Below are 53,314 nucleotides of genomic sequence, written 5' to 3' on the forward strand. Positions count from 1 at the left end.
TGTATCCCCCTACGTCACTGCAGTACGAAGCCCGGATCCATACCGCCGAGCGCGTTCACGCACAGGCCAGGGCCTCCGGGCCGTGCGTGTCGTGCACCGCGAAGTCGGCGTCCGCAGCGCGCAGAACGCGGCCGAGGAGGCCGACTACCTGTCGCTCTTCGCCGAACAGCGGGTGCGCGGCGTGCTGCTCACCCCGGCCGACGCCACCGGCCGCAACATCGAGACCTTCCGTCGGCACGGTATCCCGTTCGTGCTGGTCGACCGGGTCGCCGAGGGCACCACCGAGTGCTCCGTCTCCGTGGACGACGTGGCGGGCGGCGCCCTCGCCGTCCGGCATCTGGTGGACGCCGGGCACCGCTTCATCGCCTATGTCAGCGGCCCGCCGGGACTCAACCAGGTGCGCGACCGCCGCACCGGCGCCCTGAACGCCCTCGCCGAGGCCGGGCTCGGGCCCGACGCCCTGCGTGAACTGCCCACCGAGCGCCTCGACGTGGCCGCCGGCCGGGACGCGGGCGCCCGCCTGCTCGGTCTCGCGGACCGCCCCACGGCCGTCTTCTGCGCCAACGACCTGCTCGCCCTCGGCGTGCTCCAGGCCATGTACGCGGCCGGCGTCACCGTCCCCGACGACCTCGCGATCGTCGGCTACGACGACATCGAGTTCGCGGCCGCGGCCGCCGTACCGCTGACCTCGGTCCGCCAGCCCGCGGTCACCATGGGCGCCCTCGCCGCGGAGCTGCTGCTGGAGGAGACCGAGATCGAGGGCGGACCCGCCGCCCATGAGCACCGGCGTGTGGTGCTCCAGCCGGAGCTGGTGGTGCGCCGCTCCAGCCTCGCCGCCCGCTGACCAGAGGTTCAGTAACAATCCATGATCCAGGGGCTCGGCCCACGGCCGTCCATGTGCTGAACTGGGACGCGTCCGTCCCATCCGTCCCGGGAGACCCGTTGAGCCTCACCTACCGCCAGCCCGGCGTCGTCCTCACCGACCGCCACTTCACCGTGCCCCTCGACCACGGCGACCCGGGCGGCGAGACCGTCGAGCTGTACGCCCGTGAGGTCGTCGCGAGCGACAAGGCGGGGCAGGACCTGCCGTGGCTGCTGTATCTGCAGGGCGGTCCCGGATTCGGGGCGAATCGTTTCGTCGGACGGCAGGCCTGGCTCGACCGCGCACTGAACGACTACCGCGTCCTCCTCCTCGACCAGCGCGGCACCGGCCGTTCCACGCCCGCCACCCGGCAGACGCTGCCCCTGCGCGGCGGTCCCACCGAGCAGGCCGGCTACCTGACCCGGTTCCGCGCCGACTCCATCGTCCGCGACTGCGAGGCGATCCGCCCCGAGGTGACGGGCGGTGCTCCCTGGACCGTGCTCGGCCAGAGCTTCGGCGGCTTCTGCACGGTGTCGTACCTCTCCCTGGCCCCCGAGGGCCTGGAGACCGCCGTTGTCACCGGCGGCCTGCCCTCCCTCGACGCCCACGCCGACGACGTCTACCGCGCCGCCTACCCGCGCATCGAACGCAAGGTCGCCGCGCACTACGCCCGCTACCCCCAGGACGTGGAGCGGGCCCGCCGCATCGCCGACCACCTCCTCACCCACGACGTCGTCCTGCCGGGCGGCTACCGCTTCACCGTGGAGGCCTTCCAGTCCCTCGGCCTGATGCTCGGCACGAGCGACGGCAGCCACCGCCTGCACCACCTCCTGGAGGACGCCTTCGTGCGCACTCCCGCCGGCCCCGACCTGTCCGATGCCTTCCAGGAACAGGTGCGGAGCCTGCTGTCGTACGCCGGACACCCGCTGTACGCCCTCGTGCACGAGACGATCTACGGCCAGGACGCGCGCCCCACCGCCTGGGCCGCCGAACGGGTCCGCGCCGAGTTCCCGCAGTTCGACGCGGCCAAGGCGCTCGCCGGTGACGCTCCGGTGCTGTTCACGGGCGAGACGGTCCACCCCTGGATGTTCGACGCCGACCCGGTCCTGCGCCCCCTGCGCGAGACCGCCGAACTGCTCGCCGCCCGCACCGACTGGCAGCCCCTGTACGACCCCGCCCGCCTCGCCGCCAACGAGGTCCCGGTCGCCGCAGCGGTCTACCACGACGACATGTACGTGGACACCGCGCACTCCCTGGAGACCGCCCGCACCGTCCGGGGCCTGCGCACCTGGGTCACCGACGAGTTCGAACACGACGGCCTGCGCACCGGCGCACCCCGGGTCCTGGACCGGCTCCTCGCCCTGACCCGCGACGAGGCGTGAGGCAACGGACAGTGGGGGAACGGAGGTACAGCCCCCCTCGATGCCGGGGCGGGCTCAGCGGACCGTCACGTTGAAGACCGGTGAGGTCGTGCTGCCGCTGACGACGCGCAGGTCGTTCTTGCCCTTCAGTCCGAGCTTGACGCCGAGCGAGTAGGAGCCGGTCCGCGAGACGGGCGTGGATGCGGGCAGGCTGACCCACTTGCCGTGCTGCTTCTGCTGCAGGGTCACCTTGCTGCCCGCCTTGAGGCCGGTGGTCTTGCCCGTGACCCGGAACAACTGCCAGGCGCGGACCGAGGACGCCGACGGCGTGGCAGTGATGCCGGACCTGGGGGCCGGGGCCTTGTGCGCGACGACACCGGGAGATGCGGCGTACGCGACGGGGCCGGCCGCTACCGCGGTGCCGGCAATGGCCAGGGAGACCGTGCCGAGGGCGCCGACGACGGCCGTACGCAGGGAGCGACGCTTCGAAGTCATCACAGATCTGTCCGTTTCTATGGTGAGAACAGTATTTCGCGCCAAAGGAGAGCTACATGTCGATTGGCGTGGTCACTAGAAACGACGTCACGGCGGAGGCAGGCGTTCATCGGGGCTTTGTCGCTGTCTTGTAACAGCGACGCCGACGCGCAAGGCGAGGCCGGATTGTCTCCTAGCCCCGCTGGGTCGGCCGGAGGACGGGTGGCATCTGGTCGGCCTCGGCCGGGCCGACGTCGCCGTCCTTCCACGCCGGGTCGTGGGCGCAGGGCACGGTGGCGCCGCCGGTGAAGTACTCCCGGTCCGGGAACCAGGTGAAGGACATCCGCTCGTCCCCGCCGTCCCGCTGGACGAACAGGAACCAGTCCCTGCCGTGCGTGCCCTCACGGTAGGACGTGACCTTCCAGCCGTTGTCCGCCAGGTGCTGGTGCAGTCGGCGCAGGCCGGGGACGGCCTGGCTCGCGGGCACGTGGTCCAGCGCCCAGCTGTGACTCATCGAGTAGGCGCCGTCGACGGTCTTGTCCTCCAACCCGAGCAGGCCCCCGTCGTAGCAGAAGGTGGAGCCGAAGGTGTTCTCCGTGCTGACGCCGATGTCCTCGACTCCCGCTGCCACAGGGCGCCTGAACCCCAGGACGTCGTACGCCTCCTGGGAACGCTGGAAGGCGCGGCTCGCCATGTCCTCGGGCGCGACGCGGGGCAGCTCCGTCGACCCCCATGAGCCCGATGCGAGCAGGACGACCACCACGAGTACGACTCCGACGAGTGTCAGGCAACCGCATCCGAGAGCCCTGAGAACGGATGAGGGGCTCCCGGACTCGGTCGGAGCGGTGGTGGTGCGGGTTGGTTCGGTCTCCTCAGGCATACGGGGACGGTATTTCCCCTGCTGGGCGCCGCGGATGGGCGCGGATGCCCGGCAAGGCGTGAGTACGCGTACTCAATTGATCGCCGGCCCCTCAGGCGAGGAGGTCGGCGACCAGGGTGGCGAACTCCTCCGGGGTGGCGAGGCGGATGCCGAGTTGCTCGGCCTTGGCGCGCTTGGAGCCGGCCCCTTCACCCGCGACGACGAGGGTCGTCTTCTTGGAGACACCGGAGGAGGAGCGCCCTCCGGCTCGTTCGACGAGTTCGTTCATCTCGTTGCGGGAGAGCTTCTCCAGGGCCCCTGTCATCGCGCCGGTGACCACCACGGTCATCCCCGCCAGGGGTCCTGCCTCCGTCGGAGCGGCGGCCGCACCGTCCGGGCCGGAGGCGGGGGCTGCGGGAGGCGTGGCGCCGGGCTCGGTCATGTTGACTCCGGTGGCAGCGAGCTTGTCGATGAGTGGGGCGAGTTCGGCGAGTTCCGTGACGATCGAGGGGGCCTTCTCTGCTCCGATGCCCTCGACCTGCTGCATTGCTTCGGCGTCGGCGGCGCGGATGTTGTCCATGGTGGCGAAGTGGCGTGCGATGCGCCGGGACATGGAGCGGCCGGTGCCGCGGACGCCGAGCGCGCACAGCACGCGTGACAGGGGCTGCTCCTTGGCCTTGCTGATCGCGATGAGCAGGTTGTCGGTGCTGGTGTCGCCCATCCGTTCCAGGCCGAGCAACTGTTCGCGCTCGAGGGTGAACAGGTCGGCGAGATCGGTGACCAGGCCTGCGTCGACGAGCTGGACGATGCGGGTGGTGCCCAGGCCCTCGATGTCGAGCTGGTCGCGGCCGGCGGCGTAGGCGAGGGAGGCGACCAGGTGGCAGTTGCGGCCCTGTGCGCACCGCCAGCGTTCCTCGCTCGTGTCGATGCCGGACCCGCAGCGTGGGCACTGCTCGGGGAACTCGATGGGCTTTTCGCCGCCCGTGCGCAGGTGGGTGACCGGGGCCTCGATACGGGGGATGACGTCTCCGGCTCGGTGGACCATGACCCGGTCGCCGAGGCGCAGGCCGCGGCGGGTGATGTCGGCCGGGTTGTGCAGCGTGGCGTAGGTGATGGTGGAGCCGTCGATCACGACCGGTTCGAGGATGGCGCGTGGGGCGATGATCCCGGTGCGGCCGACGTTCCACTCCACATCCAGCAGCCGGGTGATCTTCTCCACGGCCGGCAGCTTGTAGGCGATCGCCCAACGCGGTGCGCGGGAGCCGGATCCGGCTGCCTGCTGGTCGGCGGCCAGGTCGGCCTTGATGACGATCCCGTCGATGCCGAACGGCAGCTCCGCACGCGCGGCGGCGATCTCCTTCACCCGCGCCAGGACCTGCTCGGGGTTCTGGGCGACGACGTCCGGGACGGCGGTCCGAGCGCTGGTGTGCATGCCGAACTCGACGGCCAGCTCCATCAGTTCGCTGTGGGCGCATGTGCGCAGCCGCCCGGCGAGGGCTGGGTCGGTGTCGGACACGGGCAGCAGGCTGTAGCCGAAGAACGTCATCGGGGCCGTGTAGGCGCGCTCCTTTGCACGCAGTGTGCCGGCGGCCGCGTTGCGGGGATTGGCGAACGGCTGTCCGCCGTGAGCCGTGCGCACCTCGTTGGCGTGCTCGAACTGGGCGCTCGTCATGAGGACTTCGCCGCGCACCTCTACGGTGACCGGCTCGGTCAGCGTCTCGGGCAGCCCCTCTATGGTGCCGATCGCGTGCGAGACGTCCTCTCCGGCCTGTCCGTCACCGCGGGTGATCAGCTGGGTGAGGCGGCCGCTGCGGTAGCGGGCGGCGATCGCCAGCCCGTCCAGCTTCGGCCCCACGCTGAACCGCACGACCTCACGCCCGACACGGCGGGTCAACGACGCCGTCCAGGCGGTGAACTCCTCCGCGGAGAACACGTTGTCGAGGCTGAGCATCGGCACCGTGTGCGGCACATCGCCCTCGACCACCCCGCCGGCGACCTTCCCGGTGGGGGAGTCGGGCAGCACCTCGTCCGGGTGCCCGGCCTCCCATGCGGTGATCGCGCGCACCAGCAGGTCGTAGGCGTCGTCGTCCAGCGGCGAAGTACCGCCTGCGTAGTAGGCAGCCGCCGCACCCACGGCATCCTCGACCGCCTGCGCGTAGGCGGCGGCATCCACGATCACTGCTGCAGAAGTCGTCATGTCCCGCATCTTGCCGCCCACCACTGACAATGGGCCCAGCTGCGTCGTTCACGTCTGGAGCCGGGCGACAGGCAGCGAACGAAGCCACGCCCTCAGTGATCAGCAGTCCGCCCATGAGGTGGGCGAGCTGGAACAGACCGCTGCCGGTGGGGCGCTGGTTGCGTGAGGCACTGCTGACGTGCAGTCGGCCGAGCAAGTCCTGATCCCCGGGGAAGCGACGGCCGGACGCGGCCTCACCCTTCGTCGCCGGCCGTGGTGTCGACGAGCCTGCGGAGCCAGGCGTGGGCGGGGTCGTCGGCGACGCTGCCGTGCCAGATCGCGCTGACGGTGTACGTGGGCATCGGGATGGGCGGCACGGACGCGGACAGTCCCAGCAAGGCGGCGTAGACGGTGGCCGCGTGGGCGGGAACGGTGGCTACGGCGGGCAGGGTCGCGAGCTGGAGGGCGGCTCCGGCGAAGTGGGTGGTGGAGGCGATCACCCGGCGGTCGAGTCCGCGTGCTTCCAGGATGTCGTCGACGATGCCGCGCCGACCGTCGTAGGAGATCAGCAGGTGAGGGTGGGCCAGGTAGTCCTCGAGGGTGAGCGGGGCCTGGAGCGGCAGGAGGCGGGGGTTGAACAGGCAGGTGTAGCCGGAGGTGAACAGGTCCTGGCTGCGGTGGTCGGCGCGGTGTGCGGGTGCGGCGGCCACGCCGAGGTCGACCTCGCCGCGGTCGATCATGTCGGCGACCGTGTTGCGGCTGGCCTGCCGCACGGCGAGCCGGATGCCTGGCAGTCCGGACGTGGAGGTCAGCAGGCGGGGCAGCAGCGCCGCCTCCAGGTCGTCGGACATGCCGAGGGTGAAGGTGCGCCGGGTGGTCGCCGGGTCGAATCGGTCCCGGTCGGTCACGGCTCCGTGGATCAGGCCGAGGGCCGGCTCGATGCGGTGGGCCAGTGCGACGGCGCGCGGCGTGGGCTCGATGCCCGTGCGGGTACGGGTGAACAGCTCGTCGTCGAAGAGCCCGCGCAGGCGGCCGAGGGCGGCGCTGGTGGCGCCCTGGCTCAGGTGCAGGGCGGCGGCGGCCCGGGTGACGCTGCGCTCGCGCATGAGCGCGGCGAAGACGACCAGCAGGTTGAGATCCGCCTTCCTGAATTCGGTCTCATAGATGTCGATCATCGTAAAGATTAGCTTGCCGGATGATGGGTGGTGTTTCTAGCGTCGGAGCATGACTACGACCTCAGCTGAGCCAGGCCGCATCATGACCGTCGCCGTCGTCCAGGCAGCAGCCCCACTGTTCGCCACCCCGACCGCGGTGGCCCGGGCCGAAGAGCTCATCCGCGAGGCCGCCGGCCGGGGAGCCGAGGTCATCGTGCTCCCCGAGGCGTTCATCGGCGGCTACCCCAAGGGACTGGACTTCGGCATCACCGTCGGCAGTCGCACCCCGGCCGGCCGCGACCTCTTCCGCCGCTACCACGCTGCCGCCATCGAGATCCCGGGCCCGGAGGTCGACACCCTGGGCGCTGTCACCCGGGAGCTCGGCTGCCACGCCGTGGTCGGCGCGGTCGAACGCCAGGGCGGCACGCTGTACTGCGTCGCGCTCTTCTTCGGCCCCGACGGCTACCTGGGCCTGCACCGCAAGCTCGTGCCCACCGCCGCCGAACGCTACCTGTGGGGCCAGGGCGACGGCTCCACCCTCCCCGTCGTCGACACCGGCAGCGCCCGCCTCGGCGCGGCCATCTGCTGGGAGAACTACATGCCGCTCCTGCGCACCGCGATGTACGGCAAGGGCGTCGACCTGTGGTGCGCACCGACCGTCGACGACCGCGACGCCTGGCAGGCCACCATGCGTCACATCGCCCTGGAGGGCCGCTGCTTCGTCCTCAGCGCCGGCCAGTACCTGCGCCGCGACGCCCTGCCCGCCGACCTCCACCCCGTCCAGGGCGACGCACCCGACACCGTCCTGATCGGCGGCGGATCCGTCATCGTCTCCCCGCTCGGCGAGGTCCTCGCCGGCCCGCTGCGCGACGGCGAGGGAATCCTGACCGCCGAACTCGACCTCCACGATCTCGCCCGCGCCCGCTTCGACCTCGACACCACCGGCCACTACGCCCGCCCCGACGTCTTCACCCTCCACGTCGACGAGACCCCCCGCACCGCCGTCACCAGCAGCTAGCGGGCGCGGCACAGCCGACCGTCATGGTCGGGGCCGTCGGCCACGGGTCGCCGTCGGCCTGGCGACCGGTGACGGATGTCCTCCGCACGCACGAGACAACGGGTCGTCCGGTAAAAGGAGTTGCCATCGGGACAGGGCGGCATAGTCTGCGCCCATGAGCGAGCCGAAGATCACCCAGTTCCAGCCCCTGCCCGACGACTGGCAGCGGGCCCTCGCCGTGGTTGCGCACCCCGACGACCTCGAGTACGGGTGCTCGGCAGCCGTGGCCGCCTGGACGGATGCCGGCCGCGAGGTCGCCTATGTCCTGGCGACCCGGGGGGAGGCGGGCATCGACACCCTCGACCCCGCCGCCTGCGGCCCGCTGCGCGAGCGCGAGCAGCGAGCGAGCGCCGCGGTCGTCGGGGTCACCACCGTGGAGTTCCTCGGTCACCGGGACGGAGTCGTCGAGTACGGTCCCGCGCTCCGCCGTGACATCGCGGCGGCGATCCGCCGCCACCGCCCCGAACTCGTCATCACCCTCAACCACCGCGACACCTGGGGCGGCACCGCCTGGAACACCCCCGATCACGTCGCCGTGGGCCGTGCCACGCTCGACGCCACCGCCGACGCGGGCAACCGCTGGATATTCCCGGAGCTCGCCGAACAGGGGCTGGAGCCCTGGAACGGCGTCCGCTGGGTGGCTGTGGCCGGGTCCAGCAGCCCCACACACGCCGTGGACGCCACGGCCGGCCTGGAGCGCGCGGTGCGCTCCCTGCTCGAACACCGCACCTACATCGAGGCGTTGACCGAGCAGGAGCCCGAGACGTACGCCCGTGACTTCCTGACCACGACGGCCACCGCCACCGGCGAACGCTTCGGCGGGAAGCCCGCGGTGGCCTTCGAACTGTTCAGCGTGTAGCCCCCGCCACGACGACCTTCAACCGGAACGGGACCCCATGAACGGCACCGACCTCCTCGCCGAACGCTTCGAGGAGCACCGCGGGCACCTGCGCGCGGTGGCCTACCGGATGCTCGGCTCGCTCGCCGAGGCGGAGGACGCGGTCCAGGAGGCGTGGCTGCGGCTCGGCCGCAGTGACGCGGACGAGATCAGGAACCTCGGCGGCTGGCTGACCACGGTCGTCGGACGGGTCTGCCTGGACCTGCTGCGCTCACGCACCGCGCGCCGCGAGCAGCCGATGGACGAGACGTTCGTGCCGGATCCGTTGATCCGTCCGCTCTCCGAGGTCGACCCCGAGAAGGAGGTGCTGGAGGCCGACTCGGTCGGTCTCGCGCTCCTCGTCGTCCTGGAGACGCTGGAGCCCGCCGAGCGGCTGGCGTTCGTCCTGCACGACATGTTCGCCGTGCCCTTCGACGGCATCGCCGCGATCGTGGAGCGCACCCCGGCCGCCACCCGCCAGCTGGCCAGCCGGGCCCGCCGCCGGGTGCAGGGCGCCACCCCGGCGGCCGACCCCGACCTCGGCCGGCAGCGGCAGGTGGTCGACGCCTGGCTGGCCGCCTCGCGCGGCGGCGACTTCGAGGCGCTGCTCGCCCTGCTCCACCCGGACGTGGAGCTGCGCGCCGACGCGGGTGCCCTGGTCCGCGGCGCGGCCGCCTCCAAGTTCGTACGTGGGGCGCGGACCGTCGCCGAACAGGCCGCGCTGTTCGCCCGGCTCGCCGTGCACAGCCACCCGGTGCTGGTCAACGGCACGGTGGGCGTGGTCACCGCGCCCGAGGGAAAGCCCGTCTCGGTCATGGCCTTCACAGTCGTCGACGGACTTGTCACCGGCGTGTACATCCTTGCCGACCCCAAGCGCCTCGCCCGGCTGGACCTGCCCGCCGGGGAGGCCTGAGCGCTCGGGCGACAGTCGTCCACTCGGAGGTGGTCTCGCAGGTCAGTAGGCTTGACCCCATGCCGGATCAGATAGCCGACCTCTCCGACCTGCGTGGCGACTGCGCCCAGTGCTTCGGGCTGTGCTGTGTCGCCCTGCCTTTCGCCGCGTCCGCGGACTTCGCCCGCGACAAGCCGGCGGGCAGGCCCTGCCCCAATCTCCAGGGGGACCACCGCTGCGGGATCCACGCCGAGCTGCGCACGAAGGGCTTCACCGGCTGCACGGTCTACGACTGCTTCGGCGCGGGCCAGAAGGTCTCACAGCTCACGTTCGGCGGGCAGGACTGGCGTACGGGTCCGAAGGATCAGGTCCGCCGGATGTCCGACGTGTTCCCGGTCGTGCGCCAGCTGCATGAACTGCTCTGGTACCTGACGGAGGCACGGGGCCTGGACGCCGCCGCGCCCGTCCACGCCGACCTGGGGCGGGCCCTGGAGCGGACCGAGCGGCTCACCCGGCAGACCCCCGAGGAACTGGCCGCGCTGGACGTGGCCGCCCACCGGCAGGAGGTCAACGTGCTGCTGCTGCGCACCAGCGAGCTGGTCCGGGCGGGCATCGCCGGAACCAAGGGCAAGAAGGGCAAGGGGAAGGACCGCCGGGGCGCCGACCTCATGGGGGCCCGGCTGCGGGGCGCCGACCTGCGGGGTGCCAGCCTGCGCGGCGCCTACCTCATCGCCGCCGACCTCACCGGCGCCGACCTGCGCGGTGCCGACATGATCGGCGCTGACCTGCGGGACGCCGACCTGACCGACGCGGATCTCACGGGTGCCTTCTTCCTCACCCAGCCGCAGCTGAACGCGGCCCGGGGCAGTGCCGGCACCCGGCTGCCCCGGTCAGTCACCCGCCCCGTGCACTGGGCAGCGGCCGGCTGATCCCGGGCCGTCGGCCGGGACCGTGACCGGTGCGGCCGCGGCGGGCGCGGGAGCCGGGCGCCGCTCCAGGTGCAGCCGCAGGCCCTCCGGCATCACCGTCAGGCGTTCGGTGACCCGGAGCCGGTAGCCCGGGTCCGCCCGCAGGCCGTAGCGGCGCAGCAGCAGGCCGAGGACGAGGGTCGCCTCGTGCAGGGCGAACTGGCGGCCTATGCAGGCCCGCGCGCCGGTCCCGAACGGCTTGAAGGTATGCGGGGGACGGGCCCGTACCGCGCCCGCGTCGAACCGGTCCGGGTCGAACCGCTCGGCGTCCTCGCCCCACACCTCGGGGTCGCGATGCAGCAGCGGCAGCAGCACCAGCGCCCACGCGCCGCGCCGCATCGGATGCTCCCCGGCCAGCACCGTGTCCTGCCGGGCCTCCCGGGCGTAGGCGGGCGCGGTCGGCCACAGCCGCAGCGACTCGTCCAGCACCCGGCGGACGTAGCGCAACTTGGCGACCTGGTCGTAGCCGGGCTCCGGGGTGTCGCCCCAGACGCGGTCCACCTCGGCGCGGGCCCTGGCGGCGACCTCCGGGTGCCGGGCCAGGTAGTACAGGGCGAAGGAGAGCGCGCCCGAGGTGGTCTCGTGGCCCGCCACCAGGAACGTGATCACCTGCTTGCGGACGTTCTCCGCCGAGAGCCGCTCCCCGGTCTCGGGGTGGGCCGTCTCCAGCATCCGGTCCAGCAGGTCCCCTTCGCCGCTGCCGGAGCGGCGGCGGGCGGCCACGAGATCGTCGACCGTGCGGTTCAGGTGGGCGATGTCGGCCGCGTTGCGCCGGGCGGCGCCGCGCAGCAGCACCGGCGCCAGCGGAACGGGCACGCTGTTCAGCCGCTGCGCGTAGGTGAGCGTGCCCACCATCGCCGTCACGAAGGGGTGCGGCAGCGCCCGCTCGAAGGAGCCGAAGTCGTGCCCGAACCCGGTGCGCGCGATCGTCTCCAGGGTCAGCTTGGTCATGTCGCCGGGCACGTCGACCGCCCGCCCGGCCGTGAGTTCCCGGTCCCAGTGGCCGGTCAGTCGGGCGGCGACCGACAGCATCATGCCGTGGTAGGCCCCCATGGCCTCCCGGCTGAAGCCCGGCGCCAGGACGTCGTGCGCCAGCTGCCAGTTCGGCTCCTGGTTGTACGCCGTGAACAGGCCGTCCCCGGCGACCGGACGCAGATTGGCGACCCCGAGGCCGACGTGCTTGGCGAACCGGGACTCGTCGGAGAGGTCGGCGACCAGGTGCGAGCCCCACAGGAACACGAACTCGTTCCCGAAGGCCCGGCGCCGGAAGATCGGACCCAGTGCGCGCCCGAAGCGCATCGAGTCCTGCAGCGGCCGGTGCCGGTCGACGCCCAGCACGTCGCCGAGCAGCGGCAGCCGGCGCGGCGGATGCGGGATGCGGTGCAGCTCGGGCCAGCCCTGCTCGGCGCCCCGGAACCCCTTCGGCAGCCCGGCCTCCGTCGTCTCCGCCATGACGCGATCTCCCTTGATCCAGCGGACGGTTGAACCTGTGATGCGCGTGTTGTACGTGAGTTCAATAACCTGTTTCAGTGTGGTCCGCTCGTTGAACCGGCGTCAAGTAAAGTGATGCCATGCCCGCGAACCAGGGGGAGCGTGCCCGGCGCAGACTCAGCACCGAGGAGCGCCGTGAGCAGCTGCTGTCGGTCGGAGCGAGGTTGTTCTCGGAGAGTCCCTACGACGACGTCTGGATCGAGCAGGTCGCCGAGATCGCCGGGGTCTCCCGCGGGCTGCTGTACCACTACTTCCCGACGAAACGGGACTTCTTCGCCGCGGTCGTGGAGCGCGAGAGTGAGCGGATGCTGCGCATGACGGCGGCCGTGCCCGGGGTGCCGGTGCGTGAGCAGTTGGCCGCCGGACTCGACGCCTACCTCGCCTACGTCCAGGCCCATGCCCATGGCTTCCGGGCCTTCCACCGCGCCGACGCGGCGGGCGACCAGGCCGTACGCCGCGTCTACCAGCGGGCGCTCGCCGCCCAGGAGGAGCAGATCCTGGCCGCCCTCTCCGCGGACCCCGAGTTCGGCCCCGTCTTCGAGAGCGCCCCGCAGGTGCGCCTCGCGGTGCGCGGCTGGCTCGCCTTCACCACGGCCGTCTGTCTGGAGTGGCTGCGCGACGGGGAGCTGACCCGGGACCAGGTGCGCGACCTGTGCGCGCGGGCTCTGCTGGGCGTCCTTATCTGACTCCTCCGACTCCGCGTCCTGGCGGGGCGTGGTTGGCGTGCGCCCGGATCTTCGATAAGTTAGGCAAGGCTTACCTAAGGAGGTCTCGGGATGGGTGACACGACGCAGGACTGGGCGGCCGGACCCGGCGCGGCGGAGCGGGCACGGTCGGTGCTCGCCGCCGCGTGGTCGTGCGGGGTGACCGCGGACGGCGCCCGCGAGGAGTACGTCGGTGCGCACTCCGTGACCGAGGACGGTGGGGTGCTGCTGTCGGTGCCCGAGGACAGTGCCCTGGTCGCGGCCGCGCTGTGCGCCCCGCGCGGGGAGCCGTCCGCGGTGCTGGAGTTCGCCGACGCGGCCCCCGTCCCGGTGCTGCAGCGGATCCGGGCCCGGCTGTGGCTGGCCGGCTGGTTCGCCCCGGCGGACGACGGTGCGCTGCTCTTCAGGCCCACGCGTGTGGTGCTGCGGCAGCCGTCCGGTGCCGTCCTCGTCGACCTCGACGAGTTCGCCGCCGCCCGGCCCGACCCGCTGGCCACGGCCGAGGCCCGGCTGCTGACCCATCTCGCCGACGCCCACCCGGACGCCGTGGAACGGCTCACCCGGCTTGTGCGTCCCGAGAGCCTGCACGCCGCGACCCGTGTGGCGCCCCTCGCCGTCGACCGGCACGGTCTGACCCTGCGCATCGAACGCACCCGCGCCCACGGCGACGTACGACTGCCGTTCCACACACCCGCCGACGACGTCACGCAGCTCACCGAGCGCATGCACGCGCTGCTGGCCCAGGCGAGCGCCGCCGGCTGCCCCCGCGCGCTACAGCGGCAGCGCGCAGACGGCGACGGGTGACGCGAACGGCTCGCCCGCCAGGCGCAGTTCGCCGCTCGCGGGGTCCACGTGGAAGACGCTGACGGTGCCGGAGCGCTGGTTCGCCGCGAACAGCAGCCGGCCGTCCGGCGCGAAGGCGATCTGCCGCGGGAAGTCCCCGGCCACCGGCACCGTGCCGAGCAGCCGCAGCCGGGCGCCGTCCGCCTCGACGGCGTACCGCGCGATGCTGTTGTGGCCGCGGTTGGCGAGGAAGGCATAGGAGCCGTTCGCCGTCACCAGGATCTGCGCGGGGTAGTTGGTGCCTCCCGCCGAGCCCGTGGGCTGCGGGGCGCCGACCGTCAGGCGCCCGGTGGCCGGGTCGTAGGCGCAGACGGCGACCGTGTCATCCACCTCGTTGGCCAGGTAGGCGTACCGGCCGCCCGGATGGAACGTCAGATGGCGCGGGCCCGCGCCCGGCCGGGTGTGCGCCTGTGCCACCTCGGTGAGCGTGCCCTTCGCCTGGTCCAGACGGTAGGTGTAGACCGTGTCGGTGCCGAGATCGACGGCGAGGACATGGCCGCCGTCCGGGCTGGTGATGAACTGGTGCGCGTGCGGGCCGTCCTGGCCGGGTCCGGGTGGCGGTGTCGAGTGCGTGACCAGCTCTGTGCGCTCGCCGAGGGCGCCCGACGCGTCGATGGGGTGCACGGTGACGCTGCCCGACCCGTAGTTGGCGCTCAGCAGCCAGCGGCCGCCGGGGTGGACCGACAGATGGCAGGGGCCCGCCCCGCCGGTGCTCCGGCTGCCGAGGATCCGCCGGTCCGCGAGGCGTACGGCGGTGACCGCGCCGTCCTGGCCCTCGTCGACCGCGTACAGCGTGCGGCCGTCCGGGTGCAGCGCGAGGTACGAGGGGTCGCGGACCCCGGTGAGTGTCCCCGAGCCGGTGATCCGGCCCGTCGCCGGGTCGTACGAGGCCAGTCCGATGCCGGTGCCGCCGCCCTCGACGGAGGTGTACGTGCCGAGGTAGAGCGCCCGGGGGCCGGCGGCTTTCCGCGGCGGCCGCGTGACCGCCCGCTCGTCCGCCGCCGCGCTGTCCGCCGGCGCCGTACCGTCCGCCGGCGGGGCCGCCGGTGAGGGCACCGCGACGACGGCGGCTGCGCCCGCCACGGCTGAGACGAACCGGCGCCTCGTCCAGCTGCCCCGAGCCGCCCGCGCGTCCTTGTCCATCCCGCACCTCAGGTCGTCGACTGCCCCGCTCGTGACAGCCACCTTGGCCCGGATCCACCGCCCAAGGCAAGAAGGGCAACGGGTGTTGCGCAGGGTGCAATGGGGGGCACGCTCACCACTCCCCGTCCTCGACCGGCTTGCCCGGCGCGTCCTTCAGTGGTGTCACCTGCCCGGCGGACGGCTGCTGCCAGGGGTCGAGGTCGTCCCCGAGCCAGTCGCCGACCGGCTTGACGGCCTCCAGGGGAGCCGCGGGGGCCAGGTCCTCGGCATCCTCGTCGTAGTAGTCGTACCAGGGCAGCCCCGCGCTCGTGTACGCCGCCCGGTCCACCGGGGACGGCGGCGGCGCCTCGCCCGTGATGCGACGCCACTCCGGGGGCGTGACCAGATGGACGAACACCCGCCCGGCAGGCGTCTCGGACCAGTCCGTGAGCGGCCGGTCGTCCTGGTAGACCTCCTGGCGCATCGAGCCGCCGACACCCAGACCCATGGCCGCGGCGCGCCGCGGGGGCCCGCCGGGAGCGGCCGGGGCGGAGGGCGGCGGCAGTGGCCCGCCGGGTGCGGCGGCGGCCATGGGGACGGGTGCGCCGTAGCCGTGGAACGTCCCGGCCGATCGTGCCTGCCGCTCCCGCTCCTGGTGCCGCCAGTCGGCCAGGATCTCCTCCTTCAGCGAGAACGCCTGCAGCTGTACGCCGCCCCAGGCTTCCTCGCCGGTGACCTGCCCCTCCACGGTCGCGCCCAGGCCGAGCGGTACGGCGACGAACTGGCGGACCGTCCCCCTGCCCGAGTTGATGCCGTCCAGCCAGGGCTGGCGGGGCAGCACCACGTAGTTCTGCGGGCCGCGGGACAGGGCGTTGCGCCACGGCCTGCCGGAGACGGCGCACACCTTGCCCACGCCCACCTGGAGAGCGGCCGGCTCCGTCGTACCGGCGAAACTCAGCCACATCGCCTCGCGCAGGTACACCGGCAGCATCACGCCGCCGCGCGCCCGCCACTCCTCGGGGACCCGGTCGGCGTAGTCGGCCACCCGCCGGACCGGGAACTCGCCGAGCCCTGGAGGCAGCGGATGCGTGCCCGTCTCCGGCAGCCGCAGCGTGCGGACGAACCGCACCGCCACCCCGCCGCGCAGCCGCAGCGTGTTCCCGTCGATCCGTACCCCGGCGTCGGCCATCGGTCGCCCCTTCCGCTCCGCTGCCGGCCCCGCCCCGGCACTCCCTCACCGAGAACGCTCGCCGACCCCGGTACGGTTCCGCCACAGATCCTCCTGGACGCCGAGGCGCTCGCGCAGCCGGGTCATCTGCGGCCGCTTCGCCCGCTGGTCCCGGGACACCCGGTCCAGCTCCTCGAGCAGCCGGCGGGTGCGGTGCTCGGTGTCCAGCTCGTCGATCATCCGGTTCACCTCGGTCAGCACGGCGCCCATCAGATGCCAGTGCGCCCAGTCCTCCCGGACCTCCTCACGGAGCAGCTCGGCGAGTCGGTCGCGGGTGCCGGCCGCCGTGTGCAGCTCGGCCGTGAGCCGGGCCTCGGCGGACTCGGCGTTCTCGCTCAGGTGGGTGGTCACCAGCACGGCGAAGCTGACCACCGCGTCGGCGATCTCGGAGAGCAGCTTTTCCACGGTGGCCCCCACCCGGGGCGGAAACAGTTCCTCGCTGCCGCGGGCCTTCGCCAGATCCGTGAAGGAACGGGCCAGCACCCGCAGGACGACCGTGCAGATCTCCAGCGTGTCCAGGCCGGTGCGCAGCACCACCCGGTACAGCAGGCCCTCCTTGACCCGGGGGTTGAGCCGCAGGCTGTCCTCGGCCTGCCGCAGCGCCGCGTCCACCTGGACGATGTGGTGGTCCAGCCGGCGTGCCTCGTGCAGCCGCTCGGCCGCCAGCTGCCAGGGGGTGCGGCCCGCGGCCTCCTCACCCATCCGCAGCATCAACTGCCGCACCCGGCGCGCCAGGTCCTCGATCGACTGCCCGGCCTCGTCCACCCACACCGGGGGCGGCAGCAGCAGGTTGCAGGCCATCCCGACGACCGCGCCGATCAGGGTCTCCACGATCCGCGCCCAGGCCGTGAAACCGACCGTGGTGACGCCGAGCACCAGCATGGCGCTGATCGCCACCTCGGCCACGTACTCGTCGACCCGCACCAGATGCCCCACGGCCAGCGAGGCCACGATCAGCAGCGCCAGGCTCCACCAGGTCAGCCCCACCAGAAGGCTGAAGGCGATGGCGACCAGCACCCCGGCCACCACCGAGTTCACCCGGCGGATGCCGTTGGTGAGCGTGGCGTAGAACGTCACCTGGACGACCAGCAGGGCGGTGAGGGGAGCGGTCAGCGGGGCCGGCTCGGGACTCAGGCGCAGCGCGATGACGTAGGCGATCGTCGCCGCCGTGGCCGACCGCAGTGTCTGGACGACCACAGGCGCCCGGCGGCGCCCCACCAGGCGCCTCAGTTCCGCGGTCCACTTCCGTACGTCGAGCATCCTTTGGCCTGTTCCCTTTCCTCGGGTGCGTCGAACGTGCCCGGTCGAGGACCGCGCCGGTCCGCGAGGGTGATGCGTGCTGCGGCCGGCCCCCGGGTCCGGCGGGGGCCGGCCTCAGCTCCGGGACGGCGGACAGCTCCATGGCCACGGTGGGCCACCGGTCAGCAGGGTTGCGGCATGACACGGCATCGGATCGGAACAGCCCTGGCCCTGCTCGTCGCCCTCACCGGCGTCGGCGCCGTCGTACCCCTGACCGCGTCGGCGACCACCGACACATACGCCGTAGCCCGGACCGCGTCGGCGACCACCGCCGCAGACTTCGCCGTGCAGACCGCGTCGGCGACCGCACGCGACGCGGTCGTCGCCGCTCTCGACCGGGCCGCGCGCCCGCTGCGCACCGTCGAGCCCGGCGGCGCCGACGGCGACCTGCGCCCCCTGGACCGGATGGTCGGCGGCGCCCGGGTGGTCGGCGTCGGCGAGGCCACCCACAGCTCCCACGACTTCTTCGCCCTCAAGGACCGCCTCTTCCGCCATCTGGTCGAGGAGAAGGGCTTCCGGACCTTCGCCCTGGAGGCGAGCCGGAGCACCGGACAGCGGCTGGACGCCTACGTGGTGCACGGCACCGGAGACCCGCGGCGGATCCTGCGCGAGGAGTTCCAGCGCGACTACCTGTGGTGGAACAACACCGACTATCTGCGGCTCGTGGAGTGGATGCGCGCCTACGACGTCCGCCATCCGGACGACCCCGTCCGCTTCCTGGGCGACGACATCGGCTGGGGCGGGCCGGAACTCTACGACGCGGTGACCGACTACGTGGCCGGCACCCACCCGGAGGCCGACGACCGGTTCGCGGCGCTGTATCGCGGACTGCGGCCCAGCGTGCCCACCGGGCCGTACATGGAGCAGTACCTGAACAAGCCGTACGCCGAGCGCAAGGAGATGGCCGGGCGCACCGGCCGTGCGCTGGAGCTGCTGAAGCGGCTCGGCCCGGGCCGGGACCGTGCGGCGTACGACGTGGCCGTGCAGAGCGCCACGGCCGTGGACCAGGTCGCACGGCAGTACGGATTCGACTTCGCCGACCCGGCACAGGTCGCCGCGAGCATGCGCTACCGCGACGAGTCGATGGCCGCCAACGTGGTGTGGTGGCAGGAGCACACCGGCACCAAGGTGCTGCTGTCCGCCCACGATGCGCACGTCGCCTACGAGACCATGGACCGCGCCCACTACCCGAAGATGCAGGGCGCCTTCCTGCGCGACCGCCTCGGCGCCGGCTACGTGAGCGTGGGCCTGACCTTCGACCGGGGCTCGTTCAACGCCACCGGCCCGGACGGCGCCATCCACCGCTGGACGCTCGGCCCCGCGGGCCCGGGCAGCAACGAGGCGACCTTGGACCGGGTGCGGTACGGCGACTACGTGATCGACCTGCGCCGGCTCGGCTCACCCGCCGGCGCATGGCTGGACCGGGCCCGGCCGACCCGCAGCATCGGCACCGACTACCCCGACGAGGGTCCCTACGACGTCGCGCTCGCCCGCAGCCACGACGTGCTGATCCACCTTCACCGCGTCGAGGCGGCCCGGTTGCGCGACCGGTAGCAGGTCGAGGCGACGTGGAGGCCGAGGAGAGCTGTCAGGCGTAGAGCTTGCCGATGAAGGCGGACAGGTTGCCCGTCGTACGCGCGATCTGCTCCTCCAGGGTCAGGCTCTCTTCGAACCGACCGCCGGACTCAGGCACCTTCTTGCCGCGCACGTACAGCGAGCACGCCAGGTCCGTGCACATGTACACCCCCACCGAGTTGCCCTCGCGGCCCGCCGTGCCCGCCTTCGGGGCGGTCATCAGCGACACGCCGCCGCCGGGATGTGTCGTCAGGCACACCGAACACATGCTGCGGTGCAGGAACCCGCGCCGGGCGGCCGGGAAGCGCAGGGCCACGCCGACGAGCCGGCCCTCCCGCTCGGTGACCAGGTAGCTGCGGTCCGGCGCCCCGGGATCCCGCCAGCCGAGGAAGTCCAAGTCGTCCCACGGGCGTTCACCGAGATCGCGCGGGACCGCCAGGCGCTTGGCCTCTCCCTTGGAGCAGTTGATGAAAGAGCTGCGGATGTCCTGCTCGGTGAGGGATTTCATCAGGGGGTCCTTCCGGATTCTGCGCATGAACCTAGAGGGTCTAGGTTCATGGCTAGCCTAGGTAGCCAAGGGGAGGGCGTGCCAATGGATTTCCGGGAAGCGCTGCCGCCGCGTGTCCGGCGGGCGGTGGACCATGTGGCCGGGCGGACGTCCGGCCCACCGCTCGACCCGGGCCTGCGCATCACGCTCGACTTGCACCCCGACCGGGTGTCCGCCGGAGTGCCCCTCCTCAAGGCGCCGGCCCGGGACGGCGCCTGCCACTCGCAGTTCGTCACCGGCACCAGCAACGGCGCGCTCACCGCACACCCCGGCGGCGACCGCCGGCGCTGGGAGAGCCGCATCTCCGGCGGCGCGTACGACGAAGCGGCCCCGGCGGAGCGCCCGGTGTACGACGCGCTGGACTTCCGCCGTCAGTCGGTCGGCGCGGCACCGCGCTTCGGCTCCTCGCATCTGAGGCTTTCTCCGGACCGGTCCTGGCCCGGGCCACCTTCTGCTACCCGGACAGCGCCGCCGAGCCCACCGACTTCGGCGTGGCCCCGGCCATGCCCCTCGTCGCGCTCGCCGAGGCGGACGAGCCGAACGCCCTCAACGACTACATCGAGAGCCATGTGCACAGACGCAGCCTGCTGGCCCGGGACGTGGAGGCGCTCGTCCTCGACGCGAGCTACCGGGGCACCCCCGTGGAGACGGCGGCCCGGAGCCTGCCCTTCTCCCTCGCCCGGCACGCCGGCTACCGGCTCAGGGTCACGGAACTGCGCCGCCACGCCGACTACCGCGGCCAGGAGTACGCCGACCTCGGAGCCCGGATCGCCGAGCGCGGCATGGTCGCCCCGCGCGTCATCGGCGACGTGGCCCGCACCGGCCTGTACCACCTCCAGGACCTGAAGATGGTCTGGCACACCCTCGCTCGCTTCGGAGCACCCGAGGGTGCGGGCACGGCTTGTCCCCGACGAGGTCTGGGACCTGCTGAACGCCGGGGCCCGGGTGTACGTCTGCGGCGACGGCTCCCGTATGGCACCCGGAGTTCGCCAGGCGTTCCGTACCCTGTACCGGGAACGGACCCCCGGCGCCGACGAGGCGGCGGCCGGGCGGTGGCTCGACTCGCTCGTGACGGACGGGCGTTACGTCGAGGACGTGTACGCGGCGGGCTGACCCGCGCGGGAGGGGGGACGGTGGGGGAGTCGGAGGAGCGGGCCCGGCGGGTCCGGGGCGCGGCGGGCATCGGGCCCGGCCGTCCGGCCGGTGCGGTGGTCGGAGCGGTCCCGGACGACGCCCGCCGCTGCGGGGCCCGGCTGCCCCGCCCCGCCGGAGCCGCCCACGACACCCGGGACGAGGTCAGCGTGTCACCGCGCCCCGCCCCGTCCCCCTCGACCTGTGGCGCGGCGGCACCCTCGTCGCCCGCCCGCCCGGGGGCCCGCGCAACGACGGCCTCGTGGGCGGCGACCTCATGTTCCGGGGAGATCTCGTGGCCGGCTTCGTCTCCCTTGCTCTGCCGGACCGGCAGAGCAAGGGGCGTGCCACCCCCCTCCCCTTAGCTCATTACATGAAATAAGGGGTGTAGGAAAGTCGCGGCGGACCTGTTCCGAGGGGTATGTTGCAGGTCGGGACACGGTTCGAAGGGAGCCACATGACGGGGCGGAACGGGCGCACGGTACGTGATCTCAGACGGGGTAACCGCACGGCCGTGTTGCAGCGGCTGTACTTCGACGGCCCGCTGAGCCGCTTCGAGCTGGGCCCGGCCACCGGACTGAGTTCCGGCTCGGTCAGCAACGTGGTCGCGGACCTCGTTGCCGACGGACTGGTCGAGGAGGCCGGCAGCGTCGACTCCGACGGCGGCCGCCCCCGCACCCTGCTGCGCGTCTCCCCGCACAGCGGCCAGATGATCGGCGTCGACGTCGGCGAGACCCGGGTCCGCGTCGAGCTGTTCGACCTGGCGCTCACCGAACTCGCCCGCGCCGAACGCCCGCTGACCCCGCAGGGCGACGACGGCTACGACGTCGACGTCATCGTCCGTCACATCCGCGACGGCATCGCCGAGGTCCTCGGGGCCGACGAGGCCTCGCCCGAGCGCCTGCTCGGCGTCGGTGTCGGCGTCCCGGGCATCGTCGAGCACACGGCGGACCGGGGTGCCCTCGTGCACGGACAGACCATCGGCTGGGACGCGGTCCCGCTGGAGGAGCTGCTCCGCTCGACCTCCCGACTGCCGGGCACTGTCCGGTACTTCATCGACAACGGCGCCAAGACCCTGGGCCAGGCCGAGATGTGGTTCGGCGCCGGGCGCGGCGCCCGCAGCGCGGTGGTCGTGCTCTTCGGTTCCGGCGTAGGCGCCTGCCTGGTCACCCCCGAGGTGGAGAACGGGCGGGCCGTCGAGTGGGGGCATCTGACCGTACGGGTGCGGGGGCGCCGCTGCCGGTGCGGTGCACCCGGCTGCCTGGAGGCCTACGCCGGTGCCGAGTCGCTGCTCGACCGGTGGCGCGAGGAGGGCGGACGGCCGCCCGAGGGCACGGACGAGGAGACCGCCCTCACCGCGATGCTCGCCGCCGCCTATCCGACCGAGGGCAGGGAGCCCGACCCGGTCGCGCTCGCCGTCCTGGAGGAGACCGCCGAGTACCTGGGTGCCGGCCTGTCCGACCTGATCAACCTGTTCCAGCCCGAGCGGATCCTGATCGGCGGCTGGGCCGGACTCCAGCTCGGCACCCGGTTCCTGCCCGCCGTACGGCGCCACGCGCGGACGTACGCCCTGCGCTACCCGGCCGACAAGGTCACCATCGACCTCGGCCGGCTGGGACCCGACGCGGTCACGGTCGGCGCGGCGATCCTGCCTCTCGCCGACTTCTTCGCCCGCGGCGGCCACCGTGCCGAACCGGCTGTCGAGGACCGCCACCCCGCCTGGCAGGCCGCGCTGGAGGAGCGGGCCCCGCGCTGACCAGGGGAACGGTATGACGCACATCACGGCACCCGTCTGGAACACCATAGGGTAGTTGCCCGTTGAACCAGCCGTGGGTGCGGATGGGACAGTGTCCCCGGGCCTCACCTTTTGCCCACAGGGACGATCGTTCGGCTGAAGCCCTGTGGAGCCTTTCGCCGAGAGGCGACCGCCATCCGTGCCCACCACCTGGCCGCCCCGGCCGTGATTCCCCCGTCACGGTCGGGGCTTTTTCATGGGGCCCGGGCCGGCGTACGTACGGCCCTCCCGCGTCCAGGCCAGCAGCTCCTCGGCCGGCCAGGTGGTCACCACCCGTTCGGCGGGCACCCCGCACTCCTCGGCCCGGGCGCAGCCGAGGATCTGCCAGTCCAGCTGGCCCGGCGCGTGCGCGTCGGTGTCGACCGAGAACAGCACCCCGGCGGCCACGGCCCTGCGCAGCAGCCGCCTCGGCGGGTCCAGCCGCTCGGGGCGGCTGTTGATCTCCACGGCCGTACCCGACTCGGCGCAGGCCGCGAACACCTCGTCCGCGTCGAACTCCGACTCCGGGCGGCCACGGCCCGTGACCAGGCGTCCCGTGCAGTGGCCCAGGACGTCCGCATGCGGATTCCGGACGGCGGCCACCATCCGGCGGGTCATCGAGCGGGCGTCCATCCGCAGCTTGGAGTGCACGGACACCACCACGACGTCCAGCTGCTCCAGCAGTCCGGGCTCCTGGTCCAGCGAGCCGTCCTCCAGGATGTCGCACTCGATGCCGGTGAGGAGCCGGAACGGCGCCCACCGCGCGTTCAGGTCCGCCACCACCGCCAGCTGCTCGCGCAGCCGCTCCGCCGACAGACCCCGGGCCACGGTCAGCCGGGGGGAGTGGTCGGTCAGGGCCGTCCACTCGTGGCCGAGCCGGGCCGCCGCGCGCCCCATCTCCTCGATCGGGCTGCCGCCGTCCGACCAGTCCGAATGGGTGTGGCAGTCCCCGCGCAGCAGGGCCCGCAGCTCGGTGCCACCGTCGGCGGCGAGCTGCGTGCCGGTCTCCTCCTCCAGGGTGCGCAGATAGCCGGGCACCTCCCCGGCCAGGGCCTCCCGCACCACCTGTGCGGTCTTCGGGCCGACCCCCTTCAGCGACCCCAGGGTCCCGGCCGCCGCCCGCTCGGCGACCTCGCCCTCGGGCAGCGCGGACAGCACCCGGGCGGCGGTGCGGAAGGCTCGTACCCGGTAGGTGGGCGCCAGCGAACGTTCCAGCAGGAAGGCGATCCGGTCCAGGGCCGCGACAGGATCCATGGCCACCTCCAGCTCGCTGTGCCCCTCCAGGGTTCCCCAGGGCCGCACCCGCCGCACGAGGAGGGGTCGCCGGTTCACCGACGGCCCCTGCCCCCTGTTCGCCTCCGACGGCCCCTGTCTCCCGGACGGCGCGTGCGGACGAGTCGTCGGCGCGCGTAGCGTTCTACGCTCTATTTCATGACCGAACAAGGAGTTCCCCACATCTCCCATCCGCGGGTCCTCGTGCTCGGCGTGTGCCCCGGCAAGCCGGGTGATCCGCCCTTCCGGATCATGGAGATCGACGGGCGGGTCATCGGTGAGGTCAGAACCGTGACCGACGTGCTGGAGGCCGCCGCCGCCCACGGCATCCCCATCCATGACCTCGACGACCCGGACTCGATCCGCTGGGTGGGCGGCGGCAAGTACACCTGGTCGCTGCACTGAGCCGGGCGGCTCAGCCGACCGTCCACTTCTGGTTGGCCCCGCCCGAGCACGTCCAGATCTGCAGCCGGGTGCCGTTGGCCGAGTTGTTCCCGGTCACGTCGAGGCACTTGTCCGCCTGCGGATTGACGATGTCGTGCGCCGCCGAGACAGCCCACTTCTGGTTCGGGCCGCCCGTGCAGTCCCACAGCTGAACGGTCGAACCGTCCGCCGTTCCGTTGCCGGTGACGTCCAGGCACTTGCCGAGCGCCCGGATCGTGCCGTCCGAGCCGACCGTCCACTGCTGGGCGGCCGTGCCGTTGCAGTCGTAGAGCTGGACCGCGGTGCCATTGGCGGAGTTCGCTCCGGCCACGTCCGCGCACTTGCCGGCCAGGCCCCGGATCGGGGCGCCGGCCGCGCTGTCACTCGTGGTCACCGACACCGAGTCGACCACCAGCTGCTGCGGGAACTGTGTGGAGCCGTCCGGGTCGCCCGGCCAGTAGCCGCCGACCGCCAGGTTCAGGATCAGGAAGAACGGCTTGTTGAACACCCAGGTCTTCCCGCCCAGGTCGGCGGGAGTGCGCCGCTGGTAGACGTTCCCGTCCACCGACCAGGTGATCGAGTCGGGCGCCCAGTCGACGGCGAAGGTGTGGAAGGCGTCCGCGAAGGCCTGCCCGTTCGGCAGGGTGTAGCCCGCGCCTATGCCGCCCGAACCGGAGTAGCCGGGACCGTGGATGGTTCCGTGCACCGTGGAGGGTTCGAATCCGACGTTCTCCATCACGTCGATCTCGCCCGAGTCCGGCCAGTTGACCGGCGTGCCGAGCATCCAGAACGCGGGCCACATGCCCTGCCCGCGCGGGATCTTCATCCGGGCCTCGACATGGCCGTACTGCGCGTTGAACTTCCCGGCGGTGTTCATCCGGGCCGAGGTGTACTGGCAGCTGCCGTACCAGCACTGGTAGCCGGCCGGGTTCTCCTTCCGGGCCGTGATCACCAGATGGCCCTGACCGTCCAGGGCCGCGTTCCTGGTGCCGGACGTGTAGTACTGCCGCTCGTGGTTGTTGACGTTGTCGCCGGTCTCCAGCGTCCACTTCGAGCCGTCGACCGCGGAGCCCGCGGATCCGTCGAAGGTGTCGGAGAAGGTGGTGACGGCCGCGGCCGCCGGTGCGGCGGTCTCGGCCCGGGCCGGACCGACGGCGGCCGAGCCGACCAGCGCGGCCGACAGGGCGGCGAACAGACATCTGCGGAGCAGGCGCGAGGAGGCCATGGCTCTCCGTTCGGGTGGGGGGTGCGACGCCTCTTGATTTAAGAAGTGAGATAAGTGGGCGTCAATACCTTGGTACGGACCTCTCGCTGACGATCACTCGGCCGACGGAATGCGCACGCGCGCATGCACCGCACGCCCGAACCGCCGCCCGAGCAGCAGCCAACCGACCAGTGCCCCCGTGGTGTTGAGGACGACGTCATCGATGTCGAAGGCCCGCCCGGTGACCAGCGCCCCCTGGACCAGCTCCACCATCAGCATCACGAGCGCGGTGAGCGCCAGCACCTGGAGCACCCCTCGCGCGCGGGGCGCGAGGACCGGCACCAGCACCCCGAACGGCACGCCGAGCAGCACGTTCCCGCCGATCTGCCGGACCGCGTCCCGCACCTGCGCGTGATCCACGTAGGCCTTCAGGGAGCGGCCGGGGTGCAAGTTGGCGTGTGTCAGGGACACCGACGCCGGTGACGGCTGCAGCGTGAGCCGGGCCAGGACCACGGCGAACGCCACCATGAACGCGAAGGCGGCCAGCATCGCCAGCAACCGCACGGGGAGCACGAGCGCGTGCCGCGTGGGTGCCGGGCGAGCCCCCTCGGCGCGCTCCCGCTTCGTCGGAGCGCGCAGAATCCCGGGTAGACGCAGGGCGGTACGGGCCATGTGCTCCTCCAGTGTTCAACTTCCCTGTGCTGTAAGGCGGTTACCCGCAGAGCGGCGGGTGATGCCGCCGCCCGGGCGGCGCCGGACGCGCACCGGTCGGGAGGTGCCCACGCCGCCGTCCAGCGGACGCCGCACGGAATCCTGCTGGGCCTGGTCTACCGCCTGCTCGTCGTGGGCCTCGCCGCCCTCGCCGTGACCCGCCCGCGCCGGACGGCCGCCCCCGACCGGGCCCTGTCCCTGCGCCGCCTGCAGCCGGGCCACGTCGGCGACTACGTGGCCCGGCTGCTGGTCGGCGCCACCTGCTGGGCGCGCCGGCCCTGCCCGGGATGCCGGCCCGGCTGATCGAGGGGCGCGGCTCAGGACCCGTACGAGACGTGTACCTCCTTGAAGCCGAGCGAGCGCAGCAGCCCCTCCAGCATGCCGGTGGTGTTGGTCTCGGCCCGCGTGGTCAGCCCGCTGCCCTTCGCGGCACCACCGATGTGCTGCACGGCGAGCTTCTGCACCGCCTGCTCGCTGTTGGGGTTGTCCGAGAACAGGTCGCCGAGCCGGTCGAGCAGACCGCGCTGCTTGGACACGGCGTAGGAGTGGTCGGGGTCCAGGGCCGGCCTGCCGAGCCGGGCGTGCGGCAGCCGGAGGGTCGCCGACGTGCGGTCGGCGTTGACCGTCACGTCCTTCTCGCCGACCAGGCCGAGGTCGACGTACGCGTCCACGGTGCCCGCGCCGACGTACAGGGTGCGGCTGCCGCGGATCGCGTCGGGCAGGTACTTGGCGTTCTTCTCCAGGTCCACGACGACCTGGAAGGTGCCCGAGGCGGCGTCGTATCGGCTCATGTCCTGAATGGACTTGAGGAGTGCGGGGCCGGATCGGTCGTGCGACTCGGTGCCGAACAGGTCCTTGATGCCCGGGAGCACGGCCAGCCTGATACCCGCGAACAGCACCGCGAGCACCAGGACGAACGCCGTGAGCAGCTTCGCCCAGCCGGGCATGCGCCGGGGCAGTCGTGTGACGGAAGTCGTCATGTCGACGGTCCTCCTTCCTGCTCACCGGATTCCCGTCAATCGCCGTCCCATCCCCCCGCGTTGGCCGATCGGCACCCAATGACGTACGCGCCGGGTCACTTCCTTGGCGCAGGACCCCGGAGGACGAAGGCCGGGGGCAGGCCGGGCCGCACCAGCGGGCTGCGGTCCACGCGTGCCGAAGCGCTCGCGGAACCGGCGGCGAGCCTGCGGCCGGGCGCGGTCGAGTCCGGTGTGCGCGTCGGCGGCTGACCGGCGCGCTCACCGCCCGCCCGGGCGCACCAGTCCGTGGTCGAAGGCGAACACCACCGCATGGACGCGGTCGCGCAGCGCGAGCTTGTCCAGGACCCGGCCGACGTGCGTCTTCACGGTCGCCTCCCCGACGTGGAGCCGCCCGGCGATCTCCGCGTCGGCGACGGCGCCTACGCCAGCCAGCGTACCTCCGCCGACCAGCTGAAGGTCCCCGACCCGCGCCCCGCCCTGCGCCGCGTCCCGGTCCTGGTGCTGCGCGGCGACTGCGACCACAAGAACCCCGGTATAGCCCGCGAATACGCCGACGTCCTGCCCGAGGCCACCCTGGTGACCGTCCCCGACGCCGGCCATCTGATCGACACCGAGCAGCCGGAGGCCTACCGGCGGGGCGTCACCCGGTTCCTGAGCTGACCTCCGGGGGTGGGACACCGGTGCCTGGTGAGGCGTGCACCGCCAGTAGCATGACCGGCGCAGCCCGTGGTGATCATGCGAGGAGCGGATCGTGCGAGACATCGCCGTCTTCAGTGGCAGTGCCCACCCCGAACTGGCTCAGGAGGTCTGCGCCCACCTGGGCGTACCGCTCAGCCCGACCCGGGTCAGCCGGTTCGCCAACGACTGTCTGGAGGTGCAGCTTCAGGCCAACTGCCGGGAGCGGGACGTCTTCCTGATCCAGCCGCTGGTCAGGCCGGTGCAGGAGCACCTGGTGGAGCTGCTGCTGATGTGCGACGCGGCCCGGGGTGCCTCGGCGGGCAGGATCACCGTCGTGATGCCGCACTACTCCTACGCCCGCTCCGACAAGAAGGACGCGCCCCGCATCTCGCTCGGCGGGCGGCTGGTCGCCGACCTGCTGGTGGCGGCGGGAGCGAGCCGGGTCCTCGCCATGACCCTGCACGCACCGCAGGTGCACGGCTTCTTCTCGGTGCCGGTGGACCACCTCCACGCCCTGCGCGAACTGGCCTCGCACTTCAGGCAGTACGACCTGACGCGCACCACGGTCGTCTCCCCGGACCTCGGCAACGCCAAGGAGGCCGCCGCCTTCGCCCGGCTGATCGGCGCGCAGGTGGCGGCCGGCGCCAAGCAGCGGTTCGCGGACGACCGGGTGAGCATCAGCTCCGTCATCGGCGAGGTCACGGACCGGGACGTCATCGTCCTGGACGACGAGATCGCCAAGGGCAGCACCGTCCTCGAACTCCTGGACAAACTAAGGGAGTTGGGGCCTCGCTCGATCCGGGTGGCGTGCACGCACGGCCTGTTCGCGGCCGGTGCGCTCAAGCGGCTGAGCGAGCAGCCCGACGTGCTGGAGATCGTGTGCACCAACACCGTTCCGGTGCCCCTGGACGAGCACACCGACAAGCTGCACGTCCTGTCCATCGCCCCGGCCTTCGCCGAGGCCGTACGACGCATTCACAATGGTGAGTCCGTGAGCGCCCTGTTCGAGGAGCCGCGCGGCGCCTGAGCGGGAAGGAGCGGCGCGGCACCCTGCGGTCTGCAACCGCTCTCACAGTGAGCCGGACGCGGCCTCGGGCTGCCCCAGGGCCGCGTCCAGCGTCGGCTGCGGCGGCAGCAGCCGGGACAGGCCGGTGACCCGGAAGACGCGCAGGGTCAGCGGGTGCGTGCACACCAGGTGTAGCCGCCCGCCGCGCTCCAGTACCCGGCTGCGGGCCCGGTAGAGGAGGCGCAGCCCCGAGCAGTCGAAGAACTCCACGGACCGCAGGTCGATCACGATGCGGACGCCGGGCCGGTCGGTGACCCGGTCCAGGGCGGGAGTGATCTCCGTCGCCGCGGCGATGTCGATCTCGCCGCGGAACTCCAGCACCGTGTGCCCGCGGTCCTCGCGTATGCGTAGATGCCGGGTGTGCGGCGTGGGTTCCTGCTGCACGGCATCACCTCCCACGCGCGCCTGGAAAACCGTTTCTAGACCGTCAAGTTACCCCCGACAGAAGGAATTTGAGCATGTTCGATTGACATATGTCTTCCAGTTTCGCGTTGCAGGTCGTTCTGGGACGCGTCGGCGACCGGCGTCGGTCGACACGAACGTTCCGGCCCGCCCCTGCGTCGGAGGAGCGCAACGACGGTCAAGGAACAGGGGCGGGCATGCGCAGGGGACTTGTGGCGTTGACGGTGCTGGCGGCCGTGACCGCGGTGGGGTGCGACGACGGCACCGGAGTGCGGGTGGTGGTCAAGGGCACGCCTCCGCCCACCGCGTACAGCGGTCCGCTGTACGTCCCCACCCAGGCCGTGGACGACAACAGCCCCCGGTCCGTGCACCTGGCCTCCGGAGCCGCCGGCCGGGCGCTGGAGTGCGACGGGGAGATCTTCGAGGGCGCCGGCCCCGACGGGTGGAGCAAGTCGGACGGCGGTGACACACCGGAGGAGGGGCTGAAGCTCTACTTCGACATGGACCAGCCGGTGCAGCCCGACCACGGCTACCGCGCGGAGCGCAAGGAGGCGGACCGGGTGCTGTACTCCTTCGACGTCAAGGGCCGCACCAAGGTGGCCGTCGTGGTGGCCAAGGACCAGAAGGGCCGGCCCGGTTGGGGCCCGGAGACGCACGCCTCCTGCGACCCCGCCGAACTGCCCGCGAAGTACGCGGCCGCCCAGGACTGGGAGGTCTGGACGGACCGGAACGGCGAGCGGGTACCGGTGAGCCGGCTCACCAGCTCGACCGGCCCGGAACACTGCAACTGGCAGTCCGCCCACTTCCTCGACCTGGACGACCGCACCTACGTCCGCGACCCGGACGGCGTGCTCGGCGGCGAGGGCCTGCTCACGGCGCCGTACCGCAAGAACGTCCGTATGCCGGCGGCCGCTCGCGACACCGGGTACCACTCCCGCGGCCGGCGTCTGTGGCTCACGGACGACCGGGACACGGCCTACGTCCGCACCTCCGGCGGTGTGGAGGCCTGGCCGCAGGCGAAGCACGACGTCGGCTGCAAGTGACCCGTCACCGGCTCCGGTGCAGCGCGAGCAGCAACTGCCACACTTGGTCCGCCACTTCGTCCGGCGCTGCCACCAGCAGGCCGTGCAGCCAGTCCGCGAGGACCCCCGCGAAGGTCGCCGCCACCGCCGAGGCGACCAGCGGGGCGTCCGCCGCGCCCGCCAGCTCGCGCTCGGCCAGGCTGCGGGCCCGCAGATCCCGGTGCAGGACCCGGCCGAGCGGTCCGCCGCCGCCCGGCGCGAGCAGCGACCGGTACAGGGCCGCGTGCGGGGCCAGCCCGGCGAAGAACTCCCGCAGTGCCGGGGGGGAGTTGACCGGATCGGGTCGGCCCCGCCAGGCGTGCAGGGCGTCCACCGCCTGCCGTACGACGTCCGCGCACGCGTCGACCGCCAGCGCCTCCAGCCCGTCGTAGTGCACGTAGAACGTGGCCCGGCCCACCCCGGCCCGGCGCACCAGCGCGGCCACGCCGACCTCCTCGAGGGGGCGCTCGGCGCACTCCTCGAGCAGGGCCGCGCGCAGCCGGGCGCGGGTGCGCGCAGCCCGCGGGTCCTCCTCCGGTGCCCGGGTCACCGTGCGGCGAGCACGGCGGCCAGGGCCACCGCGCCCGGCAGCGCCTGGGCGAACAGGATGCGGCGGTTGGCCGTGGCGGCACCGAACACACCCGCCACCACGACACAGGACAGGAAGAACACCTGGGCCCGGAACCCGGTCGGGTCGGCCGCGACCAGCCCCCACACCAGGCCCGCCGCCAGGAAGCCGTTGTACAGGCCCTGGTTGGCGGCCAGCGGCGCGGTCGCCCGGGCCATCTCCGGATCGAACCCGTGCAGCCCCCGCCCCGGCTTCTTCTGCCACAGGAACATCTCGAGCACCAGGATGTACGCGTGCAGCGCGGCCACCAGGCCGACCAGCACGTTCGCCACGATCTCCATGATCAGCGGACCCCTCTCCCTCTTGGACAGGTGTCCAGGATAGCCGGACACCTGTCCAGGAACTTCAGTCGGGGGTCTCCCGTGCCGCCCCGGTACCCGTGCGCAGCTGCCTGGCCCGTAACGACAGCTGGATCTCGAAGCGGGCGGCCGGATCGTGCAGCAGCTCGCCGAACAGCTCGTCCAGCTGCCGCATCCGGTAGCGGACCGTCTGTGGATGCACCGCCAGGCGTGCGGCCACCTCCGCGACACCCCGGCCGGACTGGAGCCAGGCCAACAGGGTCTCCGCCAGCCGCTCCCGCTGCGGTGGGCGCACCTGCTCCAGCGGGCGCAGCCACCGCTCGGCCATCGCGTCCAGCAGGGCGTCGTCGCGCAGGAGCAGCAGCGCGGACAGGTGGTCCTGGCAGCGCACCACCGAGCCGGCCGCGTCCGTGCCGGACAGGACACCCCGTCGGACGAGGTCCAGTCCCTCCGTGGCCCAGCGCAGCGACCGCGCGCCCTCGTGCAGCGCCACCGTCGGCCCCATCGCGGCGCGCAGCCCCTGCAGCGCCCCGGCCACCGCCCGCGCCCGGCCCGGCCCCTCCGGATCGGGCACCACCAGCAGCGCGGGGTGCACCTCGAACCGGGCGAGGAACTCCGGCGGCACGATCGGCGCCGTCCCGGGGCCAGGATCCACGGCCACGACCGCCAGAGCCCGCGGGACCGTCCAGCGTGCGGCATGCGCGAGATCGGCGATCGCCTCCGCCGAGGCGGGGGGATCGGCGGTCAGCAGGTCCACCAACCGGGCCCGCCGCTGCTGGAGTTCGCCGGCCGCGTGCAGCCGGGCCTCGGTGTAGGCCGCGGTCGCCGCGGCCGCCATCTCGTCCAGGTGCAGGAACAGCGCCTCGCCGAAGGCGCCCAGCACATGGCGGGGCAGCAGCCCGTCGTCCACCAGCGCGTTGACGCGGCGCCAGGTCACCCGGGCACCGAGCCGCAGCGCGGACTGGAACGAGTCGAGGCTGCGCCCCTCCTCGGCCTCCCCGCGACCGATGCGCTCGTAGGTCTCCTTCACCGGCTCCCAGTCGGTGTCCGGCTGGGCCATCCGCTCCAGCAACCCGCGCAGCGCATGGTCCACGCCCCGGTGCACGGCGTGCATGTACGTGTCGTCCATCGGGCGCGCGTACTCCGGGATCCCGGTCCCGATCGCGCGGACGACCTCCTCGGTGATCTCGGCGACATACGGTCTGAGGCGGTCGGGCAGACCCGCGGGCAACGCCTTGAACGGGCCGCCCGTGTCGACACCCACCACTGCGGCTCTCTTCGGCACCCCGATGACGATACCCGTGAGTAACCGCCGCGGGCTCATCACTCAGGAACAGTTGTCCGTGCCGGACTTGTGCGCCGGTGACAAACGAACCGGCTCACGCCCCCGCGGCGGCGTACACCCGCTCGCCTCCCACATAGGTGAGCGCCACGCTCGTCTCCGCGATCGCCTCCGGCGGCCCGGCGAACGGATCACGGTCCAGTACCACCAGGTCGGCGAGGGCCCCGACGGCCACGCGGCCGGTGTCGTCCAGGTGGTTCACGTACGCCGAACCGGCCGTGTACGCCGTCAGCGCGTCCGCCAGGCTCAGCCGCTCGTCCGGCAGGAACACCGGCCCGGCGCCGCCCGGTTCCACGCGGTTGACCGCGACATGGATGCCCTGGAGCGGATCGGGGCTGCTCACCGGCCAGTCGCTGCCCGCGGCGAGGTGCGCCCCGGAGCGCAGCAGTGCCCCGAACGGGTACTGCCACGCGGCCCGTTCGGGCCCGAGGAACGGGATCGTCAGCTCGTCCATCTGCGGTTCGTGCGCGGCCCACAGCGGCTGGATGTTGGCGGTGGCGCCGAGCCGGGCGAAGCGCGGCACGTCGTCCGGGTGCACCACCTGGAGATGCGCCAGGTGCGGCCGTGTGTCGCCGGGCCCGTTCGCGGCGCGGGCCGCCTCGACGGCGTCCAGCGCGTCCCGTACGGCCCGGTCGCCCAGCGCGTGGAAGTGGCACTGGAAGCCGAGCGCGTCCAACTCGGTGACGTACTGCGGCAGTCGGTCCGGGTCGATGAAGCTCTTGCCGCGGTTGGCGGTGGCACAGCCGCACCGGTCGAGATAGGGGTCGAGCAGCGCGGCCGTGTGGTTCTCGGCGACCCCGTCCAGCATCAGCTTCACGGTGCCCGCGCGGAACCGCCCGTGGCTCGACGCGGCCCGCTTCTCCACGAGTTCGGGGATCTGCTCGGCCCCGCGCTCCCGGTCCCACCACAGCGCGCCGGTCACCCGCGCCGTGAGCGAGCCGTCCCGGGCCGCCGTCAGATACGCCCCGGCCGGATCGTCCATGCCGAGGAAGTCGCCGACCAGCGCGTCCTGCCAGGCGGTGATGCCGAGCGCGTGCAGATGCCGCTGGGCGTGCAGCAGCGCGGCCAGCCGGTCCGCCGCGGTGGCGGGCGGTGCGAGCCGGCCGACCAGCTGCATCGCACCCTCCTGCAGCGTGCCGCTCGGCCCGCCCGAGGCGTCGCGCTCGATCCGTCCGTCGGCCGGGTCGGGCGTGTGCCGGTCGATGCCTGCCAGCTCCAGCGCGCGACTGTTGACCCAGGCTCCGTGGTGGTCCCGGTTGGGCAGGTACACCGGCCGGTCCGGAACGACCGCGTCCAGCAACTCCTTCGTCGGCGTGCCGCCCTCGAACGCCTCCATCGACCAGCCGCCGCCGAGGATCCACTCCCGCTCGGGGTGGGCCTCGGCGTAGGCGCGTACGGCGGCCACGGTGTCCTCGGCGGTCGTCCTGCCGGTCAGGTCGCACTGGGACAGTTCCAGCCCGGCCGGCACCGGATGGACGTGCGCGTCCTGGAAGCCCGGAAGCAGCAGCCGCCCGGCCAGGTCGACCACCCGCGTGCGCGGCCCCGCCAGCTCGTGCAGTTCGCCGTGTCCGACGGCGGTGATGCGGTCCCCGGTGACGGCCACGGCGGTGGCGGTACGTCCTCCGGGAGTGAGGACGGGGCCGCCGGTGAAGAGCAGATCAGCGTGCATGATGCCTTTCCTTGAAGGTCAGTTGGAAGTGGTGAGAAGCTGCGGGGAGTCGGCGTCGGTGCCCTCGCCGGTGCGGAAGTACGGTGAGCGGCGCACCCACTTCGCCCACGCGGCCACGACGAACCCGGACGCGATCATCACCACCGGCATGAGCAGCAGGAACCAGCCGTTGTCCGCGCTGACCTCGAAGTGGTCGGCGGAGCGGTAGAAGGACCAGCCGAGGTAGCCGCCCAGGCCCAGCAGGGCGAGGGCGCTCAGCGCGGGCAGCACCACGGCTCGCACCCCCCGCCGCCAGTCCTGGCGCAGCAGCGACCGGAAGCGGGCCGCGGCCGCGAGCGCGGTGAGCGCGTACGACAGGGAGACGACGATGCCGACGGCGTTCACCGTCGCCATGATCATGTCCGCGAGGCGCGGGATCACCAGGGCGAGCACGGCCACCGCCGTGGCCAGGGCCCCGACCAGCAGCGTCCCGGCCGCCGGCGTTCCGTACCGGGAACTGACCCTGGACCACACCGGACCGAGCGTACGGTCCCGGCTCATCGCGAACATGCCCCGGGCGGTCGGGATGACCCCGGCCTGGAGCGAGGCCACCGCCGAGAACATCAGCGCCACCAGCGGCAGCACGGCCAGCGGCTGGGAGGCCAGCCGGTCCCCGAAGTACGCCAGCCCCTCGGCTCCGTGCCCGGCCAGCTCGTCCCCGGACAGCACCCGTTGGAAGGCGACCGAGCCGAGCAGGAAGAGCCCGAGCATGGTCACCAGGGTGATCAGCCCGGCCCGGGAGGCGTCGCGCGGGTCGCGCACCTCCTCGTTGACGGTGAACGCGGCCTCGAAACCCCAGTAGCAGAAAACCGACAGCAGCAGGCCCTGCGCCAGCGCGGTCGCCGAGGGGATCGCGAACGGGTCGAACCAGGAGAGCCGGAAGGGGTGCGGGCCGGTGACGATGCCGTACCCGCAGAAGCCCAGCAGCACGACGTACTCGAAGACCAGCAGCCAGGTCTGCAGCCGGGCCGCGGTGCGGACGCCGGTCACGGCGGTGAGGGTGACCGCGACCAGGACGACGATGCCCACCGCCGTCGTCTGCGCGGTCGAGCCCGGATCCAGGGCGAGCGAACCGATCCGGTCGAGGCCCGCCCGCCCGGCCAGCTGGAGCAGCGCGGAGCCGGTGACCGCCGTGGTGTACGCGAGGAACGCCAGGCTCGCCGCGAAGTTGACCCAGCCCACCATGAAGCCGAGCCAGGGGCTGAGCGAACGGCCCACCCACGCATAGCCGTTGCCCGCGTTCGGCTCCACCCGGTTCAGCCGGGAGTAGGCGCCGGCGATGCCGAGGACCGGCAGGAACGCCAGCAGCATGACGGCCGGCAGATGCAGGCCGACCACGCCGGCCGTCACCCCGAGGCCGATGCCGATGCTGGTGGTCGCGGCCGTACTGGACGCGGCGACGGCAACGCCGTCCAGCACGCTCAGCGACCTGCGCAGCTCGGACTGCGCGGGTGGATCCACACCGAAGGGGCTCTGGCTCATCGCAGGCTCTCCGCTCGCACCGGGGGGCCCTGGTCGGCCCCGGTGACGGGAGATGAAACCGTCCGTGCACTTCACAGGTCAACGCTGTTGTCATAAGGTGCCGGGCACACCACGCCAGGCGCACCCCGCCGGGGACACACCAGGGAGGGCTCTCATGAGCGACCGCGTCGTCCCGCCCGCCGACCGGCAGCGCAGGCGCCCCACCAAACAGGGCGTCGTGCTCTCCGCGGAGCTGATCGTCGAGACCGCGCTCCGGCTGATCGAGGAGCACGGTGCCGACGCCCTTTCCGTCCGCCGCCTCGGCCGCGCCTTGGGCGCCGACCCCAGCTCCCTTTACCGCTACTTCCGGCACACCGACGACCTGATGCTCGCCATCGCCGACGAGCTGATCGGCCGTACCCTGCGCGTCTGGCGGCCCACCGGCGACTGGCGCGCCGATCTGCGCGACCTCGGCCTGCGCATGCACGCGGGCGCCCTCGCCCACCCCCGGGCGGCGATGCTCAGCGCCCACCGGGTCACCGGCCGGGCGCACGAGATCCAGGCCGTCGAGGGCATCATCGGCGTGCTGCGCCGGGCCGGGTTCCCGGATGCGGAGGCGGTGAGGATCTACCACGCCTTCGTCGACCAGGCCCTCGCCTTCGGCGCCCTGGACTCCGCCGTCACCGCCCTGCCCCGGGCCGCCCAGCAGGCCGAGGCCGAGGTGTGGCGGGACATGTACGCCCGACTGCCCGCCGACACCCACCCGCACATCGCCGCCACCGCCCGCCACCTGGTGGCCTCCATGCGGACCAGTTCCTACCCGGCCGCCCTGGACCTGCTCCTGACGGCGGCCCAGACACGCCTCGACCACCTCCGTGCACAGACGGAAGGCTGACGGTCACACTGGACGGCGTTCGTACGTCAGACGAGCTGAAGCCCATACCGAGGAGGCCGTACGACCATGACCCCGCCGCCCGCCCGCACCGCCGAACAGCGCAAGAAGGACACCCTCCACCGGCTGGAGCACGACGAGGACGCCTGGGTCGCGACCGCGGGCGAGGACGGCGGTGAGCCCTATCTCGTGCCCCTGTCGTTCGTCTGGGACGGCGCCACCCTGCTGATCGCCACCCCGGCCGGGAGCCCCACCGGCCGCAACCTGCTGGCCACCGGCAGGGCCCGGCTGGGCATCGGACCGACCCGGGACGTCGTCATCATCGAGGGCACCGTCCGGGCCGTGACCCCCGAGGACCTGCCCGAGGAGGACGCGGAGATCTTCGCCGGCAAGACCGGCTTCGACCCCCGCCGACTCGCCACCCGCTACCTGTACTTCACCGTCCTCCCGCAGCGCGTCCAGGCCTGGCGCGAGGCGAACGAGCTGGAGGGACGGGAGCTGATGCGTGACGGGGCGTGGCTGGTCGCCGACTGAATCCGGCGAACCGGGATATCCGCAGGGAAAGGACGGAATCCCAGGAGGAAGCATGCCCCTCATCACCGCAGGCCTCGTGGTGCTGGACTGCACCGAGCCCGAGAAACTCGCCCAGTTCTACAAGGAGTTGCTGGACGGCCGGGAGACGAACGCGTCCGCCAACCTGGTGGAGATCAGGGGCGCCGACGGCATCCGGCTCGCCTTCCGGCGGGACGCCAACGCGACCCCGCCGAGCTGGCCGCGTCCCGAGACCTCCCTCCAGGCACACCTGGACTTCCTGGTCGAGGACCTGGACGAGGCGGAGCGAAGGGTGATCGGGCTCGGCGGCCGGCCGCTGGAGACGCGGGACGCGCCGGGCCCCTACGAGGAGCGCGGGTACGCCGACCCGGCCGGCCACTCCTTCACCCTGCGCCTCGTCCTGCCCACGGCACCCAAACAGGGTTGAGGGCCCGCGCCACCCGTGCTCAGTCCCGGCCGCCCTTGTCGGCGGCCGGCCACACGCCCGTCGACCGTGCGATGGCCTTGGCGCCGGTGCGGTCGACGGCGCTGCGCACCACCGCGAAGATGGCACCCTGGACGGCCGCGGCGAGCAGGATCTCGCCCCAGCCGCGGTCCGGGTCCAGCGCGTCGGGCGCGTCCTCCTCGTGCCGGATCGCCCTCCACGCCTTGCGGAAGGCCATCCCCGCCAGCGCGCCGCCGGCCCAGCTGAGCACGAAGCCGACGGGCTGGTAGACGAGGGGGAGTTTCCTCTTCTTGCTCTTCTTCGCCATGCTGAACTCCTTCCTCGGCGTCGGGCCGTCATGCCGGGCGTCCTGGCGCCGCCACCTGGTCGCCCGGCGGCGTCCCGTCCCCGAACGGCCGGCCGCCGAGTTCCTCCCGGTGGTGCGGGGCCGGCCAGCCGGTGAGATCCGGGCCGAGTGGCACGATGCCTGTGGGGTTGATCCCGGTATGGACCTGGTAGTAGTGCCGCTTGATGTGGTCGAAGTCGACCGTGTCGCCGAAGCCGGGCGTCTGGAAGAGGTCACGGGCGTAGGCCCACAGCACCCGGTTCTCCGTCAGCTTCCACCGGTTGCACTTGAAATGGCCGTGGTAGACGGCGTCGAACCGGACCAGCGTGGTGAACAGCCGGATGTCCGCCTCCGTGATCGTGTCGCCGACCAGATAGCGCTGCCCGGCCAGCCGCGAGGCGAGCAGTTCCAGCCGCCGGAAGACCGCAGCGCACGCCGCCGCGTACTCCGCCTGGTGCGTGGCGAACCCGGCCCGGTACACGCCGTTGTTGACATCCTCGTAGACCTGGGTCATCACCGCGTCGATCTCGTCGCGCCGGCCGGCCGGGTACAGGTCCGGCGCACCCTCGCGCTGCAGGGCGGTCCACTCGGTGGCCAGGTCCAGGGTGAGCTGCTGGTAGTCGTTGGTGACCAGCCGCCCGCTGGGCACGTCCACGACGGCGGGCACGCTCACCCCGCCCGGGTGGCCCGGCTCCCGCTTGTCGTAGGCCTCGCCGAGGAACCGGATACCGAGCACCGGATCGCGGCCGTCGGGGTCCAGGGTGAACCGCCAGCTGCGGTCGTCCTGGACCGGGTCGGCGACGGCCATCGACAGCACGTCCTCCAGACCCAGCAGCCGGCGCGAGATCACCGCCCGGCTCGCCCACGGACAGGCACGGGAGACCACCAGACGGTACCGGCCGGCCTCCACCGGCCAGCCGTCCCGGCCGTCGGCCGTGATCCGGTCCGTGAAGTGGCTCTTGGACCGGGTGAACGTCTTGTGGCCGTACGCTCTGTTGCCGTTCTCGCCCATGTCGCCTCCTGGCCGCGCTCCGGTGGTCACGGCAGACGCGTTCCCCGTTTTCCGCCGGAGGCACGGTGCTGTCCGCCCGGGCCGGGCAGTCGGCGCGAGGGACCCGGCCGCACGGACGGCGTGCTGGGCCGCAGCAGCCGTCCGGTGGGCGACACACAGAAGGGCCCCGCCGCGACGGGGGAACGCGGCGGGGCCTGACGCACGAGTGCCCGCCCGGAAGGCGGTTCATGCGTCCGAGACACAGATATTTCTAAATCGAGGCGCTTCTCGGCCTGAATCAGCTCCCCTCGAAGGGCTCCAGGACGAAGAGCGGGATCACCCGGGAGGTCTTCTTCTGGTAGTCGGCGTACGGCGGGAAGGCGGCCACCGCCCGCTCCCACCACTCGTCCTTCTCCGCCCCGGTGACCTCACGGGCCCTCAGCTCCCGTTTGACCGGACCGTCCTGCAGTTCCACCTGCGGATCGGACTTCACGTTGAAGTACCAGACGGGATGCTTGGGCGCGCCACCGAGGGAGGCGACCGCGACGTACGTCCCCCCGTGCTCCACCCGCATCAGCGGCGTCTTGCGGATCTTCCCGCTCCTGGCCCCGCGCGTGGTCAGGATGATGACCGGCAGCCCGGTGTCCATCAACGTCGTCCCCTGCGTCCCGCCGGAACTCTCGTACAGCTCGACCTGCTCGCGCACCCACTGCGTCGGGCTGGGCTCGTACTCGCCCTCAAGTGGCATGGGATCCGTCTCCTTCACGATTCAACGGCTGACGTGCGACCGGCTACAACGTCCGTGGCCGTGCGAATCATCCGTACCGCGCGCCCTTTCGCCCGGGCGGGTGATTACCTCGCGGGTCATCGTGCCGCCCCGGGTGCCTCGGGCACAGTGGTCCCCGTGGTGATCACCACGCACCGTGCCGCATCCGGCCGAGAAAGGGGGCAGGACCGCTCATGTCCGTCGGCTGCACCACCCCGACCCGCTCCGTCGTGGAGGAACTGCTGCGCAGGATCGCCCAGGGCGATCCCGAGCGGATCGCCGAGCTGTACGCGGAACACGGCGACTGGAAGCTGAGCTGGCCGGAGGGCGAGCACGGCCGCGCCGACACGCCGTGGATCCGGCACCGCTCCACCCGCGCCGACGCCGTCGCCCACTACCGGGAGCTGGCCGCGCACCACATCGCGGAGAAGGCGGACACGCGGATCGAGCACATCCTGGTCGACGGCGACGACGCGGTCGTCCTCGGCGTCATCCGGCAGACGGCCGAACCGACCGGCCGCTGCTACGCCGCCCGGTTCGCCCTGCACCTCACCGTCCGGGACGGCCTGGTCGTGCGCCACCACGTCTACGAGGACAGCCTCGCGGTCGCCCGTGCCTTCGCGCCGGACAGGGCCTGGGGCTCCCGCGTGCCCTGACCGCCGCTCTCACCCCGCTGACACAGTCATCCGTACCGCCAGCACCAGCATCACCCCGCTGGAGAGCAGTGCGGTCACCAGTCGCCCCCGCAGGCCGGTGAGGGCGCGGCCGAGCAGGGCGCCGCCGCCGGCCAGCAGTAGCTGCCAGCTCGCGGAGGCGGCGAAGGCCGCCAGCACGAACACCACCCGCTCCAGCGGTCGTACGGCGTCCGCGGTGCTGGTCCCGAGCACCAGCGCGGCGAAGTAGATCACCGTCACGGGGTTCAGGAGGGTGATCCCGAGAAGGCCGAAATACGCGCGTGCCGCGCCGGGAACCGGCCGCTCGGGGCGGGTGGCGAGCCGGTGGGCGCGGTACTGGCGCAGGGCGAGGACCGCGCACTGCACCGCGAGGACGGCGAGGACCAGGGCCGACGCCCAGCGCAGCGGAGTGAGGACCGGCCGCAGTGCCGCCGCCAGGGCGGAGCCGCCCGCCGCGGCGAGCAGCGCGTAGAGGCCGTCGGCCGTGGCCACACCGAGTGCGGCGCAGGCGCCGGTGCGCAGCGAGGTACGGGCGGTGAGGGAGACCAGATAGGTCCCGACCGCGCCGACCGGCACGGCGATGCCGTACCCCGCGAGCAGGCCCGCGAGGAGCGCGGCCGTCACGGGCGTGTGGGGCCGGGCCTTCGACGACGGTCGGGCTGCTGCCGGCCCCGCACCGGAAGGACGGCTGCGGTGGTGGGAGGCACAATGGTGTCCGTAAGCAACAACATGGGCAGATCCTCGGGCCGCCCCCTCTGCGGCGGCAAGCGAATTTCGGCGCGTTCCCGCCCCGCTGACCAAGCATTTCGGCCAGATCGCGCCGATCGCCGATCTGGCCGAACTTGTCGTCGCCCCATAGGTGCCTCAAGCATCTAATGAAGATCGGCACGACGCACTACATTCGTCTGCGAGGTCTTTCCATGACGGAACTGACGGACATCACCGGCCCGGCGACCCCGGCCGAACCCGTCGCCTTCCCCCAGGACCGCACCTGCCCCTACCACCCACCCACCGGATACGACCCGCTGCGCGACGGGCGAGGCCTGTCCCGCGGAACCCTCTTCGACGGCCGCGAGATCTGGATGGTCACAGGTCATGCCACCGCCCGCGCGCTGCTCGCCGACCCGCGCCTGTCCACCGACCGCACCCGCGCCGGCTTCCCCGTGACCGTGGCCCGCTTCGCGGACGTCCGGGCCCGCCGGATCGCGCTCCTCGGCGTTGACGACCCCGAGCACCACACGCAGCGGCGGATGATGATCCCGTCGTTCACCGTCAAACGCACGGCCGAGCTGCGGCCCAGGATCCAGCGGATCGTCGACGGACTGCTGGACGCGATGATCGAGAAGGGCCCGCCGGCCGAACTGGTCTCCGCCTTCGCCCTGCCGGTGCCGTCCATGGTGATCTGCCATCTGCTCGGGGTGCCGTACGCCGACCACGAGTTCTTCGAGGAGCAGTCCCGCAGGCTGCTGCGCGGATCGGCCGCCGACGGTCAGGACGCCCGCGAGCGCCTGGACGCGTACCTCGGCGACCTGATCGACCGCAAGGGCGAGCAGCCCGACTCCGGAGACGGCGTCCTGGACGACCTCGTCCGGCGTCGGCTGCGCGAGGGCACACCGGACCGGGCCGACCTGGTCGCGCTGGCCGTCATCCTGCTGGTCGCCGGCCACGAGACGACCGCCAACATGATCTCCCTCGGCACCTACACGCTGCTCCAGCACCCCGAACGGCTGGCCGAGTTGCGCGCCGACCCGGCGCTGCTGCCCGACGCCGTCGAGGAGCTGATGCGGATGCTGTCCATCGCGGACGGGCTGCTGCGCATGGCCCTGGAGGACATCGAGATCGACGGGACCACGATCCGGGCCGGCGACGGTGTCCTCTTCGCGACCTCGGTCATCAACCGCGACAGTTCCCTGTACGACGAGCCCGACGCCCTGGACTTCCACCGCCCCGTCCGCCACCACGTGGCGTTCGGCTTCGGCATCCACCAGTGCCTGGGGCAGAACCTGGCGCGCGCGGAACTGGAGATCGCCCTCGGCACCCTGCTGCGGCGGCTGCCCGGCCTCCGGCTCGCCGCGCCCGCCGAGGAGATTCCGTTCAAACCCGGCGACACGATCCAGGGGATGCTGGAACTCCCCGTGACCTGGTAAGAGGCTCGACCCATGCACATCGATATCGACAAGGACGTCTGCATCGGCGCGGGCCAGTGCGCACTGGCCGCTCCGAGCGTGTTCACCCAGGACGACGACGGCTACAGCATGCTGGTCCCCGGCCGCGAGGACGGCGCGGGCGACCCCATGGTCAGGGAGGCGGCCCGGGCCTGCCCGGTGAGCGCGATCAACGTGAAGGAGACGGCCGGCTGAGGCAGGCTCAGCCGGCGGCCGACACCAGCACCCGCGCGGCGGCGCGGGCCTCGGCCGCCGGCTGGGCGCTCCCCGTCACACCTGCCGTGACCATGGCCCCCTCGGCCAGCAGGAACAGCGGACCGGTCAGCGCGGCGGGCAGTCCCGCATCGGCCACGAGGGTGGCGAGGTAGCTCCGGAACGCCTCCTTGTGCGTGCGTACCTGCTCCGCCACCCGGTCCGACGTGGCGCCCAGCTCGCCGTACGCGTTGATCCACGCGCACCCGCGGAAGCCGTCCTCGCCGAACCACTCCTCCAGCCAGTCGAACACGGCCGGGATCCGCTCCTGCGGGTCCGGCTGCCCTGCCACGTGCTCGGCGAGCCGCCCGCGCCAGCGCGCGTCCCGCCGTGCCAGATACGCCTCCACGAGCTGTTCCTTGGCCGGGAACAGCTGGTAGAGCCGCTTGAGCGACACACCCGAGGCGCCGCGCAGCGCGTCCATGCCCACGGACTGGATGCCGCGGGCGTAGAACAACCCCTCCGCGGCGTCGAGCGCCTGCTCCCGGGCGACCTCACTGTCCATCGGCGACCCCACTCCTTGACGAGAGAACGAACGTTCTCCTATCGTAGCAGCCCACCGGAGAACGGTCGTTCTCCGAGACTGTCCGAGCCGAGGAGCCACCCCATGACCGACCGCCCGCCCCTGCCGCCCTTCACCCGCGAGAGTGCCGCGCAGAAGGTCCAGGCCGCCGAGGACGCCTGGAACACCCGCGACCCGCACCGGGTGGCGCTCGCCTACACGGAGGACTCGGTCTGGCGCAACCGCGACACCTTCGTCACCGGACGCGCCGAGATCGTCGCGTTCCTCACCGCCAAGTGGCAGCGCGAGCGCGACTACGCGCTGCGCAAGGACCTGTGGGCCTTCGACGGCAACCGCATCGCCGTCCGCTTCCAGTACGAGTGCCAGGACGCCGACGGGCAGTGGTGGCGCTCGTACGGCAACGAGCTCTGGGAGTTCGACGCACACGGTCTGATGGCCCGGCGGGAGGCGAGCATCAACGACGTGCGCATCGAGGAGGCGGAGCGGCGCATCCACGGATCGCGGCCCGAGGCCGAACAAGGGTTCACCTTCCCGCTTCAGTAGGGTGCCCGGATGACCCCACCGGCCGAGAAGCCCTTCCTCTACGTCGTCGTCTGCGCAGCGGGGATCGCCGCGGACGTCGGCCAGCTGATCACCACCGCACAGGAACGGGGCTGGGAGGTCGGGGTCATCGCCACGCCGCTCGCCATGGGCGGCTTCTTCGACACCGCCGCCGTAGCGGCGCAGACCGGCCGTCCCCTGCGGTCGGCCTGGCGCTCCCCGGCCGACCCCCGTCCCTTCCCGCCGCCGGACGCCGTGGTGGTGGCCCCCGCCACCTTCAACACCGTCAACAAGTGGGCGGCGGGCCTCGCCGACACCCTCGCCGTCGGCACCCTGTGCGAGGCCGTGGGGCTGGGTGTGCCGGTCGCCGTCCTGCCCTGCGTGGCGGACGCGCTGGCCGCCCATCCCGCCTACCAGGACAGCCTGATCAGGCTGCGCGGGATGGGCGTCCGCTTCGGCGAGCCGTACTCCGGCATGCCGGGGGAGGACGGCGGGCGCCCCGGGTTCCCCTGGGAGAGCGCGCTGGACCTGCTGGAGCGGCGCTGACGGCGGGCCGGTGCCCCGAGCCGTCAGCGCGCCTTGCGGACGTACTCCGCCTTGCCCGGTGTAGAGACGTTCACGTCGCGGCGGACGATGCTCAGCCGGTCGCCCCAGCGGGCGAGGGCCTTGCGCAGGCCGCCGTCGGTGTACTCGATGTCCACCACCCGGTCGTCGAACGCCTTGGCGTACACCTCGCACTCGTCGTACTGCCCGCACTCCTCGGCGACCGCGAAGTCCAGCCCGGTCTGCCTGCGCTGCCCGGCCAGTTCGGCGGTGTTCTTCTGCCCGATGGCCAGGTGGCGGGCGTGGGCGTGCCGGGAGAGCAGACGCATGAACGCGGTGGCGTCGGACGCCGTGAGCAGGTCGTCGGAGCGGGTGTAGCTGTCGTAGTTGTCGGGCTCCACGGCGTCGAAGCCCTTCTCCGCGCAGCCGTCGATCCACTGGTTCACACGCTCCGCCACGCGCTCCCGTCTGGCCGGGGTGCGCAGGTCGAGCAGCGGCTCGTTCCAGTCCTCGTCGATGACGACCTTGCCGCTCTCGTCGCGCAGCAGCAGGTCGGCGGGCCAGGAGGAGCGCTCCTGCGGCTGGGCCTGGAAGGCGTTGACGTAGCAGATGTTGTACAGGCCCGGCGCAGGCGGGTCGGACCGGTCGCGGCTGACGATCCTGACCCCGGCGGGCGGGGGATAGGCCCCGCCGATCTGGTAGTCGAAGCCGGCGTGACGCGGCGGCAGGCGCAGTGCGGCGGGCTTCGGGGACGACCCCTCGTGCGTGCCGCCGGAGTCGCAGCCGACCAGCGTGGTCACCGCGAGGGCCAGGGCGAGCAGCGTCGCGCCGACGGTCGCCCCCCGACCTCCGACGCGGGAAACACCCTTGGTGGGCAAGTCCGCTCCATCAGTCGCAGGTACGGCCCCGCCGGGCGGCGCGGCACCTGTCGGGATCCAATCGTTCGCGCGCGGCGGCAGTCAAATCGGCCCCGGCGCACCACGTACGCTCCTGAGTGACCATCGCCCCTGAAGGCAGGAGCAGCAACGATGCAGTACATGAAGCTCGGTTCGACGGGCCTGGACGTGTCGCGGATCTGTCTGGGCTGCATGACCTACGGGCTGCCCGACCGCGGTGTCCACGAGTGGACCCTCGACGAGGAGGCGTCCCGGCCGCTGATCCGGCAGGCGCTGGAGGCGGGCATCAACTTCTTCGACACCGCCAACGTCTACTCCGACGGCACCAGCGAGGAGATCGTCGGCAAGGCCCTGCGCGACTTCGCGAACCGCGACGAGATCGTGCTGGCCACCAAGGTGCACGGCCGGTCGCGGCCGGGCCCCAACGGCGGCGGCCTCTCCCGCAAGGCGATCATGTCCGAGATCGACCACAGCCTGCGCCGCCTCGGCACCGACTACGTGGACCTCTACCAGATCCACCGCTACGACCACGCCACACCGGTCGAGGAGACGATGGAGGCGCTGCACGACCTGGTCAAGGCGGGCAAGGTGCGCTACATCGGGGCGAGTTCGATGTACGCCTGGGAGTTCTCCAAAGCCCAGTACACGGCCGAGCGGCACGGCTGGACCAAGTTCGTGTCCATGCAGAACCACTACAACCTGCTCTACCGCGAGGAGGAGCGGGAGATGTTGCCGCTCTGCGCGGACCAGGGCGTCGGCGTGCTGCCCTGGAGCCCGCTGGCCCGCGGCCGGCTCACCCGCGACTGGGGCACCGTCACCGAGCGCAGCGCGGGCGACAACTTCGGCAGCCGCCTCTACCTGGAGGGCGACCGTTCCATCGTGGAGGCCGTCACCCGCATCGCCACCGAGCGCGGCGTCCCGCGCGCGCAGGTCGCCCTCGCCTGGCTGCTGCACCAGGACACGGTGGCCGCTCCGATCGTCGGCGCGGCCAAGCCGCAGCACATCGAGGACGCGGTGGCCGCTGTCGAACTGGAGCTGAGCGACAAGGAGATCGAGCAGTTGGAGGAGCCCTACACCCCGCGCGCGGTCAGCGGCCACTGACGGCTCAGTGCGGTCCGTGCGGCGCGAACTCGGTGCCGCACGGGCCGCCATCCTCGCTCTCCGGCAACGGAACGCGCTCGCCGGACATGGTCATGGTCCGGTAGTAGCCGCCGATGCGCTCGGCCGAACGGCCCGCGTAATGGCCGATGAAGGAGCGCCGGAAACGGTCGGCGCTGCGGTTGGGCCCCGAGCCGTGCACCAGACTGCCGTTGAAGAACAGCACGTCGCCCGGCGCCAGGTCCACGGGCACCTGGGTCAGGCCGGGCGGCGGCGGGACGTACTCACGGGCGAACGACAGTTCCTCGTCGGCCGCTTCGGGACAGAACAGGTCCATCCGGTGCGTGCCCGGGACGACTTCGAGGCCGCCGTTGTCCCGGTCGATGACATCACAGGCGACCCACGCGGCCACACAGGTGCCCGGCTCGACCCGCAGATAGAAGTTGTCCTGGTGCAGCGCCTGGCCCCGGGCGCCCGGTGGCTTGAAGTAGTACATGCTCTGCGCGGCCAGCACCTCCTCGGCCAGCAGCACCTCCAGCACCGACCGCAGCCGGGCGTCCAGCAAGAACCGCCGGGCCGGCGCGCTGATCTCGTGCGGCTGCATCACCCGGGGATACCGGAGCAGCGGGTCGGGGTCCTCGGGCCGCGGCTCGAAGTGCCCGGGAACCGGCCCGGCCGCGTGCAGTGCCGCGAACCCGTCGCGCAGCCGCTCGATCTCGTCGTACCCGAACAGACCGCGTACGACGGTGAAACCCGCCTCCTCGAACTGCCGCCGCAGCGCCTCGGGCAGGATGGCGCCGGTGTCCGTGGCTGTCATGGGTCCGCTCCTCGTCTCCTCGCTGCGCCGCTGGCCCGCCACGCTAGGCCGACGTGCGCCCGGGGAGGATGCCCATGCATGCTGACGGACTGCCCGGGACCGCTGCCGGCGACCCGTCCCCGCCGCCCGGCCTGGTGGTGACCGGCCGCTACGACCAGGGACCGGGGTACGGGGTCGACCGGCCGCGGGGGTCGGACAGCTGGCTGTTCACCTTCACCACGGGCGGGCGCGGCCTGGTCCGGCAGGGCGGCGCCCGCACCGACGCGCTCCCCGGGCACCTGGTGGTGCTCGCCCCGGGTGTCGCCCACCGCTATGCCGTGGCGCCCGGTGCCCCGCACTGGCGGTTCTGGTGGGCGCACTGCCAGGCCCGGCCGTCCTGGGCGCCCTGGCTCGGCCCGTACGCCGTCGCCGACGGCCTGTACGTCGTCGCACCCGTGCCCGGGATCTTGCACGGCCGTATCGGGGCCGCGTTCGACCGGATGCTTGCCGACGCCCGCCGGCCCGCGCAGGGCATCCTGCCCGGAGCGGATCCGGTGGCGGTGGCCCACGGCAGCCTGGCGTGCGAACTGGCCCTGTGTGCGCTGGAGGAGGTCGTGCTGCTTGCCGCCTCCGGTGCCCGCCCGCCGGCACCCGGGCCCGGCGTCGACGCCCGGGTACGCCACGCCGAGGAACTGATCGCCGCCGACCCGGGCGCCCCGCACACCGTCCGCTCGCTCGCCGGGAGCGTCGCCCTCTCCCCGTCCCGGTTCGCCCACCTGTTCACGCAGCGGACCGGCAGGCCGCCCATGCGCGCCCTGCGCGAGGCCCGGCTGCGGCACGCGGCCCGGCTGCTGGAGGTCACCGACCTGACCGTGGAGCGGGTGGCGGCGGCGTCCGGATTCCCGAGCCCCTTCCACTTCAGCCGGGTCTTCCGTGCGCGTTACGGAGTACCTCCGGGCGCCTATCGGTCGGGTGAACGGCTGTAATCGACCGCAAAGGCTGTCATTGACGAAGTGTCAAAGAGCAGCCTGCCGCACGGAATGTCGAGAAGTGTGAGATCTCTTGTTCGGGGGTGCCGGGTTGTGCAAAAGTGTGCGCTGTCGGCGTGCAGTCAATTACATTTTCCGCTGCATACGCCAGGCCGCTCCCGTACGCCCCCCACGCTTCAAAAGAGCTGCCCAGGCGGACGTTCGGGGCGCCGAATCCCGTCCATACCCTTTGGTATGGACTAATTCCCGTGTCGCGCCCGGAGGAATGCAGCCGTGAATGACGCAGGCTCGTCGGATTCCGCCCCCACCGCCCGCCGGTTCGACGCCTCGGACGAGCAGCTCAGCGCCGAACTGAAGAAGTGGACGGGAACGACACCCGCGCTCCATCCGGTCGGGGAACTCCTGGACCGGCACTGGGAAGCGGCCTTCGCCTACGCCCGGTTGTGCACCGACGGACCGCGTGCCGCCGGCATGCTCACCACCGCCACGTTCACCCGGCTGTTCGGCGAGTCCCTCAGACAGGCGGGCCCGTCCGCCGCCTGGCGGCCCCATCTGCTGGTCACCGTCCGCCGGATCGCGGCCGAGTGGGACGGCGACGGTCGCCAGGAACTGCTCCACCCCGAGCTGCGGCCGGGCACCGGCAGCGGGGAGCGCGCGGCCGCCCGGCTGCTCCCGCCCGCCGGACGGCGGCTGCTGTCCCGCGCGTTCCAGCGGCTGCCCCAGTCCGCCCGCGCCGTGCTGTGGCACACCGAGGTCGAGTCCGAACCCCTCGGCGTCCCCGCCGCGCTGCTGGGCCTGGACGAGGAGGAGGCCCGGTCCGAACTCCGCCGCGCCCGCGAACGGCTGCGCGAGGAATGTCTGCAGGCCCACCGCGAACTCGCCCCCGAGACCGAGTGCCGGCGCTATCAGCGCATGCTGGACGTCACCTTCCGGCGCGGCGGGACCGCTGTCGACCCGGATCTGCAGCGGCACCTGGAGGGCTGCCGGCACTGCCGGCAGACCGCCGACCAGCTCGCCCGGTTCAACGCCGGGCTGGGCCTCGCGCTGGCCGAGGCGGTCCTCGGCTGGGGCGCCCACGCCTACGTGGAGTCCCGGGCGGCCCGCAGCGAAGGGGCCTTGGACCCGGACCCGGCGCCGGTCCCTGCCGCCCCCTCCGGCGGCGAGGCCTTCATCCCCGCGGCACCGGCTCCGGCACCCGCCATGCCCCCCATGCCGTCGGCAGCCCCGGCAGTCTCCGGCGCGCCCCGCCCGTCCCGCCGTTCCGCGCACCGGGCCGCCCGTCGTGCCCGCCGCCGCAACCTCGCCCTGGCCGTCGTCACGGTCAGCGGCCTGGTCGTCCTCCCGCTGGTCCTGTGGTCGGTGCTCGGTTCGGGCGACGACGCGGCCCCGGCCCCCGGCAGCTCACCCTCGCGGACGCCGGGCAAGGACTCCGCGACACCGGGTCCGTCCTGGGCCGGTGCGAGCGGAACGGCCCAGGGCGCGCTGCGCGGCCGGCTGCACAGCCTCGCCTCCGGCCTGTGCGTGGGCGTCGTCGGCAAGAAGGCCGTCCAGGGCGCCGAGACCGAACTCGTCGCCTGCTCCTCGGCAGCGAGCCAGCAGTGGTCGTACGAGACCGACGGACTGCTGCGCAACGCCTCCGCCCCGGAGCTGTGCCTGGACTCCCACCTCGGCTACTCGGTCCGGCTCGCCCCCTGCTCGGCCACCGGCAGGGCCGCCAAGGACATCCGCTACGACTTCACCCTGCAGGGCGCCCTGGTCCCCCGCTCGGACCAGGACCTGGCACTGACGCCCGCCGCGACCGACGGCTCCGGCGCGCTCGTCCTCAAGAACCGCGCCGCGACCTCCGCCCAGCGCTGGGCCATCGACACGGCCAAGCCCGACCTGGAGATGGAGAACGTCAACTGGGGCGCCGACAACGCCCCGTCGCCCGTGCCGTCCCCGTCGGCGAAGACCACCCCCAAGGCCGCCAGGACCCCCTCGCCGAGCCCCACGCCGACGGCTTCCGGGTCCAGCCCCGCGCCGACGCGTTCCGCCACCCCCGACTGGTGCTCGGTCTACCCGTCCTACTGCACCTGGGGCGGCGGACACGGCGGCGGTGGCTACGGCGGCGGCAGCGGGGGGCACCACCACTGAGCGGCCCACGGGCTCAGCGGTGGCGCGGCGGCGGGGGAGGGATCGTCCCGAGGTCCGGGGCCGGTTCGGGCCACACCAGCAGCACCGGGCAGGGCGCGTGGTCGACGGCGAACCGGACGGCCGGGCCCAGGCTGCGCGGCCCGAGCCGGGAACGGTCGCCGTCCCGGGCCAGCACCAGCAGGTCGGCCCCGTCGGCGGCGGCCACCACCTCCCGTTCGACGCGCCCCGTCCGCTCCTGACGGGTACACGGCCGCCCCAGCCGCTCGGCCGCCGCGGCGAGGAGTTCCGCCGCCGACCTCCCGCCGAGCGCCTCCAGCCGGCCGCCCGGGTCGTGTTCGGGATGGCCGCGGCCGAGCAGCCCCGCGTACGCGCCGTGCGCCACCCCCGGCACGTCCGGGCCGGTCACGTGCAGCAGCACCACCTCGCAGGTGGGCGGTGCGTGGGTGCGTACGGCGTCCACGCAGGCGGGCCAGGTGCCCTCGACGAGCCAGGCGATCACACGCATCAGGCCGGCCTCCCTCGGCTCACGGAACCCATCAGAGCAACTGCAGGGACCCCCACAGTGCCACCACCGACACGCCCAGCGCCGAGGGCACGGCGATCAGCCCGAGCCGGGTGAACTCCCCGAGGTCCACGTCGTGCTCGTGCTGCTGCACGATCCGCCGCCACAGCAGGGTGGCCAGCGACCCGGCGTAGGTCAGGTTCGGGCCGATGTTCACCCCGAGCAGCACCGCGAGCACCGCGCCGGAACCCTCGGGAGCGGCGAGCGGCAGCAGCACCAGCACCGCGGGCAGGTTGTTGATCAGGTTCGCGAGGACGGCGGCCAGCGCGGCGGTCCCGAGCAGCGCGGGCAGCCCCGTGCCGCCGGGCAGGACGTACCCGAGCGCGTCCGCGAGCCCGTTGTCGACGACCGCGCGCACCACGATGCCCAGCGCCAGCACGAACGCCAGGAACGCCGGGGACGCCGCGCGCACGACCGTGAGGGGAGTCGCCTTCCGGTCCACCAGCGCCCGCCCCGCCAGCACCAGCGCGCCCGCCGCGGCCACCCACGCCGGATCCACCCCGAACGCCGACGCCACCACGAACCCCGCCAGCGTGGCGCCCACGGTCACCAGCGCGAACAGCGGCAGCCGCGGCACCTCACCGGTGTCCCCGCCCACCAGGGCAGCCGCCGTGAGGTCACGGGCGAAGAACCGCCGGAACACCAGGTATTCGGCGCCGATGGCCACCAGCCAGGGCAGTGCCATCAGCGCCGCGAACCGGGTGAAGGTCAGCCCGCTCGCCGCGAAGGCGAGAAGGTTCGTCAGATTGGACACGGGCAGCAGCAGCGACGCCGTGTTCGACAGATGCGTGCAGGCGTACACGTGCGGTTTCGGCCGTACGCCCGTCCGCGTGGCGGTCGCGAAGACGACCGGGGTGAGAAGCACGATCGTGGCGTCCAGGCTGAGCACGGCCGTGATCGCCGACGCGAGCGCGAACACCGCGGCCAGCAGTCGCACGGGACGGCCCTCCGCCCAGCGTGCCATCCACGCCCCGCACGCCTGGAACAGCCCCTCCACGGCGCAGAAGTGGGCGAGTACCAGCACCGCGGCAAGGAACCCCACCACCGGCCCGAGCCGTTCCGCCTCGGCGCGGGCGTGGTCGAGCGAGATCGCCCCCGTGGCGACGGCGATCCCCGCGGCCGGGACGGCCAGCGCCGCCTCCGGCCACCCGAAGGGCCGTACGACGGCCCAGGCGAGCACGGCGACGAGCAGAACAGCCGAGAGGGCCTCGGCGAGCGGGGTGTCCAGGGCGGGTCCTCCGGATCGATCAGGTGGTGCCCGCCCATGAAAACAAACGACCCTGTACGGATTACGAGGAAGGGGTGCCCGCCGCGCCCAGGAGCTCCTCCCAGCCGCCCACGGGAGCCTGGCCCGGCACCAGGGTGCGCAACTTGCGCAGCACCGCCGGGTCCTGCGCCTCCAGCCAGGCCACGAGCTGCTTGAAGGACACGAACCGCACGTCGTCGTACTCCGCCATGCGGCCGATCGCCTCCTCGACGGCGTCCATGTAGATGCCGCCGTTCCAGCGTTCGAAGTGGTTGCCGATGAAGAAGGGGGCGCGGTTGCTCTCGTACGCGCGCCGGAATCCGTTCAGGTAGGTGTCCCGGGCCTGTGCGCGCCAGGCGTCGAACTGGGTGCGGTCGCCGAGGGGGTTTCCGCCGGACTGGTTGAACATCATGTTGTAGTCCATCGACAGCACCTGGAAGGAGTGGCCGGCGAAGGGTATCGACTGCAACGGGAAGTCCCAGATCCGGCCGCCCTGCACCTTGCCCGGCCAGATCTGCAGCCCGCCGGGAGAACTGGCGTCGTACTTCCAGCCGAGCGCGGCCGCGGTGGGCAGCAGATTGGCCTGGCCCTCCAGACAGGGGGTGCGGCCGCCGATCAGTTCCTTGCGGTAGTCGAACGGCAGCGGGTCGAGGTCGGTGAAACCGGTGTTCGTCTTCCACTTGGTGACGAAGTCGACGGCCTGCTCGATCTCGCTGCGCCACTCGGCGGAGGACCAGTTGCGCACGCCGGTCGCGCCGCAGAAGTGCCCGTTGAAGTGGGTGCCGATCTCGTGGCCCTCCAGCCAGGCCGCCCGCACCTGCTGAATCGTGGCGTGGATGTGCCGGTCGGCGAGGTAGCCGATGTCCGACGCGCCGACCGCGTGCTGCGGCGGGCGGTACAGGCTCTTCTTGGACTCCGGCAGGGTGTATATACCGCTCAGGAAGAAGGTCATCTTCGCGCCGTGGTCGGCCGCGACCTTGCGGAACCGGGAGAACAGACTGTTGCTCAGCTCGCCGGCGCCGTCCCAGGAGAACACCACGAACTGCGGGGGCTTCTGGCCCGGCGTCAGCCGGGTCGGCTTCGGCTGGTGAGGCTGCGTGCCGGTGTCGGCGGTGGAGCCGTCGCCGATGGGCTTCACCCGGGCCTGCGTGGTGCCCTTGCCGTACGCCGGATCCTTGCCGTCGACGGACAGCCCGCCGCCGGAGGAGCAGGCGGACAGGGCCCCGAGGGCGCCTGCAGCCGCCCCCGCCGTCAGCACACGCCTGCGTGAGATGCCGCTCATCTTGTTCCCCGATTT

The 53,314-nt window shown here is 72.6% G+C and carries 54 protein-coding genes and 4 pseudogenes; 28 read left to right on the plus strand and 30 right to left on the minus strand.

The window, feature by feature from the left end:
* Positions 1-115: 115 nt before the first annotated feature.
* Positions 116-844, plus strand: a pseudogene (locus ABZ471_RS29860) (substrate-binding domain-containing protein); the annotation flags it as partial.
* A gap of 98 nt (positions 845-942) precedes the next feature.
* Complete coding sequence (locus ABZ471_RS29865; RefSeq protein ID WP_359070688.1) at positions 943-2,244, plus strand: alpha/beta fold hydrolase; 1,302 nt, start codon at positions 943-945, stop codon at positions 2,242-2,244.
* Positions 2,245-2,298: 54 nt separating this feature from the next.
* On the opposite strand, the gene ABZ471_RS29870 is transcribed toward ABZ471_RS29865, so the two are convergent.
* The 4 genes from ABZ471_RS29870 to ABZ471_RS29885 all read right to left on the minus strand — a co-directional run bounded on the left by ABZ471_RS29870 (position 2,299) and on the right by ABZ471_RS29885 (position 6,907).
* Positions 2,299-2,718, minus strand: a complete 420-nt coding sequence (locus ABZ471_RS29870; RefSeq protein WP_359070690.1) for a hypothetical protein — start codon at positions 2,716-2,718, stop codon at positions 2,299-2,301.
* Between the two features lie 172 nt (positions 2,719-2,890).
* On the minus strand, positions 2,891-3,577 hold the full coding sequence (locus tag ABZ471_RS29875) for a hypothetical protein (RefSeq protein WP_359070691.1): 687 nt from the start codon (positions 3,575-3,577) through the stop codon (positions 2,891-2,893).
* 91 nt (positions 3,578-3,668) lie between these two features.
* Entirely contained in the window at positions 3,669-5,753 is a 2,085-nt protein-coding gene (gene ligA, locus ABZ471_RS29880; protein WP_359070693.1) for an NAD-dependent DNA ligase LigA, read from the minus strand.
* A gap of 233 nt (positions 5,754-5,986) precedes the next feature.
* Positions 5,987-6,907, minus strand: a complete 921-nt coding sequence (locus ABZ471_RS29885) for a LysR family transcriptional regulator (RefSeq protein WP_359070695.1) — start codon at positions 6,905-6,907, stop codon at positions 5,987-5,989.
* Positions 6,908-6,956: 49 nt separating this feature from the next.
* Here ABZ471_RS29885 and ABZ471_RS29890 point away from each other — a divergent pair, with 49 nt between their 5' ends.
* The 4 genes from ABZ471_RS29890 to ABZ471_RS29905 all read left to right on the plus strand — a co-directional run bounded on the left by ABZ471_RS29890 (position 6,957) and on the right by ABZ471_RS29905 (position 10,641).
* Positions 6,957-7,904, plus strand: coding sequence for a nitrilase-related carbon-nitrogen hydrolase (locus tag ABZ471_RS29890; RefSeq protein WP_359070697.1), 948 nt, complete (start codon positions 6,957-6,959; stop codon positions 7,902-7,904).
* Positions 7,905-8,058: 154 nt separating this feature from the next.
* Positions 8,059-8,802 carry a PIG-L deacetylase family protein gene (locus ABZ471_RS29895; RefSeq protein WP_359070698.1) on the plus strand — a complete coding sequence of 248 codons (744 nt, stop codon included), beginning with the start codon at positions 8,059-8,061 and terminating at the stop codon, positions 8,800-8,802.
* A gap of 37 nt (positions 8,803-8,839) precedes the next feature.
* A complete protein-coding gene (sigJ, locus tag ABZ471_RS29900; protein WP_359070699.1) occupies positions 8,840-9,733 on the plus strand; it encodes an RNA polymerase sigma factor SigJ in 894 nt (297 codons plus the stop codon).
* Between the two features lie 59 nt (positions 9,734-9,792).
* Positions 9,793-10,641, plus strand: coding sequence for a pentapeptide repeat-containing protein (locus ABZ471_RS29905; protein WP_359070701.1), 849 nt, complete (start codon positions 9,793-9,795; stop codon positions 10,639-10,641).
* On the opposite strand, the gene ABZ471_RS29910 is transcribed toward ABZ471_RS29905, so the two are convergent.
* A complete protein-coding gene (locus ABZ471_RS29910) occupies positions 10,603-12,132 on the minus strand; it encodes a cytochrome P450 (RefSeq protein WP_359070702.1) in 1,530 nt (509 codons plus the stop codon). The genes ABZ471_RS29905 and ABZ471_RS29910 overlap by 39 nt on opposite strands.
* A gap of 119 nt (positions 12,133-12,251) precedes the next feature.
* Here ABZ471_RS29910 and ABZ471_RS29915 point away from each other — a divergent pair, with 119 nt between their 5' ends.
* Both ABZ471_RS29915 and ABZ471_RS29920 read left to right on the plus strand, forming a co-directional pair.
* Entirely contained in the window at positions 12,252-12,857 is a 606-nt protein-coding gene (locus tag ABZ471_RS29915) for a TetR/AcrR family transcriptional regulator (RefSeq protein ID WP_359070703.1), read from the plus strand.
* Between the two features lie 90 nt (positions 12,858-12,947).
* Positions 12,948-13,679: a DUF2470 domain-containing protein gene (locus ABZ471_RS29920; RefSeq protein ID WP_359070705.1), complete on the plus strand. Its 732-nt coding sequence runs from the start codon at positions 12,948-12,950 to the stop codon at positions 13,677-13,679.
* Here ABZ471_RS29920 and ABZ471_RS29925 read toward each other — a convergent pair.
* From ABZ471_RS29925 to ABZ471_RS29935, 3 genes are all read right to left on the minus strand, one after another.
* Entirely contained in the window at positions 13,647-14,861 is a 1,215-nt protein-coding gene (locus tag ABZ471_RS29925) for a lactonase family protein (RefSeq protein ID WP_359070706.1), read from the minus strand. The two genes, ABZ471_RS29920 and ABZ471_RS29925, sit on opposite strands and share 33 nt — an antisense overlap.
* 112 nt (positions 14,862-14,973) lie before the next feature.
* Positions 14,974-16,029 carry a hypothetical protein gene (locus ABZ471_RS29930; protein ID WP_359070707.1) on the minus strand — a complete coding sequence of 352 codons (1,056 nt, stop codon included), beginning with the start codon at positions 16,027-16,029 and terminating at the stop codon, positions 14,974-14,976.
* A 45-nt stretch (positions 16,030-16,074) separates the two neighbouring features.
* A complete protein-coding gene (locus ABZ471_RS29935) occupies positions 16,075-17,328 on the minus strand; it encodes an aromatic acid exporter family protein (protein ID WP_359070708.1) in 1,254 nt (417 codons plus the stop codon).
* 177 nt (positions 17,329-17,505) lie between these two features.
* Between ABZ471_RS29935 and ABZ471_RS29940 the strand changes: the two genes are divergently transcribed.
* Positions 17,506-18,921 carry an erythromycin esterase family protein gene (locus ABZ471_RS29940; protein WP_359070709.1) on the plus strand — a complete coding sequence of 472 codons (1,416 nt, stop codon included), beginning with the start codon at positions 17,506-17,508 and terminating at the stop codon, positions 18,919-18,921.
* A 34-nt stretch (positions 18,922-18,955) separates the two neighbouring features.
* On the opposite strand, the gene ABZ471_RS29945 is transcribed toward ABZ471_RS29940, so the two are convergent.
* Positions 18,956-19,450, minus strand: a complete 495-nt coding sequence (locus tag ABZ471_RS29945; protein ID WP_359070710.1) for an FBP domain-containing protein — start codon at positions 19,448-19,450, stop codon at positions 18,956-18,958.
* Positions 19,451-19,534: 84 nt separating this feature from the next.
* Here ABZ471_RS29945 and ABZ471_RS29950 point away from each other — a divergent pair.
* The 3 genes and pseudogenes from ABZ471_RS29950 to ABZ471_RS29960 form a co-directional block, all read left to right on the plus strand.
* Positions 19,535-20,391 (plus strand): annotated as a pseudogene (locus tag ABZ471_RS29950) (DUF3626 domain-containing protein); the annotation flags it as partial.
* A gap of 7 nt (positions 20,392-20,398) precedes the next feature.
* Positions 20,399-20,602: pseudogene (locus ABZ471_RS29955) on the plus strand (hypothetical protein); the annotation flags it as partial.
* A 475-nt stretch (positions 20,603-21,077) separates the two neighbouring features.
* Entirely contained in the window at positions 21,078-22,376 is a 1,299-nt protein-coding gene (locus tag ABZ471_RS29960) for an ROK family transcriptional regulator (protein ID WP_359070711.1), read from the plus strand.
* Between the two features lie 216 nt (positions 22,377-22,592).
* On the opposite strand, the gene ABZ471_RS29965 is transcribed toward ABZ471_RS29960, so the two are convergent.
* Positions 22,593-23,648 carry a PHP domain-containing protein gene (locus ABZ471_RS29965; RefSeq protein ID WP_359070767.1) on the minus strand — a complete coding sequence of 352 codons (1,056 nt, stop codon included), beginning with the start codon at positions 23,646-23,648 and terminating at the stop codon, positions 22,593-22,595.
* 177 nt (positions 23,649-23,825) lie between these two features.
* Between ABZ471_RS29965 and ABZ471_RS29970 the strand changes: the two genes are divergently transcribed.
* Positions 23,826-24,071, plus strand: coding sequence for a hypothetical protein (locus ABZ471_RS29970; RefSeq protein WP_359070712.1), 246 nt, complete (start codon positions 23,826-23,828; stop codon positions 24,069-24,071).
* A gap of 10 nt (positions 24,072-24,081) precedes the next feature.
* On the opposite strand, the gene ABZ471_RS29975 is transcribed toward ABZ471_RS29970, so the two are convergent.
* Both ABZ471_RS29975 and ABZ471_RS29980 read right to left on the minus strand, forming a co-directional pair.
* Positions 24,082-25,314 (minus strand): family 16 glycosylhydrolase, encoded by a 1,233-nt coding sequence (locus ABZ471_RS29975; RefSeq protein WP_359070713.1) that lies wholly within the window; start codon positions 25,312-25,314, stop codon positions 24,082-24,084.
* A gap of 93 nt (positions 25,315-25,407) precedes the next feature.
* Positions 25,408-25,965, minus strand: a complete 558-nt coding sequence (locus ABZ471_RS29980; RefSeq protein WP_359070714.1) for a VanZ family protein — start codon at positions 25,963-25,965, stop codon at positions 25,408-25,410.
* Between ABZ471_RS29980 and ABZ471_RS29985 the strand changes: the two genes are divergently transcribed.
* The gene (locus ABZ471_RS29985) at positions 25,966-26,307 is read left to right on the plus strand and encodes a hypothetical protein (RefSeq protein WP_359070716.1); all 342 of its coding nucleotides are present in this window, start codon (positions 25,966-25,968) and stop codon (positions 26,305-26,307) included.
* Between the two features lie 14 nt (positions 26,308-26,321).
* On the opposite strand, the gene ABZ471_RS29990 is transcribed toward ABZ471_RS29985, so the two are convergent.
* On the minus strand, positions 26,322-26,984 hold the full coding sequence (locus ABZ471_RS29990) for a DUF4230 domain-containing protein (protein ID WP_359070718.1): 663 nt from the start codon (positions 26,982-26,984) through the stop codon (positions 26,322-26,324).
* Positions 26,985-27,242: 258 nt separating this feature from the next.
* Positions 27,243-27,398: pseudogene (locus ABZ471_RS29995) on the minus strand (LuxR C-terminal-related transcriptional regulator); the annotation flags it as partial.
* Here ABZ471_RS29995 and ABZ471_RS30000 point away from each other — a divergent pair.
* Together ABZ471_RS30000 and ABZ471_RS30005 are read left to right on the plus strand one after the other, a co-directional pair.
* A complete protein-coding gene (locus ABZ471_RS30000; RefSeq protein WP_359070773.1) occupies positions 27,339-27,644 on the plus strand; it encodes an alpha/beta fold hydrolase in 306 nt (101 codons plus the stop codon). The pseudogene ABZ471_RS29995 and the gene ABZ471_RS30000 overlap by 60 nt on opposite strands.
* A 91-nt stretch (positions 27,645-27,735) precedes the next feature.
* Complete coding sequence (locus tag ABZ471_RS30005; RefSeq protein ID WP_359070719.1) at positions 27,736-28,689, plus strand: ribose-phosphate pyrophosphokinase; 954 nt, start codon at positions 27,736-27,738, stop codon at positions 28,687-28,689.
* A 42-nt stretch (positions 28,690-28,731) separates the two neighbouring features.
* Here ABZ471_RS30005 and ABZ471_RS30010 read toward each other — a convergent pair whose 3' ends face one another.
* A complete protein-coding gene (locus ABZ471_RS30010; RefSeq protein WP_359070720.1) occupies positions 28,732-29,112 on the minus strand; it encodes an anti-sigma factor antagonist in 381 nt (126 codons plus the stop codon).
* 215 nt (positions 29,113-29,327) lie between these two features.
* Here ABZ471_RS30010 and ABZ471_RS30015 point away from each other — a divergent pair, with 215 nt between their 5' ends.
* The gene (locus tag ABZ471_RS30015; protein WP_359070722.1) at positions 29,328-30,173 is read left to right on the plus strand and encodes a hypothetical protein; all 846 of its coding nucleotides are present in this window, start codon (positions 29,328-29,330) and stop codon (positions 30,171-30,173) included.
* A 4-nt stretch (positions 30,174-30,177) separates the two neighbouring features.
* On the opposite strand, the gene ABZ471_RS30020 is transcribed toward ABZ471_RS30015, so the two are convergent.
* The 5 genes from ABZ471_RS30020 to ABZ471_RS30040 form a co-directional block, all read right to left on the minus strand.
* Positions 30,178-30,741 carry a TetR/AcrR family transcriptional regulator gene (locus ABZ471_RS30020; protein WP_359070723.1) on the minus strand — a complete coding sequence of 188 codons (564 nt, stop codon included), beginning with the start codon at positions 30,739-30,741 and terminating at the stop codon, positions 30,178-30,180.
* Positions 30,738-31,100 (minus strand): DUF1304 domain-containing protein, encoded by a 363-nt coding sequence (locus tag ABZ471_RS30025; protein WP_359070725.1) that lies wholly within the window; start codon positions 31,098-31,100, stop codon positions 30,738-30,740. Before ABZ471_RS30025 ends, ABZ471_RS30020 begins: the two co-directional genes overlap by 4 nt.
* A gap of 64 nt (positions 31,101-31,164) precedes the next feature.
* A complete protein-coding gene (locus ABZ471_RS30030; protein ID WP_359070727.1) occupies positions 31,165-32,403 on the minus strand; it encodes a helix-turn-helix domain-containing protein in 1,239 nt (412 codons plus the stop codon).
* Between the two features lie 94 nt (positions 32,404-32,497).
* Entirely contained in the window at positions 32,498-34,129 is a 1,632-nt protein-coding gene (locus ABZ471_RS30035) for an amidohydrolase (protein ID WP_359070728.1), read from the minus strand.
* A gap of 18 nt (positions 34,130-34,147) precedes the next feature.
* The gene (locus ABZ471_RS30040) at positions 34,148-35,650 is read right to left on the minus strand and encodes an APC family permease (protein ID WP_359070729.1); all 1,503 of its coding nucleotides are present in this window, start codon (positions 35,648-35,650) and stop codon (positions 34,148-34,150) included.
* A gap of 154 nt (positions 35,651-35,804) precedes the next feature.
* Between ABZ471_RS30040 and ABZ471_RS30045 the strand changes: the two genes are divergently transcribed.
* The 3 genes from ABZ471_RS30045 (at position 35,805) to ABZ471_RS30055 (ending at position 37,500) form a co-directional block, all read left to right on the plus strand.
* A complete protein-coding gene (locus ABZ471_RS30045) occupies positions 35,805-36,524 on the plus strand; it encodes a helix-turn-helix domain-containing protein (protein ID WP_359070731.1) in 720 nt (239 codons plus the stop codon).
* 66 nt (positions 36,525-36,590) lie between these two features.
* The gene (locus ABZ471_RS30050) at positions 36,591-37,055 is read left to right on the plus strand and encodes a pyridoxamine 5'-phosphate oxidase family protein (protein ID WP_359070733.1); all 465 of its coding nucleotides are present in this window, start codon (positions 36,591-36,593) and stop codon (positions 37,053-37,055) included.
* 52 nt (positions 37,056-37,107) lie between these two features.
* Positions 37,108-37,500: a VOC family protein gene (locus tag ABZ471_RS30055; RefSeq protein WP_359070734.1), complete on the plus strand. Its 393-nt coding sequence runs from the start codon at positions 37,108-37,110 to the stop codon at positions 37,498-37,500.
* Between the two features lie 19 nt (positions 37,501-37,519).
* On the opposite strand, the gene ABZ471_RS30060 is transcribed toward ABZ471_RS30055, so the two are convergent.
* From ABZ471_RS30060 to ABZ471_RS30070, 3 genes are all read right to left on the minus strand, one after another.
* The gene (locus ABZ471_RS30060) at positions 37,520-37,825 is read right to left on the minus strand and encodes a DUF4235 domain-containing protein (RefSeq protein WP_359070736.1); all 306 of its coding nucleotides are present in this window, start codon (positions 37,823-37,825) and stop codon (positions 37,520-37,522) included.
* 28 nt (positions 37,826-37,853) lie between these two features.
* Positions 37,854-38,855 (minus strand): glutathione S-transferase C-terminal domain-containing protein, encoded by a 1,002-nt coding sequence (locus ABZ471_RS30065; protein WP_359070737.1) that lies wholly within the window; start codon positions 38,853-38,855, stop codon positions 37,854-37,856.
* A gap of 277 nt (positions 38,856-39,132) precedes the next feature.
* Positions 39,133-39,582: a nitroreductase family deazaflavin-dependent oxidoreductase gene (locus ABZ471_RS30070; protein ID WP_359070739.1), complete on the minus strand. Its 450-nt coding sequence runs from the start codon at positions 39,580-39,582 to the stop codon at positions 39,133-39,135.
* Positions 39,583-39,794: 212 nt separating this feature from the next.
* On the opposite strand from ABZ471_RS30070, the gene ABZ471_RS30075 reads away from it, so the two are divergent.
* Complete coding sequence (locus ABZ471_RS30075; protein WP_359070740.1) at positions 39,795-40,256, plus strand: nuclear transport factor 2 family protein; 462 nt, start codon at positions 39,795-39,797, stop codon at positions 40,254-40,256.
* 9 nt (positions 40,257-40,265) lie between these two features.
* On the opposite strand, the gene ABZ471_RS30080 is transcribed toward ABZ471_RS30075, so the two are convergent.
* Complete coding sequence (locus ABZ471_RS30080; RefSeq protein ID WP_359070741.1) at positions 40,266-40,898, minus strand: LysE family transporter; 633 nt, start codon at positions 40,896-40,898, stop codon at positions 40,266-40,268.
* Between the two features lie 296 nt (positions 40,899-41,194).
* Between ABZ471_RS30080 and ABZ471_RS30085 the strand changes: the two genes are divergently transcribed.
* Both ABZ471_RS30085 and ABZ471_RS30090 read left to right on the plus strand, forming a co-directional pair.
* Positions 41,195-42,421 (plus strand): cytochrome P450, encoded by a 1,227-nt coding sequence (locus ABZ471_RS30085; protein ID WP_359070742.1) that lies wholly within the window; start codon positions 41,195-41,197, stop codon positions 42,419-42,421.
* Positions 42,422-42,433: 12 nt separating this feature from the next.
* The gene (locus ABZ471_RS30090; protein ID WP_359070743.1) at positions 42,434-42,634 is read left to right on the plus strand and encodes a ferredoxin; all 201 of its coding nucleotides are present in this window, start codon (positions 42,434-42,436) and stop codon (positions 42,632-42,634) included.
* 7 nt (positions 42,635-42,641) lie between these two features.
* Here the strand turns inward: ABZ471_RS30090 and ABZ471_RS30095 are convergent, their stop codons facing one another.
* On the minus strand, positions 42,642-43,196 hold the full coding sequence (locus tag ABZ471_RS30095; RefSeq protein WP_359070744.1) for a TetR/AcrR family transcriptional regulator: 555 nt from the start codon (positions 43,194-43,196) through the stop codon (positions 42,642-42,644).
* 102 nt (positions 43,197-43,298) lie between these two features.
* Here ABZ471_RS30095 and ABZ471_RS30100 point away from each other — a divergent pair, with 102 nt between their 5' ends.
* Together ABZ471_RS30100 and ABZ471_RS30105 are read left to right on the plus strand one after the other, a co-directional pair.
* Positions 43,299-43,757: a nuclear transport factor 2 family protein gene (locus tag ABZ471_RS30100; RefSeq protein WP_359070746.1), complete on the plus strand. Its 459-nt coding sequence runs from the start codon at positions 43,299-43,301 to the stop codon at positions 43,755-43,757.
* A gap of 9 nt (positions 43,758-43,766) precedes the next feature.
* Positions 43,767-44,300: a flavoprotein gene (locus ABZ471_RS30105; RefSeq protein WP_359070747.1), complete on the plus strand. Its 534-nt coding sequence runs from the start codon at positions 43,767-43,769 to the stop codon at positions 44,298-44,300.
* Positions 44,301-44,323: 23 nt separating this feature from the next.
* On the opposite strand, the gene ABZ471_RS30110 is transcribed toward ABZ471_RS30105, so the two are convergent.
* Positions 44,324-45,088, minus strand: a complete 765-nt coding sequence (locus ABZ471_RS30110) for an endo alpha-1,4 polygalactosaminidase (RefSeq protein ID WP_359070769.1) — start codon at positions 45,086-45,088, stop codon at positions 44,324-44,326.
* Between the two features lie 237 nt (positions 45,089-45,325).
* Between ABZ471_RS30110 and ABZ471_RS30115 the strand changes: the two genes are divergently transcribed.
* The gene (locus ABZ471_RS30115; protein WP_359070748.1) at positions 45,326-46,294 is read left to right on the plus strand and encodes an aldo/keto reductase; all 969 of its coding nucleotides are present in this window, start codon (positions 45,326-45,328) and stop codon (positions 46,292-46,294) included.
* 4 nt (positions 46,295-46,298) lie between these two features.
* Here ABZ471_RS30115 and ABZ471_RS30120 read toward each other — a convergent pair whose 3' ends face one another.
* The gene (locus tag ABZ471_RS30120) at positions 46,299-47,108 is read right to left on the minus strand and encodes a phytanoyl-CoA dioxygenase family protein (protein WP_359070749.1); all 810 of its coding nucleotides are present in this window, start codon (positions 47,106-47,108) and stop codon (positions 46,299-46,301) included.
* A 74-nt stretch (positions 47,109-47,182) separates the two neighbouring features.
* On the opposite strand from ABZ471_RS30120, the gene ABZ471_RS30125 reads away from it, so the two are divergent.
* Together ABZ471_RS30125 and ABZ471_RS30130 are read left to right on the plus strand one after the other, a co-directional pair.
* The gene (locus tag ABZ471_RS30125; protein ID WP_359070751.1) at positions 47,183-48,073 is read left to right on the plus strand and encodes a helix-turn-helix domain-containing protein; all 891 of its coding nucleotides are present in this window, start codon (positions 47,183-47,185) and stop codon (positions 48,071-48,073) included.
* 276 nt (positions 48,074-48,349) lie between these two features.
* On the plus strand, positions 48,350-50,209 hold the full coding sequence (locus ABZ471_RS30130; RefSeq protein ID WP_359070752.1) for an RICIN domain-containing protein: 1,860 nt from the start codon (positions 48,350-48,352) through the stop codon (positions 50,207-50,209).
* A gap of 13 nt (positions 50,210-50,222) precedes the next feature.
* Here the strand turns inward: ABZ471_RS30130 and ABZ471_RS30135 are convergent, their stop codons facing one another.
* The 3 genes from ABZ471_RS30135 to ABZ471_RS30145 all read right to left on the minus strand — a co-directional run bounded on the left by ABZ471_RS30135 (position 50,223) and on the right by ABZ471_RS30145 (position 53,299).
* Positions 50,223-50,714, minus strand: coding sequence for a universal stress protein (locus tag ABZ471_RS30135; protein WP_359070754.1), 492 nt, complete (start codon positions 50,712-50,714; stop codon positions 50,223-50,225).
* Between the two features lie 31 nt (positions 50,715-50,745).
* Positions 50,746-51,999 carry an SLC13 family permease gene (locus ABZ471_RS30140; protein WP_359070771.1) on the minus strand — a complete coding sequence of 418 codons (1,254 nt, stop codon included), beginning with the start codon at positions 51,997-51,999 and terminating at the stop codon, positions 50,746-50,748.
* A 61-nt stretch (positions 52,000-52,060) separates the two neighbouring features.
* Positions 52,061-53,299: a hypothetical protein gene (locus tag ABZ471_RS30145; protein WP_359070755.1), complete on the minus strand. Its 1,239-nt coding sequence runs from the start codon at positions 53,297-53,299 to the stop codon at positions 52,061-52,063.
* Positions 53,300-53,314: the final 15 nt, after the last annotated feature.

The organism is Streptomyces sp. NPDC005728 (genome assembly GCF_040630895.1).
In the GTDB taxonomy this organism is placed as follows: Bacteria; Actinomycetota; Actinomycetes; order Streptomycetales; family Streptomycetaceae; genus Streptomyces.

What these genes read in the sequence shown, in the direction of transcription:
- ABZ471_RS29940 (WP_359070709.1), top strand. Translation starts at nt 17,506, where the DNA reads ATGACACGGCATCGGATCGGAACAGCCCTGGCCCTGCTCGTCGCCCTC.
- ABZ471_RS30145 (WP_359070755.1), bottom strand. Translation starts at nt 53,299, where the DNA reads ATGAGCGGCATCTCACGCAGGCGTGTGCTGACGGCGGGGGCGGCTGCA.
- ABZ471_RS30050 (WP_359070733.1), top strand. Translation starts at nt 36,591, where the DNA reads ATGACCCCGCCGCCCGCCCGCACCGCCGAACAGCGCAAGAAGGACACC.
- ABZ471_RS30100 (WP_359070746.1), top strand. Translation starts at nt 43,299, where the DNA reads ATGACCGACCGCCCGCCCCTGCCGCCCTTCACCCGCGAGAGTGCCGCG.
- ABZ471_RS30135 (WP_359070754.1), bottom strand. Translation starts at nt 50,714, where the DNA reads ATGCGTGTGATCGCCTGGCTCGTCGAGGGCACCTGGCCCGCCTGCGTG.
- ABZ471_RS29990 (WP_359070718.1), bottom strand. Translation starts at nt 26,984, where the DNA reads ATGACGACTTCCGTCACACGACTGCCCCGGCGCATGCCCGGCTGGGCG.
- ABZ471_RS30065 (WP_359070737.1), bottom strand. Translation starts at nt 38,855, where the DNA reads ATGGGCGAGAACGGCAACAGAGCGTACGGCCACAAGACGTTCACCCGG.
- ABZ471_RS29965 (WP_359070767.1), bottom strand. Translation starts at nt 23,648, where the DNA reads ATGGATCCTGTCGCGGCCCTGGACCGGATCGCCTTCCTGCTGGAACGT.
- ABZ471_RS29905 (WP_359070701.1), top strand. Translation starts at nt 9,793, where the DNA reads ATGCCGGATCAGATAGCCGACCTCTCCGACCTGCGTGGCGACTGCGCC.
- ABZ471_RS30070 (WP_359070739.1), bottom strand. Translation starts at nt 39,582, where the DNA reads ATGCCACTTGAGGGCGAGTACGAGCCCAGCCCGACGCAGTGGGTGCGC.
- ABZ471_RS29960 (WP_359070711.1), top strand. Translation starts at nt 21,078, where the DNA reads ATGACGGGGCGGAACGGGCGCACGGTACGTGATCTCAGACGGGGTAAC.
- ABZ471_RS29920 (WP_359070705.1), top strand. Translation starts at nt 12,948, where the DNA reads ATGGGTGACACGACGCAGGACTGGGCGGCCGGACCCGGCGCGGCGGAG.
- ABZ471_RS30095 (WP_359070744.1), bottom strand. Translation starts at nt 43,196, where the DNA reads ATGGACAGTGAGGTCGCCCGGGAGCAGGCGCTCGACGCCGCGGAGGGG.
- ABZ471_RS29980 (WP_359070714.1), bottom strand. Translation starts at nt 25,965, where the DNA reads ATGGCCCGTACCGCCCTGCGTCTACCCGGGATTCTGCGCGCTCCGACG.
- ABZ471_RS29885 (WP_359070695.1), bottom strand. Translation starts at nt 6,907, where the DNA reads ATGATCGACATCTATGAGACCGAATTCAGGAAGGCGGATCTCAACCTG.
- ABZ471_RS29970 (WP_359070712.1), top strand. Translation starts at nt 23,826, where the DNA reads ATGACCGAACAAGGAGTTCCCCACATCTCCCATCCGCGGGTCCTCGTG.
- ABZ471_RS30045 (WP_359070731.1), top strand. Translation starts at nt 35,805, where the DNA reads ATGAGCGACCGCGTCGTCCCGCCCGCCGACCGGCAGCGCAGGCGCCCC.
- ABZ471_RS30115 (WP_359070748.1), top strand. Translation starts at nt 45,326, where the DNA reads ATGCAGTACATGAAGCTCGGTTCGACGGGCCTGGACGTGTCGCGGATC.
- ABZ471_RS29975 (WP_359070713.1), bottom strand. Translation starts at nt 25,314, where the DNA reads ATGGCCTCCTCGCGCCTGCTCCGCAGATGTCTGTTCGCCGCCCTGTCG.
- sigJ (WP_359070699.1), top strand. Translation starts at nt 8,840, where the DNA reads ATGAACGGCACCGACCTCCTCGCCGAACGCTTCGAGGAGCACCGCGGG.
- ABZ471_RS29895 (WP_359070698.1), top strand. Translation starts at nt 8,059, where the DNA reads ATGAGCGAGCCGAAGATCACCCAGTTCCAGCCCCTGCCCGACGACTGG.
- ABZ471_RS29875 (WP_359070691.1), bottom strand. Translation starts at nt 3,577, where the DNA reads ATGCCTGAGGAGACCGAACCAACCCGCACCACCACCGCTCCGACCGAG.
- ABZ471_RS30125 (WP_359070751.1), top strand. Translation starts at nt 47,183, where the DNA reads ATGCATGCTGACGGACTGCCCGGGACCGCTGCCGGCGACCCGTCCCCG.
- ABZ471_RS30090 (WP_359070743.1), top strand. Translation starts at nt 42,434, where the DNA reads ATGCACATCGATATCGACAAGGACGTCTGCATCGGCGCGGGCCAGTGC.
- ABZ471_RS30025 (WP_359070725.1), bottom strand. Translation starts at nt 31,100, where the DNA reads ATGGAGATCGTGGCGAACGTGCTGGTCGGCCTGGTGGCCGCGCTGCAC.
- ABZ471_RS30040 (WP_359070729.1), bottom strand. Translation starts at nt 35,650, where the DNA reads ATGAGCCAGAGCCCCTTCGGTGTGGATCCACCCGCGCAGTCCGAGCTG.
- ABZ471_RS30035 (WP_359070728.1), bottom strand. Translation starts at nt 34,129, where the DNA reads ATGCACGCTGATCTGCTCTTCACCGGCGGCCCCGTCCTCACTCCCGGA.
- ABZ471_RS30055 (WP_359070734.1), top strand. Translation starts at nt 37,108, where the DNA reads ATGCCCCTCATCACCGCAGGCCTCGTGGTGCTGGACTGCACCGAGCCC.
- ligA (WP_359070693.1), bottom strand. Translation starts at nt 5,753, where the DNA reads ATGACGACTTCTGCAGCAGTGATCGTGGATGCCGCCGCCTACGCGCAG.
- ABZ471_RS30015 (WP_359070722.1), top strand. Translation starts at nt 29,328, where the DNA reads ATGCGCAGGGGACTTGTGGCGTTGACGGTGCTGGCGGCCGTGACCGCG.
- ABZ471_RS30075 (WP_359070740.1), top strand. Translation starts at nt 39,795, where the DNA reads ATGTCCGTCGGCTGCACCACCCCGACCCGCTCCGTCGTGGAGGAACTG.
- ABZ471_RS29910 (WP_359070702.1), bottom strand. Translation starts at nt 12,132, where the DNA reads ATGGCGGAGACGACGGAGGCCGGGCTGCCGAAGGGGTTCCGGGGCGCC.
- ABZ471_RS29925 (WP_359070706.1), bottom strand. Translation starts at nt 14,861, where the DNA reads ATGGACAAGGACGCGCGGGCGGCTCGGGGCAGCTGGACGAGGCGCCGG.
- ABZ471_RS30060 (WP_359070736.1), bottom strand. Translation starts at nt 37,825, where the DNA reads ATGGCGAAGAAGAGCAAGAAGAGGAAACTCCCCCTCGTCTACCAGCCC.
- ABZ471_RS30120 (WP_359070749.1), bottom strand. Translation starts at nt 47,108, where the DNA reads ATGACAGCCACGGACACCGGCGCCATCCTGCCCGAGGCGCTGCGGCGG.
- ABZ471_RS30105 (WP_359070747.1), top strand. Translation starts at nt 43,767, where the DNA reads ATGACCCCACCGGCCGAGAAGCCCTTCCTCTACGTCGTCGTCTGCGCA.
- ABZ471_RS29870 (WP_359070690.1), bottom strand. Translation starts at nt 2,718, where the DNA reads ATGACTTCGAAGCGTCGCTCCCTGCGTACGGCCGTCGTCGGCGCCCTC.
- ABZ471_RS29945 (WP_359070710.1), bottom strand. Translation starts at nt 19,450, where the DNA reads ATGAAATCCCTCACCGAGCAGGACATCCGCAGCTCTTTCATCAACTGC.
- ABZ471_RS29915 (WP_359070703.1), top strand. Translation starts at nt 12,252, where the DNA reads ATGCCCGCGAACCAGGGGGAGCGTGCCCGGCGCAGACTCAGCACCGAG.
- ABZ471_RS29935 (WP_359070708.1), bottom strand. Translation starts at nt 17,328, where the DNA reads ATGCTCGACGTACGGAAGTGGACCGCGGAACTGAGGCGCCTGGTGGGG.
- ABZ471_RS30085 (WP_359070742.1), top strand. Translation starts at nt 41,195, where the DNA reads ATGACGGAACTGACGGACATCACCGGCCCGGCGACCCCGGCCGAACCC.
- ABZ471_RS29930 (WP_359070707.1), bottom strand. Translation starts at nt 16,029, where the DNA reads ATGGCCGACGCCGGGGTACGGATCGACGGGAACACGCTGCGGCTGCGC.
- ABZ471_RS29890 (WP_359070697.1), top strand. Translation starts at nt 6,957, where the DNA reads ATGACTACGACCTCAGCTGAGCCAGGCCGCATCATGACCGTCGCCGTC.